Annotated in this window: 43 protein-coding genes and 2 pseudogenes (2 of these 45 cut by a window edge); 26 read left to right on the forward strand and 19 right to left on the reverse strand. The window is 57.9% G+C overall.

What is annotated here, in order from left to right; genetic code table 11:
* A protein-coding gene (locus ACKFRY_RS11675; RefSeq protein WP_408922897.1) for a sugar phosphate nucleotidyltransferase crosses the window boundary here: on the reverse strand, positions 1 to 779 show its 5' portion. Its footprint begins 316 nt before the window's first position; the window shows 779 of its 1,095 coding nt (coding positions 1-779); it begins with the start codon at positions 777 to 779; its stop codon lies beyond the left edge, outside the window.
* A gap of 101 nt (positions 780 to 880) precedes the next feature.
* Positions 881 to 1,780 (reverse strand): glycosyltransferase, encoded by a 900-nt coding sequence (locus ACKFRY_RS11680; protein WP_250410731.1) that lies wholly within the window; start codon positions 1,778 to 1,780, stop codon positions 881 to 883.
* A gap of 124 nt (positions 1,781 to 1,904) precedes the next feature.
* Here ACKFRY_RS11680 and ACKFRY_RS11685 point away from each other — a divergent pair, with 124 nt between their 5' ends.
* The 7 genes from ACKFRY_RS11685 to ACKFRY_RS11715 all read left to right on the forward strand — a co-directional run bounded on the left by ACKFRY_RS11685 (position 1,905) and on the right by ACKFRY_RS11715 (position 9,038).
* On the forward strand, positions 1,905 to 3,536 hold the full coding sequence (locus tag ACKFRY_RS11685; RefSeq protein ID WP_408922898.1) for an LCP family protein: 1,632 nt from the start codon (positions 1,905 to 1,907) through the stop codon (positions 3,534 to 3,536).
* 25 nt (positions 3,537 to 3,561) lie between these two features.
* Positions 3,562 to 4,224: a TIGR03089 family protein gene (locus ACKFRY_RS11690; protein ID WP_408922899.1), complete on the forward strand. Its 663-nt coding sequence runs from the start codon at positions 3,562 to 3,564 to the stop codon at positions 4,222 to 4,224.
* A gap of 45 nt (positions 4,225 to 4,269) precedes the next feature.
* A complete protein-coding gene (locus ACKFRY_RS11695; protein ID WP_408922900.1) occupies positions 4,270 to 5,007 on the forward strand; it encodes a sulfite exporter TauE/SafE family protein in 738 nt (245 codons plus the stop codon).
* 502 nt (positions 5,008 to 5,509) lie between these two features.
* Positions 5,510 to 6,901 (forward strand): hypothetical protein, encoded by a 1,392-nt coding sequence (locus ACKFRY_RS11700; protein WP_408922901.1) that lies wholly within the window; start codon positions 5,510 to 5,512, stop codon positions 6,899 to 6,901.
* Positions 6,902 to 7,048: 147 nt separating this feature from the next.
* Complete coding sequence (locus tag ACKFRY_RS11705; protein WP_408923433.1) at positions 7,049 to 7,210, forward strand: glycine betaine ABC transporter substrate-binding protein; 162 nt, start codon at positions 7,049 to 7,051, stop codon at positions 7,208 to 7,210.
* Positions 7,211 to 7,371: 161 nt separating this feature from the next.
* Positions 7,372 to 8,691, forward strand: coding sequence for an amino acid permease (locus ACKFRY_RS11710; protein ID WP_005322443.1), 1,320 nt, complete (start codon positions 7,372 to 7,374; stop codon positions 8,689 to 8,691).
* Positions 8,692 to 8,861: 170 nt separating this feature from the next.
* Complete coding sequence (locus ACKFRY_RS11715; protein WP_253825369.1) at positions 8,862 to 9,038, forward strand: YrhK family protein; 177 nt, start codon at positions 8,862 to 8,864, stop codon at positions 9,036 to 9,038.
* 265 nt (positions 9,039 to 9,303) lie between these two features.
* Here ACKFRY_RS11715 and ACKFRY_RS11720 read toward each other — a convergent pair whose 3' ends face one another.
* The 3 genes from ACKFRY_RS11720 to ACKFRY_RS11730 form a co-directional block, all read right to left on the reverse strand.
* Complete coding sequence (locus ACKFRY_RS11720) at positions 9,304 to 10,623, reverse strand: MFS transporter (RefSeq protein ID WP_408922902.1); 1,320 nt, start codon at positions 10,621 to 10,623, stop codon at positions 9,304 to 9,306.
* Between the two features lie 398 nt (positions 10,624 to 11,021).
* Entirely contained in the window at positions 11,022 to 12,332 is a 1,311-nt protein-coding gene (locus ACKFRY_RS11725) for a threonine/serine exporter ThrE family protein (protein ID WP_408922903.1), read from the reverse strand.
* Between the two features lie 512 nt (positions 12,333 to 12,844).
* Entirely contained in the window at positions 12,845 to 14,062 is a 1,218-nt protein-coding gene (locus tag ACKFRY_RS11730) for an amidohydrolase (protein WP_408922904.1), read from the reverse strand.
* 260 nt (positions 14,063 to 14,322) lie between these two features.
* On the opposite strand from ACKFRY_RS11730, the gene ACKFRY_RS11735 reads away from it, so the two are divergent.
* The 5 genes from ACKFRY_RS11735 to ACKFRY_RS11755 all read left to right on the forward strand — a co-directional run bounded on the left by ACKFRY_RS11735 (position 14,323) and on the right by ACKFRY_RS11755 (position 19,542).
* A complete protein-coding gene (locus tag ACKFRY_RS11735; RefSeq protein WP_005322454.1) occupies positions 14,323 to 15,303 on the forward strand; it encodes a carbohydrate ABC transporter permease in 981 nt (326 codons plus the stop codon).
* Between the two features lie 27 nt (positions 15,304 to 15,330).
* Complete coding sequence (locus ACKFRY_RS11740; RefSeq protein ID WP_049378801.1) at positions 15,331 to 16,176, forward strand: carbohydrate ABC transporter permease; 846 nt, start codon at positions 15,331 to 15,333, stop codon at positions 16,174 to 16,176.
* 81 nt (positions 16,177 to 16,257) lie between these two features.
* Positions 16,258 to 17,580, forward strand: a complete 1,323-nt coding sequence (locus tag ACKFRY_RS11745; protein WP_408922905.1) for an ABC transporter substrate-binding protein — start codon at positions 16,258 to 16,260, stop codon at positions 17,578 to 17,580.
* Positions 17,581 to 17,626: 46 nt separating this feature from the next.
* Positions 17,627 to 18,748 carry an ABC transporter ATP-binding protein gene (locus tag ACKFRY_RS11750; RefSeq protein WP_408922906.1) on the forward strand — a complete coding sequence of 374 codons (1,122 nt, stop codon included), beginning with the start codon at positions 17,627 to 17,629 and terminating at the stop codon, positions 18,746 to 18,748.
* 176 nt (positions 18,749 to 18,924) lie between these two features.
* The gene (locus tag ACKFRY_RS11755; RefSeq protein WP_408922907.1) at positions 18,925 to 19,542 is read left to right on the forward strand and encodes a hypothetical protein; all 618 of its coding nucleotides are present in this window, start codon (positions 18,925 to 18,927) and stop codon (positions 19,540 to 19,542) included.
* Positions 19,543 to 19,640: 98 nt separating this feature from the next.
* Here the strand turns inward: ACKFRY_RS11755 and ACKFRY_RS11760 are convergent, their stop codons facing one another.
* Positions 19,641 to 21,278, reverse strand: coding sequence for an IS30 family transposase (locus ACKFRY_RS11760; protein WP_408922908.1), 1,638 nt, complete (start codon positions 21,276 to 21,278; stop codon positions 19,641 to 19,643).
* Between the two features lie 161 nt (positions 21,279 to 21,439).
* Between ACKFRY_RS11760 and ACKFRY_RS11765 the strand changes: the two genes are divergently transcribed.
* Positions 21,440 to 22,834, forward strand: coding sequence for a GntP family permease (locus tag ACKFRY_RS11765; RefSeq protein ID WP_408922909.1), 1,395 nt, complete (start codon positions 21,440 to 21,442; stop codon positions 22,832 to 22,834).
* Here ACKFRY_RS11765 and ACKFRY_RS11770 read toward each other — a convergent pair.
* Complete coding sequence (locus ACKFRY_RS11770; protein WP_049378681.1) at positions 22,831 to 23,340, reverse strand: gluconokinase; 510 nt, start codon at positions 23,338 to 23,340, stop codon at positions 22,831 to 22,833. The two genes, ACKFRY_RS11765 and ACKFRY_RS11770, sit on opposite strands and share 4 nt — an antisense overlap.
* A gap of 136 nt (positions 23,341 to 23,476) precedes the next feature.
* Here ACKFRY_RS11770 and ACKFRY_RS11775 point away from each other — a divergent pair, with 136 nt between their 5' ends.
* Positions 23,477 to 26,059 (forward strand): AAA family ATPase, encoded by a 2,583-nt coding sequence (locus tag ACKFRY_RS11775; protein ID WP_408922910.1) that lies wholly within the window; start codon positions 23,477 to 23,479, stop codon positions 26,057 to 26,059.
* Positions 26,060 to 26,105: 46 nt separating this feature from the next.
* Positions 26,106 to 27,164, forward strand: a complete 1,059-nt coding sequence (locus ACKFRY_RS11780; RefSeq protein WP_408922911.1) for a 5-methylcytosine restriction system specificity protein McrC — start codon at positions 26,106 to 26,108, stop codon at positions 27,162 to 27,164.
* 147 nt (positions 27,165 to 27,311) lie between these two features.
* On the opposite strand, the pseudogene ACKFRY_RS11785 reads toward ACKFRY_RS11780, so the two are convergent.
* The 3 genes and pseudogenes from ACKFRY_RS11785 to ACKFRY_RS11795 form a co-directional block, all read right to left on the reverse strand.
* Positions 27,312 to 28,254: pseudogene (locus ACKFRY_RS11785) on the reverse strand (nucleoside hydrolase).
* Positions 28,255 to 28,263: 9 nt separating this feature from the next.
* Positions 28,264 to 29,688 (reverse strand): MFS transporter, encoded by a 1,425-nt coding sequence (locus ACKFRY_RS11790; RefSeq protein ID WP_408922912.1) that lies wholly within the window; start codon positions 29,686 to 29,688, stop codon positions 28,264 to 28,266.
* 140 nt (positions 29,689 to 29,828) lie between these two features.
* The gene (locus ACKFRY_RS11795; protein WP_408922913.1) at positions 29,829 to 30,047 is read right to left on the reverse strand and encodes a hypothetical protein; all 219 of its coding nucleotides are present in this window, start codon (positions 30,045 to 30,047) and stop codon (positions 29,829 to 29,831) included.
* Positions 30,048 to 30,498: 451 nt separating this feature from the next.
* Between ACKFRY_RS11795 and ACKFRY_RS11800 the strand changes: the two genes are divergently transcribed.
* Positions 30,499 to 32,049, forward strand: a complete 1,551-nt coding sequence (locus tag ACKFRY_RS11800; RefSeq protein WP_408922914.1) for an alkaline phosphatase D family protein — start codon at positions 30,499 to 30,501, stop codon at positions 32,047 to 32,049.
* Between the two features lie 21 nt (positions 32,050 to 32,070).
* Complete coding sequence (locus ACKFRY_RS11805) at positions 32,071 to 32,976, forward strand: polysaccharide lyase family protein (protein WP_408922915.1); 906 nt, start codon at positions 32,071 to 32,073, stop codon at positions 32,974 to 32,976.
* Between the two features lie 66 nt (positions 32,977 to 33,042).
* Here ACKFRY_RS11805 and ACKFRY_RS11810 read toward each other — a convergent pair whose 3' ends face one another.
* Complete coding sequence (locus tag ACKFRY_RS11810; protein WP_408922916.1) at positions 33,043 to 38,199, reverse strand: AAA domain-containing protein; 5,157 nt, start codon at positions 38,197 to 38,199, stop codon at positions 33,043 to 33,045.
* 309 nt (positions 38,200 to 38,508) lie between these two features.
* Here ACKFRY_RS11810 and ACKFRY_RS11815 point away from each other — a divergent pair, with 309 nt between their 5' ends.
* Positions 38,509 to 39,702 (forward strand): amidase, encoded by a 1,194-nt coding sequence (locus tag ACKFRY_RS11815; protein WP_408922917.1) that lies wholly within the window; start codon positions 38,509 to 38,511, stop codon positions 39,700 to 39,702.
* Here the strand turns inward: ACKFRY_RS11815 and ACKFRY_RS11820 are convergent.
* Entirely contained in the window at positions 39,699 to 40,208 is a 510-nt protein-coding gene (locus tag ACKFRY_RS11820) for a 2'-5' RNA ligase family protein (protein ID WP_005322490.1), read from the reverse strand. The genes ACKFRY_RS11815 and ACKFRY_RS11820 overlap by 4 nt on opposite strands.
* A gap of 125 nt (positions 40,209 to 40,333) precedes the next feature.
* Between ACKFRY_RS11820 and ACKFRY_RS11825 the strand changes: the two genes are divergently transcribed.
* From ACKFRY_RS11825 to ACKFRY_RS11855, 7 genes are all read left to right on the forward strand, one after another.
* On the forward strand, positions 40,334 to 41,863 hold the full coding sequence (locus ACKFRY_RS11825; RefSeq protein WP_408922918.1) for an ATP-binding protein: 1,530 nt from the start codon (positions 40,334 to 40,336) through the stop codon (positions 41,861 to 41,863).
* Between the two features lie 40 nt (positions 41,864 to 41,903).
* Positions 41,904 to 43,811, forward strand: a complete 1,908-nt coding sequence (locus ACKFRY_RS11830; protein ID WP_005322492.1) for a fructose-specific PTS transporter subunit EIIC — start codon at positions 41,904 to 41,906, stop codon at positions 43,809 to 43,811.
* A gap of 562 nt (positions 43,812 to 44,373) precedes the next feature.
* Positions 44,374 to 44,937, forward strand: a complete 564-nt coding sequence (locus tag ACKFRY_RS11835; protein ID WP_179387481.1) for a CAP domain-containing protein — start codon at positions 44,374 to 44,376, stop codon at positions 44,935 to 44,937.
* A 212-nt stretch (positions 44,938 to 45,149) separates the two neighbouring features.
* Complete coding sequence (locus ACKFRY_RS11840) at positions 45,150 to 45,911, forward strand: LamB/YcsF family protein (RefSeq protein ID WP_408922919.1); 762 nt, start codon at positions 45,150 to 45,152, stop codon at positions 45,909 to 45,911.
* Positions 45,911 to 47,485: a 5-oxoprolinase/urea amidolyase family protein gene (locus ACKFRY_RS11845; protein WP_408922920.1), complete on the forward strand. Its 1,575-nt coding sequence runs from the start codon at positions 45,911 to 45,913 to the stop codon at positions 47,483 to 47,485. Before ACKFRY_RS11840 ends, ACKFRY_RS11845 begins: the two co-directional genes overlap by 1 nt.
* Complete coding sequence (locus ACKFRY_RS11850) at positions 47,475 to 49,256, forward strand: biotin carboxylase N-terminal domain-containing protein (RefSeq protein WP_316981296.1); 1,782 nt, start codon at positions 47,475 to 47,477, stop codon at positions 49,254 to 49,256. Before ACKFRY_RS11845 ends, ACKFRY_RS11850 begins: the two co-directional genes overlap by 11 nt.
* Before the next feature lie 68 nt (positions 49,257 to 49,324).
* Positions 49,325 to 49,945, forward strand: coding sequence for a GntR family transcriptional regulator (locus ACKFRY_RS11855; RefSeq protein WP_179387477.1), 621 nt, complete (start codon positions 49,325 to 49,327; stop codon positions 49,943 to 49,945).
* On the opposite strand, the pseudogene ACKFRY_RS11860 reads toward ACKFRY_RS11855, so the two are convergent.
* The 3 genes and pseudogenes from ACKFRY_RS11860 to ACKFRY_RS11870 form a co-directional block, all read right to left on the reverse strand.
* Positions 49,942 to 50,713, reverse strand: a pseudogene (locus tag ACKFRY_RS11860) (putative hydro-lyase). The gene ACKFRY_RS11855 and the pseudogene ACKFRY_RS11860 sit on opposite strands and share 4 nt — an antisense overlap.
* Positions 50,713 to 51,876, reverse strand: coding sequence for an NRAMP family divalent metal transporter (locus tag ACKFRY_RS11865; RefSeq protein ID WP_302259716.1), 1,164 nt, complete (start codon positions 51,874 to 51,876; stop codon positions 50,713 to 50,715). The pseudogene ACKFRY_RS11860 and the gene ACKFRY_RS11865 overlap by 1 nt, the downstream one beginning before the upstream one ends.
* Positions 51,877 to 52,063: 187 nt before the next feature.
* A complete protein-coding gene (locus ACKFRY_RS11870) occupies positions 52,064 to 52,966 on the reverse strand; it encodes an endonuclease domain-containing protein (RefSeq protein WP_179387475.1) in 903 nt (300 codons plus the stop codon).
* A gap of 251 nt (positions 52,967 to 53,217) precedes the next feature.
* On the opposite strand from ACKFRY_RS11870, the gene ACKFRY_RS11875 reads away from it, so the two are divergent.
* Positions 53,218 to 54,261 carry a ribonuclease HI gene (locus tag ACKFRY_RS11875; protein ID WP_408922921.1) on the forward strand — a complete coding sequence of 348 codons (1,044 nt, stop codon included), beginning with the start codon at positions 53,218 to 53,220 and terminating at the stop codon, positions 54,259 to 54,261.
* A gap of 172 nt (positions 54,262 to 54,433) precedes the next feature.
* Here the strand turns inward: ACKFRY_RS11875 and galK are convergent, their stop codons facing one another.
* The 4 genes in view from galK to ACKFRY_RS11895 are tightly spaced (at most 10 nt apart) and all read right to left on the reverse strand, a layout consistent with a single transcriptional unit that may run on beyond the window.
* Positions 54,434 to 55,633: a galactokinase gene (gene galK, locus ACKFRY_RS11880; RefSeq protein ID WP_408922922.1), complete on the reverse strand. Its 1,200-nt coding sequence runs from the start codon at positions 55,631 to 55,633 to the stop codon at positions 54,434 to 54,436.
* On the reverse strand, positions 55,626 to 56,720 hold the full coding sequence (gene galT / locus ACKFRY_RS11885) for a galactose-1-phosphate uridylyltransferase (RefSeq protein WP_408922923.1): 1,095 nt from the start codon (positions 56,718 to 56,720) through the stop codon (positions 55,626 to 55,628). Before galT ends, galK begins: the two co-directional genes overlap by 8 nt.
* Complete coding sequence (locus ACKFRY_RS11890) at positions 56,720 to 56,962, reverse strand: cell wall anchor protein (RefSeq protein ID WP_250408862.1); 243 nt, start codon at positions 56,960 to 56,962, stop codon at positions 56,720 to 56,722. The genes galT and ACKFRY_RS11890 overlap by 1 nt, the downstream gene beginning before the upstream one ends.
* A gap of 10 nt (positions 56,963 to 56,972) precedes the next feature.
* On the reverse strand, positions 56,973 to 57,671 hold the 3' portion of the coding sequence (locus ACKFRY_RS11895; RefSeq protein WP_250408860.1) for a sodium:solute symporter family protein. Its footprint extends 951 nt past the window's final position; 699 of the gene's 1,650 nt are visible here — the last part of the coding sequence; the start codon falls outside the window, past its right edge; it ends in the stop codon at positions 56,973 to 56,975.

Raw genomic sequence — 57,671 nt, forward strand, 5'->3', positions numbered from 1 at the left:
ACCAGGGACTCACCGGTCTTGCCCTCAATCAGCGGAGAAGGCGCGATGCCGCGTACCAGGTCGGAGGAACCACGGGTGAAGTCATCCGGGCGGCCCATATCGCGCCAGTAGGAGTTGTCTACGTGGCCGACAACCAGGCGGCCTTCAGCCAAGAGCCCTGGGAAGGTTTCGCGTTCCACGGAAACAACGCGGTTGGCCGGAATGGACTCGATGACGGAACGCTTGAATACATAGCAACCGGCGTTGATCTGGTTGGTGGGCGGATCCTCGGTCTTTTCTAGGAAGGCGGTAACTCGACCGTTGGAGTCGGTCGGCACGCAACCAAACGCACGGGGGTCAGCCACGTTGAGCAGGTGCATGGTGACATCGGCGTCCTTGTCATGGTGCGTGGTGAGGATGCCTTCCAGATCCATGCCGGAGAGCACGTCGCCATTGAAGACCATGACCGTGTCATTGCGCAGCTTGTCGTAGACGTTGCGGATGCCGCCGCCGGTGCCCAGCGCGGTCTCTTCCACCACGTACTCGATCTCCAAGCCCAGCTCGGAGCCATCACCGAAGTACTCCTCAAAGACCTCGGCCTTATAGGAGGTAGACATGACGACGTGTGTGATGCCGGCGGCCTTGATGCGGGCGAGCAGGTGCTGCAGGAACGGGTAGTTTGCCGTCGGCAGCATCGGCTTCGGCGTACCGATGGTTAGTGGGCGCAGGCGGGTGCCGCGGCCGCCGACGAGAATCACTGCATCCGTGCTGGCACCGTGGGTGGTGGCTGCTTCAGTCATAGTCTTCCTTATGTATGCGGACAGTTTTATTCTGTGATTTTCTGAGGGACAGTGTAGAGCGTATGGCGCGCAATCCAGGTCAACGGCACGCGCACCGGTTCTTAAGAACGTGCCGAGGCTGAGGCAATCAGCCCGCGGACTCGCAGCCCCAGCCACAACGCGCCACGCAGCGGGGCCTGCCACCATGCGGGGTGGCGGTCTGCCTGAAAGCGATAGGCGGAGTTGTGGTGGGCGCGCAGCATCGCTCCGGCGTGCGCTTGGGTGGAATGCCCCTTGGCGTGGCTGATAACGGCCTCCGGGCAGAAGATGTTTTGGTAGCCGGCGCGCGTGAAGCGATCTCCTAGGTCCACGTCTTCGAGGTACATGAAATAGCGCTCATCAAACCCGCCGATGGCGTCGAAGGCCTCCCAGCGCACAAGAAGGCAGGAACCGGATAACCATCCGGCCGGGCGCTGAGCGGTCATATCGGCTTCATCGCGGTAGGCGCGCGACCATGGATTGGACGGCCAGATAGAAGAAAAGAGTGCGTGCCCAATGCCGGTAGCCACGGTGGGCACGGCGCGGGCCGAGGGATAATTGCTGCCATCCGGTTCCACGATGCGCGGGCCCACGGCCGCAGCATCCGGCCACTGGCGGGCGCACTCGATGAGCTGGTCAATAGATCCCGGGGTAAAGGTGACATCGGGATTAGAGATAAGGAAAAATTCCTCATCCACGTCACCGTGCTCGCGGGCGAAGCGGGCACCCGCATTCATGCCAGCGCCGTAGCCGATATTCCCGCCGGTATCGAGAAAGTCCACCCCGGCGCGTTCGCGGGCCGCGGCCTCGGGCACGCCGTCGGTGGAGCCATTATCCGCAAGCACGACCTTGGTGCCGCGGGCGCAGGCGCCCGGCAGGGAGTCCAAAAAACTACCGAGGTATTCACCGGGACTATAGGTCACGGTGATCACGGCCAGCGGGGATTGATTTGGTGTAGTCACAATGGCCCCGAGCTTAGTCACAGGCGCTCCTCGCACTGGGCAGGGACACTGCCCGAACACGCGAAATCGGACGCGGATCACTAATTTTTGGCTTTTCTGCCCTAAACTGTCTCCAGATCCCCACCAATCTAGAAAGCCTCCACTTGTGACTTCTGAGAACACTCGCCGGGCGCGCACCATCCAGCCGGCCCCCTCTGCCGCTAGTGCGGTAAAGCAAAAAGGTTCCACGGCCATCAAGGCGATCGTGGCACTCCTGTCTGCCTTGATCCTGGTCGTATCTGGCGTGGGTTATGCCACCGTGGGTCGGCTGGATAATGGCATGTCTTCGGCCACGGACTTGTCCCTGGACGGCCAAGGCTTGTCCGGTGACTCGCTCGATGGCGCGGTGGATATCTTGCTGGTGGGCAAGGATTCGCGTACCGATGCCAAGGGCGACCCCCTCTCTGAGAAGGAATTGGCGGACCTGCACGCCGGCGTGGCCGATGGTGAGGAAAATACCGACACCATGATGCTCATCCGCGTTCCGGAGGACGGTTCCCGCGCTACCGCCGTATCCATTCCGCGCGATACCTATGTCAAGGATCCGGACTACGGCAATATGAAGATGAATGCCGTCTTCGCCTCCCACAAGAACGCCAAGGTGGAAGAGCTGGAGCAGGAGAATGCCGAGGCCGAGGCCAAGGGCAAAAAGAAGCCGCACTCGGATAAGGACATCGAAAAGCAGGGCGTCGAAGCCGGCCGCGAAGGATTGCTGGCCATGGTGCGCACCCTGACCGGTGTGTCTATTGATCACTACGCCGAGGTAGGCCTGTTGGGCTTTACCCTGCTGACTGATGCCGTCGATGGCGTAGATGTCTGCCTCAACGATGACGTTGATGATGACATGTCTGGCGCTAAGTTCAGCAAGGGCAAGCAGACCCTCGACGGCGCCAAGGCCCTGGCTTTCGTGCGCCAGCGCTATAACCTCCCGCGCGGCGACCTCGACCGCATCGTGCGCCAGCAGGCCTACATGGCGTCCCTGGTCAATAAGATCCTGGACAATGACACCCTGGCTAATCCTTCCAAGCTGTCTAAGATTGCCAAGGCGGTAGAGCGCTCCGTAGTCATCGATGATGGCTGGGACATCATGGGCTTTGTCACCCAGCTCGCAGGCCTGGCCGGCGGCAATGTCACCTTCACCACTATCCCGGTAACCTCCATCGACGGCCAGGGCGATTATGGCGAATCCATCGTCACCATCGATGCCGCCGAGGTCCACCGCTTCATGGATGACCTAGCCAAGACCCATGATGAAGCCACCGATGAGTCCAAGGCCGAGGATAAGGACAAGCAGGAGAAGGCAGAGAAGGACAAGGACGTCGATCCGAATATCAATATTCACGTCCTCAACGCTGGCAATATTGATGGCTTGGCCGCCGGCATCGGCTCCTGGCTGGAGGGCAAGGGCTACACGGTAGAGCGCTCCGCCAATGCGCAGCCGGGCATCTACAGCGAGTCGCAGGTCGTCGCCGCCGATCCATCGAGCAAGGAAGCTAAGGCCCTGGCCAAGAAGCTGGGTGGGCTGCCAGTGGCAGAGAATCCGCAGCTCGATGGTGACACCCTCATCGTGGTTGCTACCGATGATTACCAGGGGCCTTCCGATGAGGAAGCCAGCGACGAGCAGCCGGAGGAAGACACCTCCAGCCAGCCGGTAGGCACCCCAGGCAATGACTTCGGTACCGCCAAGGTTTCCCCGGAGATCGACGCTGGTGGCGACGGCCCGCGCTGCGTGAACTAGCACTTCTCCCCTACGATGGGCGGGTATGGAACTACTCGCCCATCTTTTGCGTGCCGACGCCGCCTCCCCGCGGCTTACCGTATATAACGAGGCGACCGGCGCGCGCATGGATTTTTCCGCGCAAACGCTCGACAATTGGGTGGCCAAGATCGCCAATATGCTGGAAGAAGAGCTCGACTTAGAGCCGGATTCCACCATCGCCATCGATCTTCCTTCCTCGTGGCAGGCGGCCGTCGTCGCCTTGGGCACCCTTGCTGCTGGCCCTTCCTATAGCTTTGGCGAGTCTGCCGCGCTTGCCGACGTCGTCTTTACCTCCCCCTCCCGCTACTCGGCCGCCCACGAGCGCCAGCCGCAGGCCGACATTGTGCTCATTAGCGAGGACCCCTTTGGCCGCGGCGTCGTAGAGTCTGGCGGGGAGCTTCCCGCCGGCGCCATCGATTTTGGTCCCACCGTGCGCTTCTACGGTGATCAGTACTTTGGCGAAACCCAACCACTGCCCCAGCTTGTCGATGCCCCCGCATCTGCCGAGCGCCTGCTTTCTACCGGCTGGTCCGATAATGAGTCTTTCTCCCGCGCCGTACTCGAGCCCCTAGCCGCTGGCGGTTCCGCGGTTATCGTTGCCGGCATGTGCCCGGCCGAGCGCTTGGAGGAAATCGCCGTCAATGAGAAGGCCACCGCCCGCCTCTAATAGTTTCAGAATGCAGACTGGGCCCAGATACACTTAGCCCTCGTTATGTTTCTGGGAATCTCTGTAGACGCATGGTCCTCTATCTTCATCGGCGTTCTCATCCTCGCTGGCACCATTACTCAGGGCACCATCGGTTTTGGCTTAGGCACCATTGCCACACCCATAATCGCGCTCATTCGACCTGAGCTCGTGCCGACGCTCATTCTGCTGCTCGCGCTGTGCATTTCCAGCTATACGCTCGCGCGCACCTACCGCGAGACGTCCTGGCGCGTTGTGGGCATTTCCTCCCTAGCCCGCATTCCCGGTTCCCTGGTGGGCGCTTGGGCAATTGCCAGCCTCTCTCCTGATGGGCTATCCATCTTTATCGGTTGTGCCGTACTCCTCGCTATGACGTTATCCAGCTTGGGATGGAGCCCTCGCCCCACCACCGCCAATACGCTCATCGCTGGCGTAGCCTCCGGCATCCTGGGCACCTCGACCTCCATCGGCGGCCCGCCCATGGCGCTGATCATGAAGCGTTTTGATCCCAACCGCACACGCGGCACCTTAGCGGGCACCTTTGTCCTCGGAACCTTAATTTCTCTTATAATTCTGACGTTCAATGGGCAGATCAGCGACACCCAGGTCACCACCGCGGCGGCCTATTTCCCCCTAGTCGTCGTTGGGCTCATTGCCGCCAACTACCTCAATCGATTTATAGATAGGCAGCTCCTCAACCGCATCGTCATCATCGTTGCCATCTCTGCGGCCCTCATGCTGATTGTCGAATCGGCCCTACTCTAGCCCACGCGCTACCCCTCAGCAGAAGACCCCAACAGGTTCCTGTTGCGAAACGCACCAACCTCTGCCATGTAAACGCCTATAACTTATGTCACGTAACATTCATGGCAAAGCATTTTATTACCTTCCCCCTACCCGCTTAAATGCAGCGTATGACACATATTGTGACGTGTCCACAACCTTTTAACGGGACCCCAAACCCCTTCCAGGGGCCGCCAAATCACCCCCACATAGGGGCCCACTCCCTTCGTGTCGATTCTCGATTGTATAGACAATCATCCATCAATATTTTTGCACGTACTATCAGCCGCTTAGCGGGAACAAACACCAATAAACAGCTTGGTCTATATAAAAAATACCCACCCGCCGAGGTGGCACATATATAGACATCTAAGAGATGAATTAATTCTGAGCCTGTTTTAGCGTTTTCTTAGCGCAACATTGAGAGTTGCTGGATTTCATTCATAAGTTCATTCATTTTCTACCTACCTAGGAGAAGTTCTATATGTCGATTCGTCGTCGCATGACCGGCCTGACCGCCGGCCTCATCGTCGCCGGCACCGCATTCGCGGCACCGCTGGCTGGCGCAGCTACCCAGACCGAGTCCTACCCGGAGACCCCGGCCCTGAACCCGGACCTGCCAATCATCCACACCACCCACGGTTCCGACCACATGAAGGCGAACGTCCTGAACCCTCGCCCGGTATGTAACCCGTGGGAGGACCACCGCACCGTGGTCTACAAGGTCTCCGATCGCTTCCTGCCGGCCGGCACCATCTCCACCACCAACCAGACCAAGAAGGACATCCCGCTGCAGCAGGATCTGTCCAAGTCTCAGTCCATCTCCCTTTCCGTCAACGGTGACCGCACCGAGACCACGTCCATGAACCTGGGCGGCAAGGGCTCCAAGAAGGGCGCTGAAGGCTCCTTCGGCATCTCTCACGAGATCGCTACCAAGATTGGCGCTAGCGCTTCCTACTCCCTGTCTTGGGATGCTGGCCAGTCCATCGGACCATACGACGTTCCGCCAAACCACACCGGTGAAGCTACCTACGGCTTCCGCGTGCTGAACATGACCGGCACCCAGCAGTACTGCAAGCCAAACGGCACCTGGTCCACCCCGACCGCATGGAACGCAATGCAGCCGGTAAAGAACGAGGTTCGCGTCAAGCTGTACGACAAGCTGTCCGACTCTTACGCTCCTAACAAGGACGCTCAGAACACCACCGACGTCAATGACCCGAAGGTTGTTGAAGAGGACAAGAACCTCGAGGCTGATGCAGAGGTCGTCAAGGAGTCCGAGGGCAACGCCAAGGAAGCAACCGAGAAGGTTTCTGAGGCAGAGGGCAAGAACGAAGAGGCTGCTGACAAGAAGAAGCAGGAAGAGGTTGATGCCAAGGAGGGCAAGAAGGACTCCAAGCACAAGCTCGACCTCGAGCCTTACCTGACCGTGTCCGGCGCTAAGCACGCTGGCTTCGCAGGCACCGTTGCTCTGCGCGCTAAGAACGTTGGCTCCGAGCGCTACTACGGCGAGTTCCCAGCTACCCAGTTCCGCGTGGACGTGAAGACCGCTAAGGGCCCGAAGGGCGTTGACCGCCTCATCACCCCGCGTTCCTCCAACGGCGCTCACATCCGTGACCTGGGCTTCAACGAGAAGACCTCCACCCGCTCCTTCGAGGTAACCCTGGCTAACCCGATTAACGCTGGCGAAGAGGCCCGCATCGCTAACCTGGACTTCGGCGACGGCAAGACCAAGGAAGGCCGCCTCATCAACAACATCGAGGTAACCCAGACCTCCCGCATCAAGGGTGATGACTCCAAGCACAACGACCAGAACGTTGACTCCCGCGAGCACACCCTGAAGGACACCGGCAAGAAGGCTGAGGGCCTGTTCTAAGAACTCCCCACTTCTGTCCTAGGGACACAGTTTCCTAGCCAGTCACTTCAAAAGGCCGCTGCACCATCAAACGGTGCAGCGGCCTTCCTTCATGTTCCCCCTCCCCATACACGTCATCACTCCGCTCCAGATGCTCCCACCGAGGCCCTGGACGAGCACCCAGAAATTGCAGAGCTCTTCGATCCTCTTTCGCAGCTGCTTACCGACGAAAAGATGCAGGCACTTAACGCCCGCGTCGACGTCGACGGCGAGGACTACACCACCGTGGCGCTGGATTTCTTGAAGGAAGAAAACCTGATCGCGGACTAGCTGCGACACCTTAACAAGATTCCCAATAACCGCTGCACCACCCTTGGTGCGGCGGTCTTTTACATTTATTTAACTTAGATCATAAATTTGCTTTCGTTCTCCATAACCTTCAGATAGATTGTGTATGTTGTCTCGTTCACAAAAACTGGAGGATGAATTCTATGTCTCACACGACTGCGAATGCGCCTGCTTCACCAGCCAGCCCACCCACCACTGGCGGTGCAGGTACTTCACCCAGCGGCCAGGTGACCACTAATAAGGCCGTCAACAGCCAATGGACCATCACGCTCTTCGGCACTGCCGTAGGCGCAGGCATTCTCTTCCTGCCGATTTCGGCCGGTAGCTTCGGCTTCATCCCGCTGCTGGTGGCTACCCTGCTCATCTTCCCGATGACTTACCTGGCCCACCGCGCGTTTTCCTGGATCATCAGCTATTCCCCGCTGCACGGCGAGGACGTCCTCGCGGTACTCACCCACTTCTTCGGCCGCGGCAATGGCATCATCCTGGCAATCATCTACTGGTTCACCATCTTCCCGGTGGTGCTCATCTACGGCGTATCGATTACGAATACGGTCGATAGCTTCATCGTCAACCAGCTGGGTGGACCGGAAATCTCTCGCTACATCCTAGCGCCGCTGTGCGTGGGCCTCATGACGCTCGCACTCGCCTTTGGCAACGCCATCATGCTCAAGATTGCCCAGTTCGTGGTCTACCCGCTCATCGTGGCGCTCGCAGCGGTATCGCTCTACCTCATCCCACAATGGGACTTGGGCTCCTTCCTGGAAGCCGGCGACCACAGCGCCGGCGGCGTCCTCAAGGCCATCATCCTCATCCTTCCAGTCTTGGTCTTCTCCTTCTCCTTCGTCGCCGCCATCTCCCAATTCTCCCTGGGCATGGAGAAGGAATACGGCGCGGACCACCACGCGCAGTCCGATAAGGTCATCCGCAACTCCGCCATCCTGCTGACCATTTTCACCATGTTCTTCGTCTGGTCCTGCGCCCTGGCCATGGGCGCGGACGGCATGCAGGAGGCTAATGACAAGAACCTGCCGGTACTCTCCTACTTCGCCAACGAAACCGGCACGCCGTTTATGGCCTACATGGCGCCCATCGTCGTGATCTGTGCGGTGGCCTCCTCCTACTTCGGCCACGCCCTGGGCACCATCGAGGGCACCCAATACCTCTTCAACCTGGCCGCGCCAAAGGCCACGAAAAAGATGTCTACGCGCACGCTCGACCTGTGGACCTACCTCTTCATCTTTGTCGCAACCTCCCTGGTGGGCATTTTCAACCCCTCCATCCTGGATATGATTTCCGTCGTAGGCGGCGTCTTCTTCGCTTTCATGACCTACCTGTTGCCCATCTGGGTCATCTACCGCGTGGAGGCACTGGCGCGGTTCCGGAGCAATAAGACCAACTATTTCGTGGCGATCATGGGTCTTATCGTGCTCTTTGCCACCATCTGGGGAATGTTCCAATAATCCCACTAAAACATGGTTCGACAAGGCCTTTTCCTCTCTGGCAGGGTGGGAGACATCATGTCAGAACAGGAAAGGACCCCGACCTAAAGATAAAGCTCGGGCAGAACAACGAAATCAAAATTAAAAACAAGTACGAGACGTTTTCTATCGCCAATGACATCGCCATCTCCGTGGTCTTCATCCTTGGCTCGGTGCTAACACTTGCCGGTATGTCAATGGTCGCCACCGTCTTCTACCTTCTCGGCAGCCTGGGCATGGCAGCCCGCCCGGCCATCCGCTTGAAGCGACGTACACACCTGCAGCGCATTGGGGCAGATGCCAATACCGCCGAAAGCTACGACTACTAGGCGCAATGGGTAGACGCGGCTAACAGTAAACTTTCAGCAACTGGCAGCGACCTATCAGGCGCAATCCATCGCAGTAGCAGCCCCGTACCCCATACTTAAATCATGCGTTTGAGAGAGCGCATACGAGAGAGATAGAGAGAACCCCTCAGTTTCCAGAGGGCGGCTTTAAGCCGATACATGGAAACACCTTGTAGAAGAGACGCCTGCGGCCCTCGGAACCATTTAGGTTCCGAGGGCCGCAGGCGTTTTGGACTACCGCAAGGTACTACTCGTGCAACTTATTCTTCTTTGAGGCGAAGAGAACCGCGATGCCGGTCACCAGTGCTGCGGCCACCAAGTAGAAAGCGGGGGCGAGCTGCAGACCAGTGACGTCGATAAGCCAGGTGGCAATCATCGGTGCGGTACCACCGAATACGGCGTTGGCGGTATTAAACGTCAGCGCGAAGCCAGACAGCCGCACATGCGTGGGGAATTGCTCGGAAAGGAAGGAGGGCAGGACGCCGTCGTTAAGCGCCAGCACCCCACCCAGGCAGACCTGGATGATAATGACGAGGAAGAGCCCGGCGCCGTCGAGAAGCATGAAAGCCGGAATGATGGTCACGCCCATGAACGCGGCCGCGCACAGCATAGTCGTGCGGCGGCCAAGCCGGTCCGAAAGCATGCCGGTCAGCAAGGCAAAGCCCACATAGAACGCGGAGGCCACCGAGGATGCGATAAACGCCGGGGTCGCGGCCATGCCCAACTCCTCCGACAGGTAAGTGGGCAGGTAGGTCAAGATGACGTAGAAGCCAATGGCATTGAGCACCGCGCCCGCAAAGGCAATGGCCAGGGCCTTGGGGTACTTCAGAACCTCGCGCAGCGGGGATTCTTCCGGCTCATCTTGGTCCTCAAAGTGGGAGGACTCCTCCGTGTTGCGGCGAATCCACAGGCCATACAGTCCCAAAGGCAGCGCAATCAGGAATGGTACGCGCCAACCCCAGGATTCCAGGGCGGCATCATCAAGCACACCAGTCAGCAATGCCGCAATGAGCGAGCCCAAGAGCAGGCCCGAGGCCGTCGCGGACGGCACCACCGCCGAATAGATGCCACGCTTGCCGGCCGGGGCAATCTCAGCCAGGTGCGTGGCCGCGCCCGCATACTCGCCAGCGGCGGAAAAGCCCTGCACCATGCGGCACAGCAATAGCAAGATGGAGGCGGCAAAGCCGATGGTGGCATAGCCCGGCAGGAAACCAATGCACGCTGTTGCCACCGACATCATCACAATAGACACCGTCAGTGTATGGATGCGCCCGTATTTATCACCAAAGTGGCCCCACACGATGCCACCCACCGGCCGCACCAGGAACGACAGCGCGAAGAGCGCAAACGTCATAATCAGCGCGCGGCGTCCTTCCATCTCTGGAAAGAACACCCGGGAGATAATCGCGGACATGTAAATATAGGCCGCATAGTCGAACCACTCGATGAAGGTGCCAATAAACGCCGCCTTAATGGCCGAGCGATGTTGGTGCCTGGTTTCCTCCGTATCCTCGACCTGCGCCGCCGCGGCGTCACTGGCTGGGGGTTGGGCTGTGAGAGGAGACATGCTCCTCACCTCGATTCTGTAGCTCTACAAGCAGGTGAAACGGCGCAGCCTGACTGCGCACATATCTTCCACCCTACAGAAACACACTATGTTCTACGTCACTTGCGCGCTTCAATGTTGCACACCTCTACCACTGCCCCGCTTTCCGACGCCCTCCCCACCCAATTCCCAGCCACTAACAGCAACCCAACAGCCGGACCCCATGGCCGCTACAGCCCAGTGCCCCATACTGAGATTGTGCGTTTGAGAGAGCGCATATGAGAGAGATAGAGAGAACCCCTGGCAGTTTCCACAGGGCGGCAGATGCCGATACATGGAAACGACATGAGAGACGCCTGTGGCCCCCAGCTCCGAAAGGAACCGGGGCCACAGGCGTTTCCCTAGCTAAAGTCTCGGCATCATGCGGAAGAAGGCCGTTGCGGAAGCTTTTTATCAAAATCAATGAGGCGGCCCAAGGCCCAATCCTTATCAGTAAGCAGGCGAGAAAAGACCAAACCGGCACCAATAGATCCAACTACCATCATTCCGGTCGCGACATTGGCCAATGCTTGATCCATTTGACCATCATTCAAATAAAACACCGCCCGGAACATTGTCACCCCTGGGATCATAATCACCGCGGCCGGAACGGTGGTTGTAATACGAGGAAGACGCGCCCTTTTAGAAGCTACTGCCCCCAGCAACCCGATGATTAATCCACCCACAAAGGCTGCAAAGAAAATGGTTGTTCCCGCGTGAATTAGAATCAAACGAAGCTCATTTGCCACGGTTCCAACGCACGCCGCTACTAAGACCATGCGGCGAGAAGAGTTAAAAAGAAAAGCAAACCCAGCAATGCCCAGAAAACTTGCCAGCGGCGCCAACAGAAACCATTGCATATCCTGTGCAGGTGCAGGCGGGTCGGGGCTAAGTTTAGTCAGCCAGCTAACCATAGAGACCGTGAAAGCGGCCGTAAATATAACGGTAAAAGCATACCCCAGCCTGACAATACCCGCATCAAGATCAAATCGCGCTATGTCAATCAAAGCAGAGAAAAGTGGAAACCCGGGAATCAGGAATAAAACGGCCGCCACAAAACCCGAGGACAGTTCACTCGGTTCCACCGAGCCTATAGCCCCGAAAAATTCCGTCAACAAGAAGAAAACTATGCTTGCCGTCGCACCACCAGCAATCACTCCTCCAATTTGATGAACGTGACGGTGGAGAACTGTATAACGAACAAACTGGCCCGCAAACGCCGCCAAAGCAACCAACCCCACTGCTTCCAGCGGGAAAAAATTAAGATACGCAAACGCCGCACATGCGATCGCGGCAGCGAAAGAAAGAGTTAGACCGCCCCAGCGCTTTTTGACATTATGCTCGATAGTATCCAGCATCGCCGCTAATTCCTGAGCGGTGATCCCTGCGTAGAGGCGATTGTGGGTTAAATCTTCCAAGGCTTCAATCCGAGAGGCATCAACTGCGGGCGAATGCTGCCGAGCAATGACCGTCCGGAAGTATTCGCCGCGGTGAAACGTACAGGTAATCTGCGTCAGACCCACTGTGGCATCTAGATGGTCAAACCCCAATGCTCGCGCACTCCGTTTCATCCCTCTAAGTACGCGATAACCAGAGGTGCCGGCCCCCATTAGGAGCATTCCCACCCGCAATACAACGTCCGCCTCGACACCCATTTGCCGATGCATCTCCGGATCAAATTGTTGTGCCATCTCTCCTCCTCTGACACTGCTCTTGGCGCACAATTAAAGACTTGTCGACCCCAACCCGATAGCGCGCTTGTAGTTTCCCTAGAATCTTACGCAAAAGAAGCCTCTTGTGAATCAGGCTCATCGATCCAAAAGCCTCCACCTTGATACCCGTAAGCTGATTGAGCTATTTTTTATCCTCCGCCTAATGATTGCCACTATATTCACAGGAAAATACCAGACCTATGGCAGCCTAGCGCGTTATCTTTAATTTACGTGTTCGAGAGAACGCAAGAGAGATAGAGAGAACCAGTTCCAGCGCCCTGTGGCCCCAAGCGAGGCCCGGGCGTTGGAGCTGTTTTAGGGGTCTGCAGGTTGGGGCGTGGGGGAAGGAGAAGGCGTCGGAAAGCGGTGCATGCCTCAGATTCGCGGTTATTGATCCTGCGGACTACTCCCCCGCCACCTCATACAGCGCGCATGCCAAAAGGAATGGCCGCACGCACCATGGGACCGTGCGGCCGAATGCTGCGTATCGGTTAGCTGTTTCCTAGGTAGCTCATCGCAGCAGCGATAAGGGCTTCGGTGCCGGTGAGCAGGGTGGGCTGGAGCAGCGGGGCGAAGTGCGGGCTGTGGTTAGGGACGTCCTTTTCTTCTTCCCGGCCGGAAAATACCCAGAAGCAGTAGGGGACGCCGAAGGCGCGGGCAATGGTGGAAAAATCCTCGGAAGCAGTGAGGGGTGCGGCGTCAAGGACGCGGTCGGGGCCGAAGTAGGCAGTAAAGGCTTCCTGAAGGCGCTCCGTGGTGTCCTCATCATTGCTGGTGAGCGGATAGGAATCGTGGTAGCTGAACTCGGCAGGCTGCGGGCTACCGGCGGCCTGGCACTCGGCAGAGACGATGCGCTCGATGGCGCCGGTGATTTTATCGCGCACCTGCTCGCTATAGGCGCGCACATTGATCTTCAGGTTAGCCTCGAAGGGGATGATATTGGCCTTCGAACCGGCATTGATGGCACCCACGGTCAGCACGCCGAATTCGGAAGGGTTGAGTTCGCGGGAGATGACCGTCTGTAAGCGCATGACAATGGAGCTGGCCAGTACCACGGGGTCAACGCTGAGGTGCGGCATGGAGCCGTGCGAGCCTTGACCATAAACCTTGACGTCCATACTTACCGCGGTGGACATGAAAGGACCGGAGGCCAGCGCCACGGTGCCGGCGGGAAAGTTGCTGGCAAAGACGTGTTGCCCAAGTACTACGTCGGGCGTGGCGACCTTGTCCACAAGTCCGTCATCCACCATGGACTGGGCACCGGCGGCAATCTCCTCGCCCGGCTGGAAAATGAGCTGTAGGGTGCCGGACCACTGGTCAGTGGCCTGCCCCATGAGCGCGCCCATGCCCAGCAGGCTGGCCACGTGGGAATCGTGGCCGCAGGCGTGCATGACGGGGACCGTGTTTCCTTCCTGGTCAACGGCGCTATCGGTAGAGGCGTAATCCAGGCCGGTGTCTTCCTTAACCGGTAGGCCATCGAAATCCGCGCGCAGCATGACGGTTGGCCCGGCACCGTTTTCTAAAACACCGACCACCCCGCCGCCTACTTCAATGTGGTGGAAGCCGAGATCGGCAAGCTTGTCCTTGATGATGCCCAGCGTGCGCTCTTCCTGCATGGATAGCTCCGGGTGCTGGTGCAGATCCTTATAGAGGGGCTCCTGCCAAGCTTTGACGGAGTCATAGTTGCTGCAAACGGTACGGACAGACATTGCTTCCTCCTGGTGGGCCCGTGGTGGACTATGGGGGCCAGTGTAGTGGGGTGGTGGAAAGGTGGGCGTCGGCAAGCGGGGCATCTTTGTAACGGCAGACATAGTTGGGCAGCGGAGCGACCAGCGCCATAGGGGGTTACGCTGCGGCTTTATAGAATCTTTGATGACGCGTCTACCTTTAACTCATTGTCCTTGTTTTATTCATCAGATGTTTGTTTTCTGTGTAGCTGGGCGTCACCTGCCCGCCCTAGATTGACCGAGTGACTTTTCAGGAAGACTCTCCCGGTGCCAGTGGCGCCGGCACTACAACCGCATCTCCCGCACGCGCGGAAAGCCCCGGTGATTCCGCGGCACTTGTCCGCAAAGCCAAGCGCAACCGCCACAAGGAATGGTTACTGGCCGCGGCGCTCTTAGCGCCGAACCTTATCTTGCTGGCCGTCTTTACCTACCGGCCGCTGCTGGATAATATCCGCCTTTCCTTTTTCAATTGGAATATCTCCAGCCCCACCTCCACCTTCGTGGGTCTAGATAACTATGTGGAGTGGTTTAGCCGCGATGACACGAAGACCATCGTTCTCAACACCTTGGTCTTTACCTTCTTCGCAGTGATTGGCTCCATGGTCATCGGCCTAGCGCTGGCCTTGCTGCTGAACCAGAACATTAAGGGCCGCAACTTTGCGCGCTCGGTGGTCTTTGCCCCCTATGCCATCTCCGGCGCGGCCATTGGCATTGCCTTCCAATTCGTCTTCGACCCCAACTTTGGCCTCATCCAGGAAATACTGGGCTGGTTCGGTGTGGACTCCCCCAACTTCTACGCGGTACCGGGCTGGGCCATGTTCATGGTGACCTTTACCTTTGTGTGGAAGAACCTGGGCTATACCTTCGTCATCTACTTGGCAGCGCTGCAGGGCCTGGACAAGGAATTGGATGAAGCTGCCGCTATCGACGGCACCGGCCGCTGGCGCAAATTCTGGCGCGTGACCATGCCGCAGCTGCGCAATACCACCTTCTTCCTGTCCATTACGGTGCTGCTTAACTCCGTGCAGGTCTTCGACATCATCAACGTCATGACCCGTGGCGGCCCGCAGGGCAATGGCACGCAGACGCTGGTCTTCCAGATCTACAACGAGACCTTCGTCAACTTCCGCGCCGGCTACGGTGCGACTGCCGCCACCATCTTGTTCCTCATCCTGCTCATCATCACCCTGATCCAGGTCCGCATCATGGATAAGCGAGGTTAACCCAACATGGCTACTTCTACCCTTCACATGGTCACGGATGAATCCCCCGCTACCCGCCGCGCTAAGCTCATCGGCGGCTACCTGGGCATCCTGGCGGTCTTGCTGCTCATTGGCCTGCCGTTGTTTTGGATCCTGATGACCTCGTTTAAGGCCAAGGGCGATATTTATACCGACCCGGTCAATTGGCTCCCACCGGTGTGGGAGACCGAGAACTACTCCGATGCCACCACCCGTGTGCCGTTCTGGACCTACCTGCGCAACTCGGTGCTTATTACCGCGGTGCTGTCCATCATCAAGATTGTGCTGGGTGTCATCTCCGCCTATGCGCTGGCCATCCTGCGTTTCCCGGGCCGCCACCTGGTATTCCTGCTGGTTATTTCCTCGCTCATGGTGCCGAGTGAAATCACCGTCATTTCCAACTACGCCCTGGTCAATTCCTTGGGCTGGCGCAATACCTTCGTGGGCATCATCGTGCCGCTGGCCGGCGTGGCCTTCGGTACCTTCTTGATGCGTAACCACTTTCTGTCCCTGCCCTATGAGCTGGTGGAGGCCGCCCGCATGGACGGTGCTGGCCCCATCCGCCTGCTGACCAAGGTGCTGCTACCGGTTTCGTGGCCTACGCTGACTGCATTTTCCGTCATCACCATGGTCAATGAATGGAATACCTACCTGTGGCCCTTCCTCATGGCGGATACCGAGGACGTCGCCCCGCTGCAGGTGGGCCTGACCATGCTGCAAAACAACGATGGCGTGACCAACTGGGGTCCGGTAATGGCCGCCACCATCCTCACCATCATCCCGATGGTCATCATCTTCCTAGCCTTGCAAAAGTACATGATTCAAGGCCTCACCACTGGCGCCGTGAAGGGTTAGAAGGCTTCTTCCCCACCCACGCTCGCCGTTTCCGCTTGCTTTATTTTCCACCCCTTAACCACGCTTTTTAAGGAGAACTACATGCTACGCCGCAAATTCCTCGCCCTGGCCTCCACGGCCGCTTCTGCTACCGCACTTGCCGCTTGTGCCGGCACCTCGTCCACCAACCCGCAGGGTGGCAACGACAAGGGCGGCGACGGTGAAGTCACCGAGCTGACCTGGTGGTCCAACCACCCGGGCACCTCCAAGGACATTGAAAAGGAGATCATCTCCCGCTTTGAAAAGGAGAACCCGGACATCAAGGTCAACCTTGTTGATGCCGGCAAGAACTACGAAGAAGCAGCGCAGAAGTTCAACGCTGCGCTCACCGGCCAGGACCTGCCGGACATCGTGGTGCTTTCTGACGTCTGGTGGTACAACTTTGCCATCAATGGCCAGATTGCCAACGTGGACGACCTTGCCAAGGAAGCAGGCATCGACCTGTCTACCTACGTACAGCCGCTCTACGAGGACTACAACTACGACGGCGGCCACTTTGCCCTCCCCTTCGCCCGTTCTACGCCGCTGTTCTTCTACAACAAGGACGCGTGGAAGAAGGCTGGACTGCCGGACCGTGGCCCCAAGTCCTGGGATGAGATGGATGAGTGGTCCAAGAAGCTGGCTGAGGCCGATTCCAAGATGAAGCCTTTTGGCTGGGGCGATGCCGTGGATTACCTGGGCTGGATCTTCCAGGGCCCGCTGTGGTCCAAGGGCGGCGCTTACTCCGATGAGTGGGACCTGAAATTCACCGATGACAAGACCATCAAGGCCGTCGAGTGGCTCAAGGACATCACTGATGAGAAGAAGGGCTACTCCTACGTGGGCAATGACATGGCCATGGAGTTCGGCACCGGCCGCGCCGCCGCCACCGTCCTGTCCACCGGTGACCTGGCGGGTCTGACCGATACCGCCAAGTTCGAGCTCGGTACCGCCTTCTTGCCTAACCCGACTGGCGACGGCGCCTGCCCCACCGGTGGTGCCGGCCTGGCCATCCCGTCTGGCATCAGCAAGAACCGCCAGCTAGCTGCAATCAAGCTCATTGACTTCATTACCAATGAGGAAAACACCTGCTACTGGTCTCAGAACGTGGGCTACATGCCGGTGCGCTCCACCGCGGTAGACAACGAGGACCAGAAGAAGTTCATGGAAGAAAACCCGAACTTCGAAACGGCTATCAAGCAGCTGCCAGAAACTCGCCCGCAGGACAATGCCCGCGTATTCCTGCCCGGCGCGGACCAGGAAATCGGCGGCGCCTTCGAAAAGATCGTCACCAACCGCGATGACGTCACCAAGGTGCTGACCGATCTACAAAAGACCCTGCAGTCCATCTACGACAACCAGGTTAAGACCGTCATCAATAAGTAGGCTCTCGCAGCCCCTCCCCTTCCCCACTAGTTTCTGAAAGGTAACCATGGCTACTGTCACCTTCGATGGCGCAAGCCGCATTTACTCTAAGGACGCGGAACGCCCCGCCGTTGATCGCCTCAACCTGGATATTGCCGATGGCGAATTCTTGGTCCTCGTTGGCCCATCCGGGTGCGGCAAGTCCACCAGCCTGCGCATGCTGGCAGGTCTCGAGCCCACCGACCGCGGCTCCATCCGCATCGGCGGCAGGGACGTCACCGGGGTTAGCCCATCGGACCGCGACGTGGCCATGGTCTTTCAGAACTATGCCCTCTACCCCAATATGTCCGTGGCGCAGAATATGTCCTTCGCGCTAGAAAACCGCAAGGTTCCGAAGAACGAGATTCAATCCCGCGTGCACGAGGCCGCGAAGATCCTGCAAATGGAAGACCTGTTGGACCGCAAGCCGGCTAATCTTTCCGGTGGCCAGCGCCAGCGCGTGGCCATGGGCCGCGCCATCGTCCGCGAACCGGCCGTATTCTGCATGGACGAGCCGCTGTCCAACCTGGATGCTAAGTTGCGCGTTTCCACCCGCGCGCAAATCTCTAACCTGCAGCGCCGCCTTGGCACCACCACCGTATATGTCACCCACGACCAGACCGAGGCGATGACCATGGGTGACCGCGTCGCCGTCCTCAATGCCGGCGTCTTACAGCAGGTGGATACCACCCGCACCATTTATGACCGCCCGCAGAACGTCTTCGTCGCCGGTTTCATTGGATCCCCGGCGATGAATATCTACGACCTCACCCATAACTCCTCTGAGCTCACCATCGGCTCTACCCGCATCAATCTGGCAAACTACAACTTTGAGGGCGTGGAGACCGTTACCGTGGGCATCCGCCCGGAAGACTGGCAGCTAAGCGATACCGGCAATGGCGGGGCGAAGTTCACCGTCGCGCACGTCGAGGAGCTGGGCAACCAGACCTATGTCTATGGCGAGCTTAACGACGCCGCCGGCAACAGCTCCGCCGACGGCGTGCTCAAGTCCTCGACCCGGATGGGTGGCCAGACCGGCATTCTGGTCGATGCCCGCGGCCGCTATGCGGTGGGCGATACCTTCTACGTTTCTCCCGACCCAGACCGCGTGCATTTGTTTAGCACCACCACTGGAGAGCGATTGAACTAAAAGGCGGTAAAGAGGCAGTAAGTTCCGCAGTTTCTTATTTTTCCCTTTGCAGACAATAAGAAACTGATATATGCTCACACGCATAAGATACCCCCACAAAGCCGTTTACCACGGATATTGCTGGGAATATCACACTCTGCGAACCTTAAAATCAACCGAAAGGTAACTCACTGCCTATGCCTTCTTTCAAGAAGCTTTCTGCCGCCACTCTGGCCGCTTCCGCCATCCTTGGCACCGTCGCCGCACCGGCCGCAAGCGCCAAGAGCGATCCAGTTCGCTCCCTAATTGATCCAGGCACCTGCAAGACCATCACCCAGCTGGCTAACGATGGCAAGCCTGTTCCGGATCCTTCCATCCTGCACGACGAGGACTCTGTAAAGCCGTATTTTAAGGATGGCGTACTGGAGTACAAGGTGGTCGAAGGCTTCCCCTACCGCAAGCAGCTGGATGCCGCGGTTGCCGAGTGGAACAAGGCGCTAGACGGCAAGGCTTCCCTGAAGGAAGTTAAGCCTTCCGAGGCTGACGATGACACCGTCGCCATCATCTTCAAGCCGGACCCAAATGGCTACGTCCAGGGTGCCGCCTACCCGGACCACAAGATGGTCTTCATCAAGATTCCTAATGCCCAGTACCCAGAGGCAGTCCAGGGCACTATCGCCCACGAGCTGGGCCACATGATGGGCGCGGGCCACTCCTGCGCCGGCGCGCTTATGGCCGGCGCTAACCAGAACCCCATCTCCTACCACGTGACCCCGCTGGATGCGGCGGCTGTCATCCAAGGCCAGTTCGACTAAACTGCCTGCACCTCCCCTAGGTTCCTGCACCGGCACCTAGGGGACTTTTATATACCCCGCCCCTTGGCGGATTCTAGGGGTCGTTGCAACGATGATGGTTAGTTTGGTTTGATGCTACCGGTTTGTGTGAGGGCGTTGGTCATGACTTCGGCTGGGGTGCGCCAGTTGAGTGCTTTGCGTGGTTTGTGGTTGTGAATGTTGGCGATCATTTCTAGGTCCTCGGCGCTGTAGATGGACAGGTCGCTGTTTTTGGGAAGGTTTCTTCTGAGCCTGCCGTTGGTGTTTTCGTTGCTGCCGCGTTCCCATGGTGATCCTGGATGGCAGAAGTAGATGGGAATGTCAGTGGCCATGGTAAAAGCTTTATGACCAGCCATTTCGCTTCCTTGGTCCCAGGTAATTGATGACCAGATAGCTTTATCGATTCCTGCAACTGCCTTGTGCAGGGCTGTGAATACTTCTTTGCTGGTATGCCTTCCCGGTAGGTGGCCAAGGACAACAAATCGGCTAACGCGTTCTACTAGCGTGATTACCGCTGATTGGTTGTTTTTACCGAGGATGAGGTCGCCTTCCCAGTGGCCTGGCAAAATACGTTCACTTACCTCATCTGGCCGGTCGTCTATGAGGATCATGTCGTCGACGAAGCGTTGCTGGGCAGGTGTGCTGGAGCGGGTTTGGCGTTTCTTGCGTTTCTTTCTACCGGTCGGCAAGTCCAGGCCAAGGTCTTTGAGTCTTCCTTTGGCCTGCAGGTAAAAGGCGTCATAAATCGTTTCGTGACTAATGCGCATGTCCTTATCAGTGGGGTAATCGATGGGCAGGCGATTAGAAATCTCCTCAGGTGACCATTGTGCCCGCAATTGTGCGCATACATAGTCCCATAGTCTTTTGTTGGCTAGTAGTTTCGGTATTTTCGGCCGCAACCTCCGCGCACAGGCCTTTAACTGGGCTGTTTCTGCACGATACGGGCCTTGAGCACTGTGGTTTCTGCGTACTTCACGCTGAATTGACGATGCACTTCGCCCTAAACGGCGCCCAATCTCACGCAGTGGCACATCTTCGCGGAGAAGATCGGCGATGATGACGCGTTCTTCGAAGCAAATGTAGCGATTGCTGATGCGTTTATACGGATCTACCCCGCTAGGTAAGGCGGGAGGGGCAAGCCTTCCGGATTCGATGACATCATGGCGTTGGCGCAGCGCTTTCATAAGTCTGTTATACGTGCTGGCGTCTTCGCCGACGGGTATGAACTCTTCTCGTCGACCCTGGGATTTGGTGAGTCCTTTTTCGAAATCTAAACGCAGTCGACGATCAATTCCTACTGCCGTGCCAGCATCACCACCAGGCAGGCTCGCCAGCCGAAGGCGCAGGTATTCCACTCTTAACTGCGTCTGGCGGACTTTCCGAGCATACTGACTTAACCGGATATGGCACCCAGCTTCCGTAGCTACGGCATACGCAGCGGTAAGATGCATCCCACATCTTTTAGCAGCTTGGCGTACCGACAGTCCGCTTCGGACTAGCTCTACAAGCTGGACAGCCTGGCTGCCGCGGCGATCAACTCGTTTGGCTTTATACACGACTGGCAATCCAAAGGCATGGCAAAAATTCAAAGCATGCCCGTAATGACAACCAAGCTCACCAGCCGCCGAACGGACACTACGCCCACTGCCAACCAAGGCAACTAAGCCACGACGATCCGATTCAGACAACGAATGAAACGGGCCAACAACCCCAGACACAACAACACCCTCCTAAGGGAAAGTGTTGCAACGACCCTCTGAACTCAAGCTTTGGGGGGTATTGGCTGGGTCGCATTTGGAGGAAGGGGGACGTCGGTAAGCGGGGCTACTGCTAACGTTGCCGTTATTCAAAAGTTTGCATAAGAAAAGGAGCCCGCCTTATGGATACGTGGGAACCCACTCTGTCGACCGGCCCGCTGCTGGGCATTGCGGTGGCCGCCATCGCCGTAATTTTGGTGCTGGTCATCTATTTCAAGCTCCACGCTTTTCTCACCCTGCTGGTGGTCTCGGCGCTCACGGCGCTCGCTGCAGGCATTCCGCTCGAAGGCATTGTGCCCACCATGACCGAAAGCTTTAGCTCCACCCTTGGTTCGGTGGCATTGCTGGTGGGCCTGGGCGCAATGATCGGACGGCTCGTTGAGGCCTCCGGTGGTGCTAAATCGCTTGCCGACGCCATGGTCCGCCGCTTCGGCGAATCCAAAGCACCCCTTGCACTCGGCCTGGCTTCGCTGATTATGGGCTTCCCCATCTTCTTCGACGCCGGCCTAATTGTGATGCTTCCGGTTATCTTCGCCGTAGCGCGCCGCCTAGACGGCCCCGTGCTTGCCTTTGGCCTGCCCGCCGCCGGCGCGTTTTCCGTCATGCACGTTTACCTGCCACCGCACCCAGGCCCCGTTGCAGCCAGTGAATTCTACGGTGCCGACCTCGGCCTCGTCCTGCTCGTCGGCCTGCTGCTTGCGCTTCCTACCTGGTATATTTCCGGCTACCGCTTCGGCCTGCTCTCCGGCAAGAAATTCCCGATCAAAGTAACCGATGCCATCGCCGGCCCCATCCTTGCCGAGGACGAACAGCCCCATAAGCCCGCCTCGGCTGCCACGGTGATTTCCCTCCTGCTCATCCCGATGGTGCTCATCTTCTTCAACACCGGCCTTAATGCCCTAGCGTCCTATGGCACCATCGATGCCGACGCCGCGTGGGTGCGGTTCTTTGTCATGCTGGGCCAGACCCCGATCGCGCTGCTCATCACCGTGCTCATTGCACTCGTGGTCCTAGGCCTGCGCCGCGGCGTAGAAAGGACCGCGCTGGAAAAGCTCGTCGATTCCTCGCTCGGGCCCATCTGTTCCGTTGTGCTCATCACCGGTGCCGGCGGTATGTTCGGCGGAGTACTGCGTACTTCTGGCATTGGCGACGCACTGGCCGATTCCCTCTCCGGCCTTGGCATCCCCGTTATCCTGGCTTGCTACCTCATCGCCGTGGCCCTGCGCCTAGCCCAAGGCTCGGCGACCGTTGCACTCACCACCGCTGCCGCCCTTATGGTTCCCGCCGTGGAAGCCGGCGGCTTCAACGAGCTACAGCTCGCGCTTATCGTGGTTGCCACCGCCGCTGGTTCCGTCTTTGGCTCGCATGTCAATGACTCCGGCTTCTGGCTTGTCGGCCGCCTGATGGGCATGGATACGGTCACCACACTGAAGACCTGGACGGTCAATCAAATGCTGATTTCCGTCATCGGCTTTGCCCTAGTCTTGGTGCTCTACGCAGTAGCAGCGCTCTTTTAGGCCCCAGTCTTAATCCAAGCAGCAGCCTTTTGAGCAATCTCCTCGACTGGCCGCGTCACATCAAAGACGCGGCCAGTTTCGTCTTCTTCCAGCGGTTCCAAGGTATCGAACTGCGACTGCAAGAGCGATGCTGGCATAAAGTGCCCCGGCCGGTGCTGCATCCGCTCATGCAGCACATCAAAGTCGCCGTGCACGTGAACGAACACCACGGCTGGGCAGTACTCGCGAATCAAATCCCGGTACTTGCGCTTCAGCGCACTGCAGCCTACCATCGCACCTTCTGGTCTATCCGCCAGCCACTGACCAATCTGCTTCAACCACGGCTCCCGGTCCGCATCATTGAGCGGTGTACCTGCAGCCATCTTGTCGATATTGGCCTGCGGATGCATATCGTCGCCATCGCGATACTCCAGACCTACCAACGGCGACAGCGCCTCCCCCACCGTTGTCTTTCCCGAGCCGGATACTCCCATCACTACGATGTGGCGGAAACAGTGCTGGTTCATGGTGGCTCCTTGGGTTGGGGGTCTTCCCCTCGAGTTTATCCTCCTGAGGTTCCCAATTGAGACGCGCCCATCCCCTGTGAATCGTTCTCCTACTATTATGAGAACGCCCCCTGCTTTGACTTCTAAGGATGCTTTGATGAGTAACCGACAGCAATCTTTTTCCTGGAGAACCGTTCTTCCCGTCGTCTTAGAAACGATGCGGGGTATGTCCGTAGTCGCTTACCCTGAACTATTTGAAGACGTTCAAAAAATTGCTGAAGCGGACTTTCCAGGACAAGCTCACCGCCAGCTCAAAAGCCGATCAGTTGTGGAAGACCGGACGCGATGGGCAGTGTTCTATGCAAGGAGATTAGGCTTTGTCAGCTCCTCTAAACCGGGGTCCTTTTCTTTGACCGCCGAGGGCGCCACTTGGCTTGCTTCCAACCCATACCCTTTAGGCAAAGATCAGATCCGAGAAATCGACGACCTTGTCTCTAAAGCGCATAAGCAACGAGAAGTCGATTCGGGCCCGCAGGAAGAGGTTCCTGAAGAATCTAGTGCGGATTTTTTCTGGGTACTTCGCGCGGGCCGCCAGGGCGAGCGCGAAAAGAAAGCTTTAGAGTCCAACCTAGGCATCCCCGGCATGGACTATGGCCCAGAGGTGAACAAGCAAAATACCTTGGACTCTATCAAGGCTGCGATGGTCCGAGAGCACCCAGATCTCAAAGCACAAACATCCACAAGCTACGCTTCTCAACTCAACCGGTTTAAAAACCAAATGCAGGTAGGCGACCTGGTTCTGATGCCGAGCAAGTTGCACAAAGGGCGAGTTTATTTTGGCTACGTCTCCGGCGATTACGAGTACCGCCCTCATGAGCCGAAAGAAATGCGGCACGTCCGACCGATCAACTGGTCAAGCGATTTCTTCAATCGCGATGACCTAGGAATAGACCTCCAACGATCTCTAACTTCACTGCTTACTATCTGCCAGGTTTCACGCAATCATGCTTACGACCGAGTAGAATCCGTCATCCAAGGCATGGGAGATCCTGAATTTTCCTCTGAGACTCCATTGTCACCGTCGTTTGACTGGCCGGAATTTTTCGAAGAACTCGCCACCAAGCTACTCGCATTCAAAAATAACCGCGCGGAGCTACTCGAAAAGCTAAAAGAGACCGCTGAAATCTCAGGACGCCCGCTCCGGTTCAAGCACCTATGGAATTGGCACATAGATGATAAAGAAGTGCCCGCTACTGATATGGATCCTTTTACCATCCTCGGCGTTGCTAACCGGCAAATTTCGGCATCTAATAAGGTGGCAATTTGCCAAGCCTTTAAAACCGTCTTCGGAATTGAAGCCCCAGCACCAACGGATTTTTCGGGATTACCCCAACTAAATAACCTGCGTTCGTGTTTTGCCACCAAGCCGTCAGATGTTAAAAATCCAGAGTTTTGGGATAACAGCTGGAGTCTTTTCGCTTCGGCCCTCGCGGTGAGCCAATCAGATACGCCCGAAAATCGAGCTCAGTTCATAAGCGATTTCGACGTGATGACCAAAGACCGCCAGATCACGGCATACACCATGGCATTGTTCTGGGCACGTCCCCGGTATTTCCTCACTTTCGATTCGGTCATCACCAAGTATCTTGCCCAAGACTCCGCGCTTGGAATCAATATTCAGAAAAATGTTTCGACGGGTAAAGATTATTTGCTTACGCTCGATGAAATCCGAGACTGGCTTACTACCGCCGAGATCGAACCGGCTAATTTTCCGAGATTGTCATATGAAGCTTGGGGTTTTAACCAAGAACCAACGGATGCTACTGCCCAAACCGTAGAGTCCTCGTCGGAAGAAGACCTGTATACCATTTCTGGACTTATCGAAGACGGCTGCTTTATCTCAAAAGACTATATCGAACTAATGCTGGAACGCCTGAAGGAGAAGAAGAACCTAATTCTCCAAGGCCCACCAGGTACAGGCAAGACTTGGCTTGCTCGCCGCTTAGCTTATGTCTTGTGTAAATCAGATGCGGAAGATGTCGTCACCTCCGTTCAATTCCATCCATCTACGTCTTATGAGGACTTCGTTCAGGGCTTTCGCCCCAGCAGTAATGGAAAGCTGGAATTGAAAGATGGACCGTTTCTCCAAGCTGTGGAAAAGGCTAAAGAGGACTCCAATCCACACGTAGTAGTGATTGAAGAGATTAACCGCGGCAATCCCGCGCAAATTTTTGGCGAGATGCTCACCCTCTTAGAAGCTGACAAGAGAAATCCAGAAAATGCACTCACCACGCTATATAGCCAGGAAGGAGAAGCAGTTTTCTTACCTGATAACTTCTTTGTTATCGGTACGATGAACCAGGCAGACCGATCCCTCGCCATGGTAGATATGGCTTTACGACGCAGGTTTGCCTTCATAAATCTCGAACCGCAGTTGGGTTCTACTTGGCGAAATTTCTGTGTTGCCCAGCGCAACCGCAATGACCAAGCTCTCAGCGAAATCGCGCGAAGAATCGAAGAGATTAATCAATTAATTCGAGACGATTTCAATCTCGGTGATGACTACCTAATCGGACACAGCTTTGTTACTCCACGCCGAAAGCTAGCAGACAGTTCCTTCGATGCAACTATGGAATGGTTTAACCAGGTAGTAGCCTCGGATCTCAAGCCGCTCATAGGAGAGTACTGGTTCGACAATCCTGCGAAGCGAGAGCAGGCTCTCAATGTCCTCATCGGCTAATTCGCTACAACCGGAAGACATATACGTTCCTATCCGTAGTATATGGATGCTCCAGTTATACGCCTCGCAGTCTTTCGTTGATGGGCATATATCTAATTCCGCGGTGGAAGACGCAAGCGTTGAGCTTCCAGAGCTCATTGGAACAATGCTGTGTGACGCTGTAGAAAAGCGTTTCCGGAGAGAATTAAGCATCGGATTTACGCTGACCGAACGAAATATAACTCGGGTGCGAGGCCGAATTAACATGTACGAAACTGCCCGCCGCCAACTCCTTGAGAAGGGGCTTATTGCCTGTGAGTTCAATGAGCTCACCATCAACAGCGAAGTTAACCAATTCCTTCGATACGCCCTCGAATACGCAGCGCAACTACTGTCCAGCGTGGACAGTGACGCCAGTGCCCGACGGTGTAAGGTGCTTTCTCGAAGGCTTTCTCAAATGGGAATTTCCGAACCAAAGTCGACGGTATTTCCTCACTCCAGGCTATCCCCTGCAGACAAGAAACCAGTTGCCGTAGCTAGATTGCTTTTAGAATTTGCCGTCCCCACGCGCGGGGACGTTGCCCTTTCTCTGTTCAGCAGAAAGCACTTCACGCAGCACGAGATCCGCAAGCTTTTCGAAAAAGCTCTATTTGGTCTGTTCCAATACCATCTCTGCCCTTTAGGTTGGAAAGTAAGTAGCGGCGAATGGCTGTACTGGAATGCTCAACAGGTGCCCAAAGAATTACCGAGCATGCAAACGGATATCATTTTGCGATCACCAGTAGGTGAAATTTCCATTATCGATGCCAAGTTCACGCATATGCTCATTGAGAACCGAGTAAGAAACGAATCCTTAAAAAGCCCGCACCTTTATCAGCTTTACGCCTACTTACGCAGCCAAGAAATTCTCGGCGAAGAATGGAAAACCGCAAAGGGCATCATGCTCTATGCTTCTTCGGGCCGAAACCAACAGGATGAGACGATCTCATTCCTTCTCGACGGACACCCTGTAGCTTTCGCTAGCGTCGGTCTCGAGACCTCAATTCGCGAGTTTCGCCAGAAAGTGCTTCATCTTGTGGCCCCGAATCTCGAATTTCCCCAGGAAGAACCTCACGATATTCCTTAAAGAATCTCCAAGGTACGCAAGCCTAGAAGAGGTGAAACATAAGGGCCAAAGCAGCCACGTTGCCTCCTCTAACTGGTGGTTCAGGAGCCATAACGTGGCTGAAAGTTGGGTTCCCGCGCGGCGGAGGCGAGGCGAAGCGAGGGTGGCCTACGCGAGGTTTTTGAGGGCGTCGGTAACTAGGCGCCAGAAACCGGCGTGGTCGAGGGTCGTGGCGACTTGGGTGTGGCAGGAGGCGTCGGCAGGCTCGCGCAGATCGGTGACGGTCATGCCGGTGGTAAGGGCGCCGGCGAGCTCAACGTGGACGGGGGCTTTGCGGGTCTGGACGATGTCCGGATCGATGAGGTAGGCGATGGTGCACGGGTCGTGAACCGGTGGGTTATCGAAGCCCTGGTTGGCCTGGTAGGCCTTGCGGAAGAAACCGAAGAGGCCCACGACGAACTCCGAGACAGGAGTATTTAATGCCTGGATCTCGGCTTCGACCTCCGGGGTGGCAAGCGCCTGGTGAGTGAGAATCGAGGCCCACCATGGTGACGGGCCAGGGCTCTTCGAAGACGATGTGGGCGGCCTCAGGATCGATCTTGATATTGAATTCGGCGACTGGGGACCAATTGCCCTCGTGGTAACCGCCGCCCATGAGGATGACTTCCTTGACGCGCTCGACGATGCGCGGCTCCTTGCGCGCAGCCATCGCGATATTGGTAAGCGGGCCGGTGGGCACCAGGGTGATGGTGCCGGGCTCATGGGACATGACGGTGTCGATGATGAAGTCGATAGCGTGGGCGTCGGCAAGCGCCGTGCTTGGCTCCGGAAGTTGGACGCCCTCGACGTCCATGCCGGTGGAGCCGTGGATAGCCTCGGCAACCTCGACGGGGCGCACGAGCGGGCGATCGCAGCCGGCATAAACCGGAACCTCCGGGTGCCCGGCGATTTCCTTGACCACCAGGGCATTGTGGGAGACCTTATCCAAGGTCTGATTGCCGCCGACGGTGGTAATGCCCAGCAGGTCGATGGTGGGGTTGCCCATCGCTAGGAGCAGGGCCACTGCGTCATCGTGGCCGGGGTCGCAGTCCAGAATGATTTTTCGCGTCATGCCACGAGCCTACTTTCGGGCGTTGACGGCCGCCACGGTGTCATCGATGGACTCTGGGCGAGGAATGAGGAAGGACAGGGCAAGAGCCGCAAGGAGAATAATGACGCCGGCGATCATGCCCGCGCGGTAGCCGTGCTCGAAGGAACCGGAAACCGCAAAGAGCACGGCGAAGGACAGGCCCGCGCCGAGGTTGAAGGCGCCGGCGTTCATGCCGGGAAGGTAGCCCTGGTTATCGGCCGGCGAGAGCACAATGCCCAGGCCGTTGAGCATGATGTTGGCAATGCCGGCGTAGGTTACGCCCAAGAAAATGGAGACGAAGAGCAGGGTCCATGCGTTCGGGGCGCCGACCACGAAGATGGAAATAATCAGGCCAACGACGGTGCCGATGAGGCCGGTCTGCAGGACGTACTTATAGCCCATCTTGGAGGCCATCCAACCAGCAATCGGGCCGAAGACCAGGCCGGCGAGGGCGTACGGAGTAAGGGTGACCCAGGAAATGGTGCTGGCGGAAATGCCGGCACCGGCGTCTGGATCCTGGCCGAGGTTTGGAATGAGGCCGTTCATTACTGCAAAGACGCCGGTCATGGTGAGCAGCGTGGTAGAAAGCAGTGCCCACGTGCGGCGCTGCTTGAGGTAAGCCACCGGCACGAGCGGATCCGCGACCTTCTTCTCCACATTCCAGAAGGCCCAGAAGCCGGCGGCGCCGATGAGAAGAAGGATAATGACGAGGAACCAATTGGCCTCGGCAAGCTTGCCGGCCTCGTTGAATGCGGTGAGAACGCAGCCCAGCGCCACGGCTAGGGGCAGCACGCCCGCCCAGTCCATGCGCGGGGTTTCGGTGGCCGTGGATTCCTTGGTAAATGCCTGGACTGCTACTACCGCGATGGCGCAGAGTACTGCCATGGTCCAAAAGACCGAGCGGTAGCCAAAGTTGCCAGCCAGCCAGCCACCGGCCAAAGCGTCAACACCCGCGATACCACCATTTACCGAGGTCACAATGCCTAGCAGCAGCGCATACTGCTTCTCATTGAGCACCTGCTGGCGCAGCATAATGAGGCACAGCGGGACGGTCGGCCCGGCCACGCCCTGGATGATGCGGCCGATGAGCAGCACGGCGACGTTGGGCGCGACGGCGGAAGCCACGCAGCCCAGCGCAGCAACCGCCATCATGCCGACGAGAACCTTCCTGCGCCCGATGAGGTCGCCCCAGCGCGGTAGGAAGAGCGAGAACAATGCCGCGGCCGTAAAGAAGGCCGTCTGCGTTAGGCCAATCTGTGCGGTGGTGGCACTCAGCTCATCTTCCATCGTCGCCAAGGCAGGCGAGAGCATCGACGCATTGAGCTGGAAGGCAAACACTGCCGTCAGCAGTGCGAACATTAATGGGATATAGGAGCTGGGCTGGAGCTTTGGCGGCTCGGAGGTGGTGGAAGTCATGGCTTTAAATGTAGTTGATGAATCCTGCGCTCCATAGCGGGGAGCGTGGGTTTATTTCTCGTCGTTGCGCACAAACCCACACTTAGCGCCACCAGCTATTTTCTCATTGTCTACTATCCATAGATTATGAAGACTCTCTCCTACATCGTCGCTGTCGCAACGGTGATACTTTCTTTAGCTTCCTGTTCCTCTCCGGAGACACAGACGGAAGAAACGACGACGCCTAACACCTCCAGCACGGCCGATAGTTCAACTATCAGCTCTAGTTCCACAAGCTCTGCCCCGGAAACGTCCTCTTCGGAGCCACAACCGGCAGCGGAATCTGAGCCTTCGCTTGCCGACGCTCCCCTAACGAACACTGCCGAATCCACCGCAGAACCCACCCTTACCGAGTGTGTCTATGGCGGTGGTAGCTGGACCACCAACGGCTTGTACAGCGATGGAACAATCCGCTGGGCTCAAGAATGTCAGAACCTCCACGACGAGCAGATGGCAAAGTACCCCTACCGGTGCCCGCAAACGGATCACTACGTCTCCGATCCGTCTCAGTGCTCCTCGCCTATGGGCAGCGGGACCAGTGATTCTGATTATGATCCCAGCATCCCTGCGTACATGACTCGATCTGCTGAGGTCGAGCAGATGCGGGCTGAAAACCAGAAGTGGTGGTTTGACTGTCAGGCAGAACATTCGGCGGAGTTCTGTCTTGCGAATGATCCATGGGCTCAATAGATTTCACGCTGATTTAACCAGCGATTCACCGCGGCTACTTAGGCTGGAAAAGTTCCTTTTAAACCCTCTGTGGAGCTTTGTATGTCTGATTCAAATAGTCGTTCCTCTTTTAATCGTCGAAATTTCCTGCAGATTGCAGGCGTTTCGGCCGCGGCGGTGGCTGCGGGAATTAATGCACCCGCCAAGGCGGGTGCACAGTCGAGCCTGAGTTCATGGGGTTCCTCGCAAGGTGGGGATCATCCGCAGGATTCGGAGCTTTTTGGCCTAGGCGTAGCGGCGGGTACGCCGCGGCATGATTCGATGATCTTGTGGACCCGCCTGGCCCCAGAACCGCTGGCCGAGGATGGCCACGGTGGAATGACCGGCGGCGATGTCCGCGTGGGTTGGGAAGTTGCGAAGGATGAGGGGTTTGGGGACGTCGTCAAGCAAGGCGAAGCTCTAGCTCAACGAGAACTGGCGCACTCGGTGCACCCGCAGGTGACTGGGCTGGAGCCTGCAACTGAGTATTTTTATCGCTTCCGCGTGGATGGCAAGGTGAGCCCAGTAGGTCGGTTTAAGACTCTGCCGTCACCAGATGCGAAGGTGGATGATTTCACCTTCACCGTCGCTTCGTGTCAGGCGTGGTACCACGGCTATTTCACCCCGTGGAAGCATATTGCGCAGGAACCGGACCTGGATATGACGATTTTCGTGGGTGACTATATCTACGAATACGGCATTGTGGAAGGCGATAATCTCTGGCGCCAAGGCGCAAGCGTGCCCGACGTTTTCAAGGCAAAGGTGGAAACTCTGGAGCAGTATCGCCTGCGCTACTCGCTCTTTAAGTCCGATGAGCACCTGCAGGCCGCGCACGCACGCGCCGCGATGGCCATTGTGTGGGATGACCACGAAGTAGAAAATAACTACGCCGGTAATTGGTCCGAGATTGGCACCAAAACCGAGCACTTCCTCTACCAGCGCGCGGCTGCTTACCGTGCCTTTTACGAGAATCTGCCGGTTGCCCCGCCCGCGCTTCCCGATGGCCCCAATAACCGCATCTATGATTCCTTCGACGTGGGCACGCTTATGCGCTTCAATCTGGTCGATACCCGCCAGTACCGCGAAGAGGCTGCAGAAGACGCCAGCATTTTGGGCGCGGAGCAGGAGCAGTGGCTCAACGATAAGCTCGCCACTTCCCCAGCACAGTGGAACGTGGTGGTCAACAGCGTGGTCGTCGTACCGATTGCCGATAGCACCGACCAATGGGACGGGTTCCCCGCGGCGCGCCGCCGCCTTATCGAATCCCTCTCTAAGGTAAGTGACCCCGTTGTCTTCACCGGCGATATTCATCAGCACTGCGCTGCGGAGATCCAAACAGACTCCGGCCAGCCTGTAGGCGTGGAATTGGTCGCCACTTCCATTGCTTCCGATGGCGATGGCTTCGCCGGCTCCAAGAGCACCGAGTGGCTAGAAAAGCCCTATGTGAAGGCCATGGACAAGCGCCGTGGCTATATCAAGGTGCGCGCTACCCGTGAGCACCTCGATTCCGAATTCGTCGTCGTGCCCTGGATCGAGCGCGATGATACCGCCCCGCGCGAGACTGCTTTCTCCTTCCGCACCAATGCCGGCGAGCACACGCTGCGCTCCCTCTAAACCCCGAAAGGACAATTCAACATGGGACTTTTTAGCTCGCTTTCCTCTTCTTCCTCTCGCCGCGGTTCTTCCCGCAAGAACTCTTCTGACCAGGATTCCTCTACACCAGCCCCTGGTGCGGTTGCTGCTCCGCCAGCCGCAACCGGTGTTCAGGCAGAACCGCAGCTCATGGAAAATTACGTCACCTGGGAACCTGCCTCCTGGGACGTCGTTTTGGATCACTACCGTGTCATCGGTACTGATCCTAATGGTGTAGACGTGCTGTTGGGCAAGACTATCTTTCCCTTCTTCCGCCACTCCCGGCGCGATATCGCCGGTGAAAAGTGGACTTATTACGTCAAGGTAGTCGACGCTGCTGGCGCTGAGTCCTCTCCTTCTGGCAAGGCGACGTCTACCTCCCTGCCTTCGGTCACTGCTGGCACAGCGCTAGCTACGATTGGTTCCTTTGACCGAAAGGGCACGGAGTTTCAGTATTCCCCAAAGGATTACAAGAAGATCGTCACCGCGCACCCAGACCAGACAATCACGGCTGGACCGGATGCTAAGCCTGCCGACGTCCCTTATCTCCTCCCGGGTCCCGGCGATAAGTGGGCGGGAAGCAAGGCATACACGCTGAAGTGGACGGTGAAATTGGATAAGCCTACCGCGAAGGCGGCACTGGCGTTATGGCTCATTGATACCACCAAGCTCGGCGGTATTCTCGACGTCACGATTAATGACTTTCATAAGCAAGTGGAACTCCCACAGGGCGCAACGAAGGGTTCGCGCCAAGGCAATGCCAGCGGGGAGCCGACCTCGCTGCGCCCCGCAGCAATCGAATTTGCGCTCCCAGAGAACACCTTGCTAAAAGGTGAAAACGAGCTGGTCTTCACCCTCCGAGCAGGTGGCTGGCTAGCCTGGGATGCGCTGGGGATTTTTGCTTTTTGAGAATTCGCCATTTACTAGAATTGGCGGGAGCGCCTTAAAGGCACGAGACCAGACAGTTGTCGTCGTTTAGGAAGAAAAGTTCTCTAATACCCACCGGTAGTGTGGGTAGAGAGTATTTTTAGCCTTCTCCGTGAGGTTCTTCAACCCAAGAAGTTCCAAAGTTGCCCGCATTACACTATCGCGATCGCGAACACCTGCACGAAGATATCCTCTAGCAGTATGAATCCGCAGCTCTTCGTAAGGAACATCATGGAGCACTCGAGAACCTAGAGTACGTACCTCCACTCGGGGACAATCAGGGAGATAGAACGTACTCTTCCCGAAATCTTCGATGTCTGGCCTCTTGACCATCATGACCGAACCGTCTCGGACTAAACGATTCAATACTGGTATAAGGATCGTACGGACAGGCTTAGTAACACGAACGCCGCCACTGGATTTTACGTAACGAGAGAATAGGAAGTCGCCCAACATTGGGCCTTCAGCTCTCAAGATCTCAAGAAGTCCTTGAGCGACTTCAGCATCAGTTGCGATATTTGTCGCTACAGTCGTTCCTTCGAAAGCGGTATATTCAGCTGGGGCTTTAGTAAGCTCCGTACCGTGAAAAGAAAAGTCGAGATGTGTTTCTTCTCGAAGATCGCTGTTCTCAAAACCCTGCGTGAAAATCCCCGAACCTTGTTCTGCCATCTCTAGATCATGTTTATCATGGGCTTCTCCAGATTCCGCAAAACCATCTTCAAGGTCCTCTTCGGCTGAGAGGAAGACCTCTACTCCACTTTGTACTTCAATGGGATTATCTTCTGCATAGACGTCCTCGACAATCTCGACGTTGTCGGAAGTCTCAAAGGTTGGCGCATCTGCCTCGAATGGTTTGATACCCAATTCATCTAGCGCCACCCAGACCTTTTGCATCTGTTCGTCCGAGTCTAGATAGAAATCAGATTCAAAAATTCGGACGAATGTCCAGCCGAGACGCTCCAGTTCGCGTTGCCGATGCTGATCCTGCAAAGCATTCTGATCACTGTGCCAATAGTCACCGTCGCATTCAACTGCAAGCCGTCCTTGCGCACCTTCAACGACGAGGTCAATGCGGTATCCAAACTCTTCGAATTGCGGAATTACCTTGAATCCCTTTTCGATGATTCTGTTATATACCCTTTGCTCAAATAGCGAATCAAAGGGCTCAACCCGTTCATCGTTCGGAACTGCTAAACATTCTGTTTTCTCTGGCTGCTTCTCCGCAATGCTGTAGGCATACTGCAACAACTTGGCACGAATATCGAGTGGCTTCAATTCCTCGAAACCAATAGAATGGAACAACCAAACTTGGTCTTTCGCGCGACTAACTGCAACGTTATAACGCTGCAGGGATTCTTTCTTAGTCAACGTTGACGTGCGTTCACCCGGCGTATACGGCTGAACCATCGAGAGGAATATGACATCTCGTTCAGCACCTTGAAAGTCAGCAGGGCTTCCAACCTTTAGCTCGCGCTCCTCCCACACCTCGGGGGGAACTTTTTCCAAAAGTCGTGCCTGGATATATTTCGCCTGGCCGGAAGTACTAAGTAGCGAAATGACGCCAATAGTCTTTCCTACATATTGCGAATCATCCAAGACAGAAAGAAGACGTTCCACCAGGACATCTGCCTCGGCTGTATTAGTTTTTCTTTTCTTCGCTCCGGTAAAGAATGCATTAGGAGTCTGAGTAATCTTGAACGGTGCAAGCCGGTCAGATTCAACCTCCCTCACTGGTTTAAGGGATATGTTTTCGGGCTCATAGATAAACTGGTTCGAGAACCCGATGATTTCCGGAACACAGCGCCTGTGCTCTTCTAGTGTGATCCGTCCTCCGTAGCGCATATTAGCTTCATCAAAGAGTGAGCGAGCTGGATCCGACCAAGAATCTATCTTGTCGAAGTCCCACAAATACTGCTGAGCTAGCTTTCCAATTTCTTCCAAGTCGTGGAAACTGGTTGGTGAAACCTGCTTGTCATCACCGATAACTACCATTCTCGGAGCCAAATACTGCAAGAAAATGGCATCGACACCCGACTGTGATGCCTCATCTACGATAACGACATCAAACATGTTTTCTTCCAAGTCGAACTGCTCAACGACCTTGTAGATCGGCATGATCCACACTGGAACCGCGGAACGACAAGCATCTAAGTGCTTACGCACATCTCGCTTACGTCGATCAGCATATTTTCCAGTTCCCTTTCCCAGGCGAGTAACTGCTTGGCTATACGCTACAAGGCTCGATTGAGTTGCTGGATCGATTCGGTCTTTTCCTACAGCCTTAGACCAAGCACGGGCCGCGGCGAGCTCCGCGATCGTCTTTGAAATTCTTTGATCAATAAATCGAACTGAACGCGAGATTTCCTGAGGATCCGCCTTTGTTCGGGCAGCGATTCTTTCTCCTGCCAATGCCCAGTACCGAGCTTCTTCGATATTTTGAACACGGTGCCGCCACAACCCGAAGTCATTGGAGTCCTTTAGTGCTTGGACAAGTAACGCAGACCAACCTTTCGCTTTTTGGGAAAGCTCATTGCGACGGCGAATTGCACCAGAATACGAGGCAGCAGACTGTGCTGCCTCAAGAGCAAGTTCATATTCAGAGGCATTTTGCTGGTCCAGCGCTGCTTCTAATCTGTCTATCCATTCCACGGCATCCGAATTCTGCTTAAAGTCGCGAATGGTTGCCATTCCCATGGAAATGAGGTTAGAAAATCGTGCAGCAGTGGCTTGGACTCCTGAAGCTTTTCGAAGCTTTTCAATTCGATTGGATAGCGGATTTAGCTCTCCTAAATCGGCCCTGAATCCAAAGTTTTCGATTCTTCCCAAGGCATATCCGAGCTGCTCGACTTGGGAAATTGATTCCGAGAATTTCTGAAGTTCGCCTCTCCAGAAGCCTAGCTTCTCCATAGGAGACAAATGCTCAGCCGGCCGTGAATACCTCCACGACTGTTGTAGTGAGTAGAGCGCCCATTCAAACTCCACATACTCTAGGTAAAGGTTCACTTCGGCCAAGCCGGTGGGCGGCATTCCGTTTATTCGAACTCCTTCAAAAAACGGTGCTGCTTCTTTGATTATTGGCTTTGTAAGTAGACCAGTCTTTGGAAGACCGTCCGCCTTCGTCTTAATTTGACCCCCATTCTGAAGGAAAGTCTGCACTGACCTCGCCAACGGTACGAAGGAATTAATTTGGCCGGAAATCTCAATGTGCCGGAGAGCAGCCAGGTTTCCACCTGACTGCTGGGCTCCATGAAAATCATTGGCAAGAGAATCTAGTTTATGTTTCCACTGCGCAAGATTTCCGTTCATTGAATCACGGAGTAGGTCGTCCATCCACGGTGCGGAAATTTGCTGAATTTTCGCCAATTGATTTATGGCTTGTTCGACTGATTGTTCAAGATCGACTCGGGATGACTCATCAAGATTGGCCCAAGCCGCCCGTTCACTAACCGGTGTCTCATTTTCGATCCAGAGGTTCACGGCCTCTTCACCAGCTTTGGCTTCGATTGCCTGCGTGAGCTCATCTACGGTGGGAATTGCACCGAAGTCGAAGGAATCTCCGGTGGAGCTCACTCCACCTTGAGCGAGCTCTGGGGAAGCCAAAAGTGAGAACCATTCGTCAATTTCCTGTGCGTCCAAAGGAAATGGCTGCTCAAGATCAGGAACCTGTAAAGCTTCGATCCACCCATAATCCTCTTTGCTGTCCACCCATTTCGCGACAGCTCGAGACATTTGCGTGTCGTAGCCTAATACACCAAGCGAAGCCTTCTCAGAGTCCATTAGCGAAGTCCAACGTCTCAACTCTGCGGTTCGCTCTTCACGGAGCTGATTTAGCCTCAGCTCCAGATCTCGGATCTTTCGAGAAGATGTTACCTCGTCATAATCACTTGACCGTCGGTTTATTGTATCGACGGCTACTTTCAATTCCGCTAAGTCAGACTGTCCAGAGCTAATCACGGAAACAGCAAGCTCACGAATCTCCTCAGGTAGCTTTCCTCGTAACTCGTATAAAGCACGATCCGCTTCTGCTGTTACTAGGACACGCTTGCCTTGAGCCAACAGATGAGAAAGCAAGGCAGCTGCCATGTGTGTTTTTCCAGTTCCCGGAGGGCCTTGGACGATGGTTTGAGGGTGAGAATCTACTCGATTCAAAACCTGCATTTGCTTCTCATTGAGCGGTAGCGGTGTGAAGACCTCTTCGTTTGATTCAAAAGTCGCACCCGGCTCATTCGATTTTGGCAGCTCCGCTTGCGAGTTGGGATCGATCAACGGCGCCAGCCCAGTCGGAATTTCCTCGGATTGTTCAATAGCTACCGCAATATCTTTGAGCGCAGTTGCAAAGCCTGTACGTTGGCGTTTACGCAAAATGATGGTTGGCTGCCATGCCAACACAGCTTTCTCCGAGGGAACTTGGCGCTGCCATTCGGAAGTGTATATCGCATTGGTATCTAACCCATTTGCAGTTACCGCGCCTAAACCTGCGAAGGTTTCAGGATCCAGGATGTCGCCTTCTATCGCGGCAACTTCTCCTTTTACATCGGTCAAAAACGTACTGTCATCCAACTTTTGTGCAGGAACGGGTTCCATTTCAACTTTCAGTGCCCCCTCTCCAAGCTCAAGATGGATATCGCCGGTCCTTTTATCCAAATCCATTGCCAAGTCGACTGAGAATAGCTGCCGGTCTACCTTTTCCTCTTCACTCACTTGCCAGGCAAGGTTTCCCAATCCCAGAATGAGTTCGAACTCGTCCGCTTGTTGGTTTGCACTCGTCTGGATTTCGAAGGCCTTTTGATACGCCAGAGCATATTTCTCAGCAACAGCCCAACGGCGCCACTGTTCCAGCCATCGTTGAAATTGCCCAGCTTGCTCGTCCGATATCTGAGTAGCAGTAACTAGCTGTGGCTCTTTGAGAGGATCATCAGTTGTTCCATCGACCAGATTTTCTATCCCACTAGGAAGATCTGGAAGATTAACCGGCTCGGGCTTTTTGAATACTGCAATTAGATTTGGGTTGGATCCATCATCAGCCAAGAATTTCTCATCTAATTGGAGGGCTTCTTGAATGTACCCGCCAAATTGAATGCGTCCTGACTCTTCTGCAACTTCCTTTAGACGTTCTAGCCGGAGCACTTTCCCGCCTTGCTTATCGTATTTTGCAGTAGAAAGAACGACTTCAGATTTTTTCTTCTGCATAGCGGAAAAGAACATAAAAAGGCGCGATGCCTTATCAGCGTTTAACGGCACAGGTCTTACTCCATACGTGAGGAAAGAAAGTAGAAACAACTAATTTCCCATAGGGAACACTGATACCTTACTACCCATCTGACCCCGTATTACACCCAATTTATTAGGCCCCGAACGGACAGCTTTCTGCCCTGCTGAAGGAAGGTCAGAGTTCAACTGCCTCAGAGCAAAAGCCCATTGACCAACCCCTGATGTACGGTAGTAACATCTGCATCCTTCTATTACATCGTTAGCATCAAAGGACGCCGACGTTGAAAGGACTTAGCCTCCGATATGCCTACTGTTTCTGATCGCCTGCACCACGCCCAGCAGGACTTTAATGCGGTGATTTCCGTCATCCCGTTTGATGAGCACGCGCTGGATGAATCGCCCACGCTTAAGGGACAGCCGGTGGCGTTCAAGGACATCGTGGATGTCGCTGGGGTGTCTACCACCTGCGGCACCGAGGTGAATGTGGGCCGCACTCCGGTCAAGGATGCACCAGTGGTGCAGCGCTTGACGGCGAAGGGTGCCCTGCCGGTGGCAAAGGCGAACCTGCAGGAGTTTTCCTACGGCATTTTGGGCGATGCCTCGGCTTATGGTCGCGTGATCAATCCACGTGATCCGGAGGTGTGCGGCGGCGGATCGAGCTCCGGTTCGGCGGCGCTGGTAGCTTGCGGGGCGCTGCAGCTTACGGTGGGCTCCGATAGCGCCGGCTCGGTGCGCGTGCCGGCCGCATGCCAAGGCGTGCTGGGGTTCAAGCCCACCTTTGGGGTGATTCCGGTCGAGGGCGTCTTCCCCTTTGCCCCGAGCTTTGATTGCATTGGTTTCTTCGCCAGCTCGATTGACCTGATTGAGCAGGCTTTTATTGCCACTGCGGAGGAGGAACCGGCCGCGGCGCAGGACGTTTCTGCTGTTGATGTCACGGCCCTTAAGGCCAAGGGCGAGCGCTTCGCTAATCTTCTGGCCGCGCTGGAGCGATCGGACTTTGAGCTCACCGAGGGCGCGGACTTGGAAGACACCATCGCCGCCACGGCCGAGCTCTACGAGCCGATGCGCTTGAAGGAGGTCTACGACGTCCACCGGCCGCTGCTGGACCAGCGCGAGAAGTACCAGGACGTGATTCTGCAGCGCGTCCTGGGCGGGGAAAATATCAGCCAGGAAGATTACGACGCGGCCGCACGGGGCGTAGAAAAGCTGCGCGAAGACGCCCTTGCCCTGCTTGCCGACGCCCCCATTATCCTCACCCCTACCCTCGATTCCGGCCCCCTCAAGTGGTCCGATATCACCCCGGACAATACCGCGGAGTCGGCCGCGAGCCTGCGGCGGTGGACCGAGCCGTTCAATGTGCTCGGCTGGCCAGCCATTACGGTGCCGCTGCGCGGCGAAGAGGAAGAAGGCGTGGGTGATGCGGTGCAGGTCGTCGGCAAGCCGGGCGAGGACCTGACCGTCCTGCGCGTTGCCCGGGCCCTACGCGCTTTACTCTAAGCCCCTGCTAGAAGGGTCTTTTCCTGCGTGCGCGGCCGCCAATAGGCGGCCTCGACGGCGGTAAGTTCCTTAAAGTGCGCTGAGGTGAGCTCGTCCATCGCTTGGATATAGCCGGGGACCTCTTCACGCGGCAGGCGCAAACCCATGGTCAGGTGCGGGGTCCAGCGCGGCCCGCGCCCGTCCGGGTTTGCGGCGCTGATTTTTCGCGCGGCGATTTCTAACTCGTCGGTAGTCTCCAGCAGCCAGGCCACCGTCTGTTTACGCTTGGTGCCAAAAATAACGTTTCCTACCCGCCGGAAATCCGCGGGGATAACGGCCGGCAGCAACTGGGCCGCCAAGTCCACCACTTCCGGCTGCATGTGCGGCGAAAAGGTGACCGTAATGTGCGGGCGTTGCTGCTGGACAGGAAAGCCGCGCTCAGCTAGGCCCGCAAAGATGTCGCGCACCTGATCTTCCTGCTTTTGCGGCAGGTAGAGCAAGATATTATCCGGCGATGCTTTACTCACGAGCGAGCGTTCCCTTTCTGTTGCGAAGTGCCTCCAGCGTACCGTTCATCACAATGAGCGAGAAGCCCCTTCCCCCTCATTAAAAAATCATTGCTACTTTGCAATGAGGGTTTTATAATGACGCCATGGGTTGGGATGCAATTAGCCTCCGTGAGGCACTTGAGCAGCTGCGGCTTTTTGGCGATGACCGCACGATGCTGGAATGTAAGCGCTCCTTCCTTCGCGCACCGCATGATTTGGCTCGCACCATATGTGCTTTTGCAAACATGCCAATGGGCGGTGACATCCTTTTGGGCGTCGATCAGAGCCTCAACTTTGCCGCCACCGGCGTCGCGCACCCTGCACAGGTAGAAAAGGCTGTGGCGGACCAAGCAAGAACGCTAATAGAACCTGCGCCCCAGCTCTCTTTTACCCACATCAGCATCGATGAAGCGGTAGTAATCGCAGTGACGGTAGCGCCCCTTTCACCCATGCTTAAACCAGCCCGCATCAAAGGAGAGGCCTACCTACGGCAAGCGGATGGCAATTATGTGATGGGTCCTAACGACTTGCGCATCCTCGAGGTGGCGGCACTCCACGCATCTGAGCAAGAATTTTATGACCAGCAACCAGTGCCTGGCAGCGGCCTGCGGGACATGGATGAAAGCATTACAGCAGAGGCGCTACGCACAGCCCGCTCACGCAGTAGGCGTCTATCCACCATCGCGGAGGACAAGCGCCTCCTCGAGGTACTTGGCGCAACCGTAAACGGGCAACTGACCGTAGCCGGAAATTATGCCCTCGGCTTCTTGCCGCAGGGAAAAGTACCTGCCCTCGGGGTAACCGCGGCGGTGCAGCTTCCGCGGGAGCACGCCGCGCGCACGCGGAACCTCACCCATTTCGACGGCCCTCTACCCGCTCTCCTCGATGATGTGGTGGATTGGCTGCGTGCCAATCTGCAGGCCGACCTGCGCTATGCGGAAAGCGGTCATATGGAAGAGATCCCGGAAATTCCGCCGGCCGCCCTTCGGGAGGCTGTAGCCAACGCGTTAGTGCACCGGGATTTAGGACCGCACACGCGAGGCGTGGGAAAAAGAATTGAGGTTCGCATCACCCGGCAGGCAGTGATCATTACTAGCCCTGGTGGGCTGCGAGGGGTCTCGGTCTCCCAATTGACCAGCACCACCTTATCCAAAGCTGCAGTAAATCAGCGCCTTTATGAGCTTGCCAAACTAGTTCGCACCAGCGAAGGACACCCGGTCATTGAAGGCGAGGGCGGAGGAATCCGAGAGATGATTCGTGCCTGTTTAGATGCAGGCCTAGCTGCACCGCGCCTTATAGATACCGGCACCGAGTTTCGTGTCATCTTCCCCCGCACCAGGCCGGATAGCCCGCATCGAGTTTCTGCCCGCCCCACGGTTAGAGCAGTGGAAGCCAACGTAGAGGACGAGCTTCGTCAGCTAGGCAAAAACGTTCCGCAAGTTTTTCACAGTATGCAGCTCGGCGCGGAGGCGGACTATGCTCCCGCCTTAAGCCTTCACGAGATCGCGGAACGCACCCAACTCAGTCCCGGGCAAGCGCGCTACGCGCTCAAGGCCTTGGAGAGGAAGGGCTGGATTGTCATGCGGGGCCAGCGTGGCTCGCAACGCACGACTTACCAGGTCCGCAGAGAATAGACGCACCGGCTCTTGTGCCAACGCAAACGATTGCCGTTTAATGAGAACCATGAGCACTACAGAGTCATCGCCCCTCATCCTCGCCATCACGGCGTGTCCGACGGGCATCGCGCATACCTATATGGCGGCCGAGAACCTCGAGGCCGCAGCCCAAGAACTGGGCTACCGCATCAAGATTGAAACTCATGGTTCCATCGGCGTCGAGGGAGCCTTTAGCAAGCAAGACATCGAGGAAGCCGACGCCATTGTCATTGGTGCCGATACGGTCATTTCCAAGGACCGCTTCCACGGCAAGCGACTCGAGGCCACCGGCGTGGACGAGGCCATCAAGCACCCGAAGGAACTCCTCAGCAGGTCCTTGAGCGCCTCGCGCTGGGAGGGCTCTTCCGAGAAGACGGAGGAAGAGGCGCCTCGCAAAAATAGCGTGGGTCAAACCTTGTACAAGGCACTGATGAACGGCGTCTCGCACATGATCCCATTCGTGGTCACCGGTGGCCTGCTCATTGCGGTGGCACTGTCCATCGGCGGCACGCCCACGCCTGAGGGCATGGCGATTCCAGAAGATAGCTTCTGGAACACGGTCAATGAGCTCGGCGCCCTGGCGTTCTCACTGATGGTCCCGGTGCTCTCCGGCTACATTGCGGTGGGCATCGCGGATCGCCCAGGCCTTGCCCCTGGCCTTATTACCGGACTCATCGCCACCACCGGCTCCCTTTACGGTTCTGAGGCAGGTGCCGGATTCTTGGGCGGCATTGTCACCGGTATTTTGTCCGGTTATGTGGCTCTTGCCATTAAGAAGATTCCGGTGCACAAGTTCATCGCACCGATTTGGCCCATCATCGTCATCCCGATTTTCACCACGCTCATCGTGGGACTCATCTTCATCTTGCTCATTGGCGCACCGGTCTCGGCCGCGTTCGAGGCAATGACCAACTATCTCGCTGGAATGCAGGGCTCCTCCGTCATCGTGCTAGGCCTTATCCTGGGCGCCATGATCGCCTTCGATATGGGTGGTCCCTTCAATAAAACGGCTTTCCTCTTCGGCGGCGGCATGATCGCGGCCGGCAATGCGGCGCCGATGGGCATGGCGGCATGTGCGATTGCCGTACCTCCCCTCGCCGTGGGCGTAGCTACGCTCCTGCGCCGCCGCTGGTTTACCAAGGCCGAAAAGGATGCGGGCATCGCCGCGTTGTTCATGGGATTCTTCGGCATTACCGAGGGCGCCATTCCGCTCGCGGCTGCACGCCCGCTACAGGTCATCCCCGCCAATGTTGCCGGTGGTGCCGTAGCCGGTGCGCTCGCCGGTCTTTTCGGTGCACAAGACCACGTCATGCACGGCGGCCCGATCGTCGCGGTGCTCGGCGCGGTAGATAACGTCGTTGGCTTCTTTATCGCCATGCTTGCCGGCATCGTTGTTTGCGCTGGCCTTATTCTCCTGCTGGTGGGATTGACGCAGCGCAAGGATAAGCCACTTGTTGCAGTCGATACGATTAGCCTCGATAAAGATCTGGGTTCTTCTAGCGAAGAGGTCATTCGCTCCATGGTGAAGCTCACCTCCGCGCGCATGTCTGATGCCGAGGCGGTCGCTAGCGCCGCATTGAAGCGCGAATCTACCCGTTCCACTGGTGTGGGCCACGGCGTGGCCATTCCGCACGCTCGGTCTGCCGGAGTGAAGGTACCAACGCTCGCCTTCGCCCGCCTGCCGCACGGCGTCACGTGGGCAGAGGGCGAAGACCCGACCACCTTGGCCTTCCTTATTGCTGTTCCGGATAACGCTGGAAAGCAGCACCTCAAGCTGCTGTCCAAGCTGGCGCGCAACATCATGAAGGAGGACTTCCGCGCACAACTCCACGGCGCGAAGACCCGCAAGGAAGCTGCCGACATCATTTCCCAGGTACTCTCCCCTGCACCAGCGACTGACAAGGCGGCCGCAACCACTCAGGCCTAAATAGTCTTGCAACTGCAAGCGCTCAGCGATTTCCCCGCTGGGCGCTTTTCTTATGCCAATATTGCGCAGGGATGGGGCGGAGGGACGGTTTCGAGGGAGTGGTAGCGGCAGCGCGGCAGGCTCAAGCAAGATCACGGATCACCCTGGTGCCCTCTTATGATCCTTAGACAGCCAGAGAACCACAAGGTTTCTCATAGGCTCTATCAAGAAACTGGCCAGTTTTGCCAGAAGGGGACTTAAAACTAGGCCCACATACCTTAAAACAATCTCATTTCCCTGGGAACCTGAGATATTGGTTGAAATCTACCCCCGTGGGGGCGGGGAGCTGAGCGCCATCACTGAGGGAATTTAGGGGTTTCCTAGCTCAAATCGAGAAATAACTAAGAGGCAATTAGTTTTGCGCGAAATCAACTTCAAGAATCCTAATATTTGCTGGTCAGCTGGATTTTACCCGGGCAGAATTGATTAACTTTTAAGTGAAGGGGAACGGAAGTTAGCCGTTAACACTCCAAGATCCCCGCCTTATAGATTCCCGCTAGGTTCCAGTAGAAAGGTACCGCTCATGTTCACCCCCAAAGTTCACTTCTCCGCCAAGAAGTTCGTCGCTCCTGCACTCGCAGCAGCCGTCGCACTCGGTGTTGGCGTAGCCCCTGCAGAGGCATCGAGCTCTTTGAGCAGCTTCGGTCGCGTGAACCTTCCGGTACCCTCCGTCAACCTGCCTGCCGCTCCGGCTGCCGCCGCAAAGCCAGTTGCTCCGGCCTCCAACCGCGTACAGAGCATCATCAATCACACCAACGCTTACCGCCAAGCACACGGCCTGCGCCCGGTTCGCGCCAACGCCGCACTCAATGGACTGGCTCAGGATTGGGCCAACCAGCTGGTTCGCGCCAATAAGCTCAGCCACCGCCCACAGCACTGGAACTACTACCCTTCCAATATCCCGGCCGGCGGCGAGAACGTACTGCAGGCATGGAGCGACTACTCCGATGCACAGCTGGTTAAGCTCTGGTACGAATCCCCGGGCCACCGCAAGATCATGCTCGACCCGCGTGCCAAGACCATCGGCGTTGGTGTTGCCGTCAACTCTGAGGGCAAGCTCTACGCTGTCCAGAACTACGGCCGCTAAAGATTTCACAAGCTAGGGCCTTCGGGCCCTTGGGCTCTAGCGGGCCACGCCGCTTCCTCCCGGACCTCTTACCCGGGGCGGGGCGGTTTTCTCGTACCTAGGTGGGGGTGCGCACGCGGGTAAATGAAACGTAACCGCCTTCACAAATGGCAGTGGCGAGGGTTACACTTAATGACATTCGAATTGTTCAACAATCTTAAGGACGGTGTTGAATGTCCTCGCTCCATATCGATCTCAATGCGGATTTGGGAGAGACTACTGCAGGCAACCCGGTCGCAGATGACGCGGCAATGCTGGAGATGGTGTCCTCCGCAAACGTGGCCACCGGCTTCCATGCGGGCGACCCGCACTCGATTGCCTGCACCCTCAAGGCGGCAGCAGAAGCAGGCGTGACCGTAGGCGCGCACGTGGGTTATAACGACGCCGCGGGTTTCGGCCGCCGTTTTATCGATTACAACCCGGACGAGCTTGCAGACGAGGTGACCTACCAAATTGGCGCGCTCGACGCTTTGGCCCGCGCCAATGGCACCAAGGTTTCCTATGTGAAGCCACACGGTGCGATGTATAACGCAATCGTGAAAGATGAGGCGCAAGCAGAAGCCGTCATCAAGGGCATTAAGGCCTTCGGAGACTTGCCGGTGATGTTACTGCCAGGGGGTGTAGCGGTGGACGTCGCCAAGCGCAGCGGGCTTAACGTCATCCGTGAGGCTTTTGCGGACCGCAACTACAACCCCGATGGCACGCTGGTCTCGCGCAAGGAGGCCAATGCGGTGCTCGGCAGTGCCGATGAGGTGGTACAGCGAGTGCTTGAGGTGGCGCAGACCGGCTCGATCACGGCCGTGGATGGCACGAAGTTAGAGGTGGCTGCTCAATCTGTGTGCACTCACGGTGATTCGCCCGGCGCGGTGAAGCTGCTGCGCGGCGTGGTTGAGCGCCTGAGGGAAGAAGGCATCGAGATTCGGAGCTTTATCTAATGCACATTAATTTTGTGGGCACGCGCGCGTTGCTCATTGACCTGGATGGATTGAACCAGGTCATGGATTGGCACGCGGCGCTTTCTGCCAAGCCATTGAAGAATCAGGTGGACTGCATCGCGGCCGCCACCACCCTGCTGCTGACGTTTGAAGCGCCGGATTCGGCGCGTGATGCGGCCGAATTCCTGCAGGACTTCTCCCCCGCCGCCGCCACGGCCGCGGAGGCCCGCACGGTAGAAATTGATGTGCTCTATGACGGCGAGGATGTGGACGAGGCCGCAGACCTGCTGGGTCTTTCGCGCGAAGCGCTCATTGATTGGCATACCTCTACCGAGTGGACCGCGGCATTCGGTGGCTTTGCCCCGGGTTTTACCTACTGTGCGCCGTCGGACCCTTCCCAGGCGCGCGCGGTGCCACGCCGCTCCAACCCCCGTACCGCGGTGCCGGCCGGTGCTGTGGGTATCGCGGGCGAGTTTTCCGCGGTGTACCCGCGCGTTTCCCCGGGCGGCTGGCAGCTGCTGGGCACCACCAATACGCCAATGTGGGATTCCAATGCCAACCCACCGGCGCTAGTACAGCCGGGCGACCGCGTGCGCTATCGCAGCGTGGATAAGCTGCCTGAGCTTGTTGATCACTCTGCCCGCTCGAAGCGCGCCCCTGCCCGCTTGCCGCGCATGGAGGTTATCGATGCCGGCCTGCTCACCCTCTACCAAGACCTGGGCCGCCCCGGTGTGGGCGATCTCGGCGTGACTCCCTCCGGTGCTGCCGACCGCGCCGCCGCCGCGACCGCCAATGTGGCCGTGGGCAACCCGCGCGGGGCAACGGTGCTGGAGAATATCGGCGGCATTAAGCTCCACGCGCTCACCGATACCGTCATTTGCGTCACCGGCGCTACCGCGCGTGTGCGCCTCGGCGAGATGCCGGTTCACCTCGCCCGCCCAGTGCTGGTCACGGCCGGGCACACCGTCTCGGTGGATCCTGCAACGGTAGGCATGCGCAATTACGTGGCCATCCGCGGCGGCATCATCGCCGAATCCGAGCTTGGCTCCGCGGCCACCGACGTCCTTTCTGGCCTTGGCCCGGACCCGGTCACCACCGGCGATGTCATTGGCGTTCTACCGCGCTCTACCGGCATGACCGATGCCCAGCTTTCTAATCCATTGCGCGTGCGCGAAAGCTCCGACGGAAAAACCCGCGCTACCTTGCGCTGCGTGCTCGGTCCCCGCGATGACTGGTTTGGCGATAATGTCTCCGCTTTCCTGGATACCGAGTGGACCGTCACCTCAGATTCCAACCGCGTGGGCCTGCGCCTCGATGGCGAAGAGCCGATTGAACGCGTTAAAGACGGTGAGCTTCCGTCTGAGGGCATGGTCGCCGGCTCGATCCAAATCCCACCCAATGGCAAGCCCGTGGTCTTCCTGCGCGATCACGCTGTGACCGGCGGTTACCCCGTCATCGCCACTGTGTTGGAAGAAGATATTGATATTGCCGCGCAGCTGCCACCCGGCGCACGCGTGAACTTTGAACTCGTAGCACCCCAAGCCTTGAACACTGGAGATAAAAATGCAGATTAAAACCGTCCTCATTGCTAACCGCGGCGAGATTGCCGTGCGTATCGCTCGCGTCGCCCGCGACCTGGGAATTAAGTCCATCGCCATTTACTCCGAGGCAGACGCTGGTGCCTTACACACCCAGGTAGCGGATGAAGCTTATGCGCTGCCGGGCAATACGGCCGCCGATACCTACATGAACGTGCCCGCGCTGCTCGATATCGCGGTGCGTGCCGGTGCTGATGCTATTCACCCAGGCTATGGCTTTTTGTCTGAGAACGCCGACTTTGCCCGCACCGTCACTGAGGCCGGCATGATCTGGATTGGCCCTTCGCCCGAGCATATTGAGTTACTCGGTGACAAGATCGCTGCCCGCCGCGTAGCCGAAGAGGTCGGCGCACCACTGGCACCTGGTACTTCTGATCCCATCGATGATTGGCAAGAAGCCCGCACCTTTGCCGAAGAGCACGGCCTGCCCATTGCCATCAAGGCCGCTTATGGTGGCGGCGGACGCGGCTTGAAGGTCGTGGACAATATGGAAGAAATCGAGGGCGCGTTCAACTCCGCCGGCCGCGAGGCCATGGAGGCTTTTGGCCGCGCCGAGTGCTATGTGGAGAAGTTCCTCACCCACCCGCGCCACGTCGAAGCCCAGGTATTGGCCGATACGCACGGCAATGTGCGCGTGCTCGGCACCCGCGATTGCTCCACCCAACGCCGCTTCCAAAAGCTCATTGAGGAGGCTCCGGCGCCCGCGCTTTCCGACGCCCAACGCAACGGCATCATCGAAGGCGCCCGCTCCATTTGCTCCAAGGTGGGCTACACCGGCGCCGGCACTGTGGAATACATCGTTTCCGAGGACGGCACCATTTCCTTCCTGGAGGTCAATACCCGCGTCCAGGTCGAGCACCCCGTTACTGAGGTAGTCACCGGTACCGATATCATCGCCGAGCAGTTCCGCATCGCGGCCGGGGAGCCGCTGTCCTTCGATGAGGATCCGCAGTCCCACGGCCATGCTTTTGAGTTCCGTATCAATGCTGAGGATATCCTCAATGGCTTTGCGCCGTGCCCCGGCACCATCGTCTCCTTCGAGCCGCCCACCGGCCCGGGCATCCGCGTGGATTCCGCGGTGCGCTCTGGCTCTATCATCCCGCCGTACTATGACTCCCTGATTGCCAAGCTGGTGGTGTGGGGACCGACCCGCGAGATCGCCCTGGCCCGCGCCCGCTTTGCCCTACGCGAGTTCACCGTCACCGGCGTGCGCACCGTGCTGCCGTTCCACCGCGACATGATGGATGAGCCTGCACTCATCGGCACCGCCGCCCCAGCAGACGATGCCGCTGCCGCCGGCGCCTCCGAGATCGGCGTGTTTACGGACTGGGTGGATCACAACTACCGCCCGTCTGCCGCCAACCAGGTGGAAAAGGTCGAGGCTATCTACACCCAGCGCCGCAATGTGGCCGTAGAAATCGACGGCAAGCTGGTCAACGTCGGCGTGCCCGTGGACTTCCTCGCCGCGCCAGGCGCCGCCTCGGCCGGCGGTTCTGCCTCCACCGCACCATCTTCGGCCGGCGCACAGTCTACCGATGACAACGCGGTCACCTCCCCGTTCGAAGCAAACCTCGTGGCCTGGAACGTTGCGGACGGCGATACCGTGGCCGAGGGCGATGCCATCGCCACCGTCGAGGCCATGAAGATGGAATCGGCCATCAAGGCTCCGCGCGGCGGCACCATCAAGCTCCTGGCCGCCGAGGGTGACCGTCTGGATTCCTCCAAGGTCATCGCGACCATCGATTAGCGCTCACGCCACCCTTTTGCACCTCATCTCCAATGTGAGGTGCATAACTTTTTAGTACAGTTGTGGTCATGCTTTCCCAGTCTGTCGCCTCCGAGCTGCGCGAGGCCATCTCCGCCGGCGAGTTCCAGCCGGGCGAGCAGCTCAGCGAGGTCAAGGCGGCCGAGCGCTTTCACTGCTCGCGCAATACCCTCCGCGAGTCTTTCACTAGGCTCGCCGCGGAGCGCATTGTCGAGCGCATCCCCAACCGCGGCGTCTTCCTCGCCACGCCGGACGCAGACTATATCCGTGACCTCTTTGCCGCCCGCGCGGCCATCGAGCCCGCGGCGGTGCGGTGGGGCGCTTTTGCCGACGCCCCCTCGCTCGTCACCCTCACTTCCTCCGCCTTCGACTACGCAGCACGCGGCGAGCACCAGGAAGTCTCCGCCATCAACCAACGCTTCCACCGCACGCTGGTGGCCGCGCTGGGCTCGCCTACGCTTAATGAGCAGATGGATAACCTGCTCGCCCGCATGCGGCTCACCTTCCTGCTAGCCATTCCTCGCTATCCGCAGCTGCATGCGGACCACATTCAAGGAAACATCACCTTGGCCACGCTCATCGCGGATGGAAAACGCCGCGAGGCCGCCACGCTTGCGCATGACAGCCTCATGAATACCTGCGAGAAGATCCTCGCCGTGCTGGACGATTAAGGAATGAGGAAATCTTGATCGCGGGCGTTGGTCACGAGCATCTGACCCGGCGCGTGCGTAATGGCTAGGCACGGCTTCGATTCCATCACGATGGCCTGCGGAGTCACCCCACAGGCCCAAAAGACCGGCAGGCAGCCCTTCTGGCACTTCGCCCGGATCACCAAAATCGGGGCGGGACAGATCCTCAATACCAATGGCCGCCGGGTCACCCACGTGAACCGGGGCGCCGTGAACAGATGGGTAACGGGAGGTAATCCGCACGGCATCGGAGACCTGCGCGGCCGGAATCGGGCGCATGGAGACCACCATGGGACCGGAAAAGACACCGGCCGGGGTGGTGGGAATCGTGGTTTTAAACATCGGCACATTGCGCTGCTGAGCAATGTGCGCGACCTCAATGCCGTTATCCTGCAGCGCAGTCTCGAAGGTAAAAGAGCAACCGATAAGGAAGCTGACCATGTCTGGGGTGTAGTAGGAGGTGGCGTCGGCAAGCGTGGCTGTATGCTCGCCGTTTTCAAAGACGCGGTAGGCCGGAATATCGGTGCGGATGTCCCCACCCGGCAGTAGCTCGGAGGTGTACTGACCGGCTTCCAGCACGCCCACAATCGGGCATGGCTTGGGATTTCGCTGGGCAAAGAGCAAGAAATCGAAGGCATATTCCTGCGGCACGGCCAGCAGGTTAGCCTGCATGAAGCCGCGGGCATGCCCGGCGGTGGTGGCCATGTCATGGCTGCGCGCATACTCGCGCACCTGCTCCGGAGTCTGCATTATGCCCACAGCTCGGTAATGCCGGAGAAAGCCTTGAAGCCGATGAAGATGGTGAGCACCCACGCCAGGGTGCCGATAATCAGCAACCACTTGGGATACTTGTATCCCTGCAGGAGATCGCGGCGGCGCCAGGCTACCCACATCACGAGGGCGAAACCGATGGGCAGGATCAGGCCGTTGATGGCGCCGGCGAAGATGAGCAACTTCTGCGGCGCGGAGTTGATGGCCACAAAGACTACCGTGCACACCGCAATAAAGATGATGGTGAGGATATTGCGGGTGCGCGTCGAGGTGTCCTGGGAGGTCACGAAGGATACCGAGGTATAGGCGGCACCGATAACCGAGGACAAACCGGCCGCGAAGAGGACTACGCCGAAGGCGCGCAGGCCAAACTCGCCGGCGGCATTGTAGAAAGCATCGGCCGCGGTGTTGTCGTCCGAAAGCGCCACGCCGGTGGCCACCACACCGAGAACCGCCAAGAAAAGGAGCATACGCATGATGCCGGTGACCACGATGCCGCTTACCGAGGTATAGGTAATGTTTTTGACGTTTTCCACGCCGGTGTGGCCGGAATCGATGAGGCGGTGCGCGCCGGCAAAGGTGATATAGCCGCCCACGGTGCCGCCGATGATGGTGGTGATGACGAAGAAGTCGATCTCGCCCGGCGCGACGGTATTCTTGAGCGCCTCCCCCACCGGTGGCTGGCTGACCACCGCAACGTAGAGCATCAGCAGGATCATGACCGCGCCCAAGACCGCGACGAGACGGTCAAGCGCCATGCCCGCCTTTTTGGAGAGGAAGATGAAGATCGCGATGGCCGCGGCAATGACGCCGCCGATGCGCGAATCGATGCCCAGCATCGCGTTAATGCCCAGGCCAGAACCGGCGATATTGCCAATATTGAAGACTGCGCCGCCGATGAACACGAATACGGCAAGCACCCAGCCCAGGCCAGGGAGCACGGTATTGCCCAAGGTATTGGCGCGCATGCCGGTCACGCAGAGAACTCGCCACACATTGAGCTGGATGGCGATATCAACGAGGATGGACAGCATAATCGCAAACGCGAAGGACGCACCCATCTGCACGGTAAAGACCGAGGTCTGGGTCAAAAATCCCGGACCGATGGCGGAGGTGGCCATGAGGAACATGGCACCGGCCATGGCGCCGAGGCCTTTGGGCGGGGTCTTGTCCCCTGCCTGCGCCGGAGCGGCGTGTGATGTCTCAGCACTCACTAGATTTCACCTTTCGTGATGCAGGTCGCATTAATTTGTGATGCGCATCATCTTAAAGGTTGCTATGCCTTTTGTTCAACAACTTTTATGCGTTGTGGGGTGGCGCGGGGGTGATCTAGGCTACTTTTCTGCCACGTTTTCCCAGGTGGCTAGCGATTATCCGCAATGCCTCGTCCGGCGCTTTCATATCGCTGGGGCCAAAGCGCAGCACCACGTATCCGCGGTTTTCTAGCGCTCGCTGCCTCTTTATCTGCTGCTTGACCACGTGGGCGGGTGCCTCGCCATAGGTGCCGTCATACTTGGCATCGCCATCGACCTCGAGTACCAGCCAGCCATCGAGACAAAGATCCGCCCGATATTTCCCGAGCAGCGATTTCTGGGGCTCAATTTTCACCTGCGGGAAACGCTCAATAATAAGGGCTCGCAGATAGGACTCATAGGGCGATTCCGATCCGCCGTACGCGTGCTCGATAACCTTACGCATGGCTGCTTGTCCCCTCGTGCGCTGCATTTTTGCCAGTTCTTCGCGCAGGTCGTATGTAGTGACGTCGTGTCGGCCGAGGGCAGAATCGGTAGCTACCAGGCCATCTGGGAATCCGTGTAGCCGGGCGATTTCGAGGCAGGTGCGGGCGGGATTCGTGGCGCGCACACCCGCTATCGACACCGTGGATTCTTGAAGGGACTTTACTCGGCGGTACCGGTAGCCTTTCGGGGTGAGCCTGCGTGGGGGAACGCTTCCCGAAGGCACCGCTAGCTCCACCTCCTCCCCTTCCCCGGAAATTACCCACATTCCCCACAGCCGCGCGGCCGATTTGCCGATGAGGACGGCGCGGTGGGTGCTCCACCCGGCAGCGACTACTTTGGCGAATTGTTGTTTATGGCGAACCCATTGCCTCCAGGTGGCCGTGGGAACGGCGACCCAGGGCGCTATCTGGGTGAGCTCACCGCGCTGGAGGGCTAAATGGTGCGGACTTTCGGCTCCGGCGTAACGAAGGTTGATGAAGTGATCTGTAATCATGGTTTCATCTTCGCGGCTGGCGGGGCGGGGCACGCGTCATGAGGCTCAGGAAGGTGAATTTCCGAGGACCTTGAGTGAGGGTCGGAATATTAGGTCCAAGGTGATCGGGCCGAATTGAGGGCGTTGAGGCTGAATTGAGGGTGGGTTGTACTCAGATCGGCTCGATCACATTCGACCTAAGGAGAAGCAGTTCACAGCGGCGGTGTGGGGGATAATTCAGCAGCACGGTTAACCGTGCTTTACTAGAGATAATGGAACCCATCGAGCTCTCAGAACTAACCGGTACGCAATCGCGCACCTACGGCACCCGCAAGATCACCTCGGATATGGTCTCGGCACCAATCCACGTTGCGGTCGCGCTCTGGGACGAGCGTTGGGATTCCGCCCCCAACGGCACCATCGAAGGCTGGGTCATCGCGGTCAATACCAAGCAGACGCGTTTTGTGCGCCGCGGCCAAACGAAGAAGGGCGATATCGTCGATATCGCCGTGCGCGAGGTCAAACGCGTGCTCAAGGGACTCGACGGACGAGTGTGGATTGTCACTGGTCGCAGGCAAAATGCATTGCGAGCGGCACTCACGGCCGACGGTTTCACGGTGACGGGAAGCTTTGCGGAAGAAAATAGGGCTTCGAAGAGCGCGAGCTCCGTGCGCAGAAAACAAGCCGGCATCACCGCACGCAAGGCGCGCAAGATGGGTGAGGCGCCGAAAAAGAAGCAAGCGGCACAGGTAGAGACGCCGAAAGCACACTGGTGGCCGAACTTCTCGCGCGCCTCCTCGTGGGCCGAGGGCGACGTGGTGCGCATAGCCACCGATGCTTCCTCCGATACCGTATTCAAGGGGTCGATGTGCTTCGTTGCGGGAAACGGCGACTACCGATTGCGAACTCGAGAAACCAAGGCGAGCACGGATGAGCTTGAGCTCGAAGCACTGACGCTTGCGCTGAAATACCTGCTCAAGGTGGGTGCTCGCAAGGCGGTTATTGAGTCAGATTCCGTAGCCGCTTTGGAGGCGGTCGAGCAGATTGTGCATAAGCGCGGCTCTAAAGCATCACGGCCGGGGCGCACGTGGCGAGGGGTGTCTTCGGGTGCGCGGTCCCGATTCCAGCAAGCTTGGGGCGATATCCAAGGCCAATGCGAGGTCGACATTCGCCGTGTGCTCGGGCATGCGGGCGATCCGCTGAATCGGGCGGCCGACCAGATTGCGTACATGGGGTTGCGCGCGATTGCGCATCCGATGAAGCAGTCTCGCGAGACGCTGCGCGAGGGGATTCAGAAAGCTCTCTCGGCGTTGTGATCCGAACGCTTAGGGCTTTGGGACAGGCTTAGGGCTGATCTGATCAGGCCGAATTGAGGGAGTTAGGGCCGATCTGAGGCGGCCCAGCCTTCAGATCAGCCTGATCAGTATGGACCTAACGACAATAGGCGCGCTGGGAGGGGCGCGACTGAGCCGAGCCGGCCTGCGGAGCTTAAGCCAAGCGGCGGGCGCCGTCTCCCGGGCGGGCCACCAAGAAGGTGGGCTCTGGGAAGCCGCGGGATGCTGCAGCGTCGTAAATGGCCTGGGCGGTGGACTCCACGGCGGAGCGCGGGATGAGCGCGATGACGGCGCCGCCGAAGCCGCCGCCAGTCATGCGGGCACCGAGTTCGCCAGCCGCGGTGAAAGCGGAGTCGAGTTCCGGAGTGGTGACTTCATACAGGTCGCGCAGGGAAAGGTGGCTTTCGCGCATGAGGCGGCGGAACTCTGCCAGGTCGGATGAGGTGAGCGCGGTAGCGGCGGCTAAGGTGCGCTCAGTCTCTTCCGCCACGTGGCGCACGCGGCGGCGGTAGAGTTCAGCCTCCTGGGGGTTGACGGTGGCGGCAAAGGCGACGGCATCCGGGATTTCGCGAATGGTGTGGCCGGCGGCAGACTGGACGGCGTCGATGATGCCGCGGCGGGAGGCATATTGGCCGTCGGAAAGCGTGTGCGGGGCATTGGTGTCCGCGATAAGCAGCACCATGTCCTGGGCCTCGATATTGAACGGCACGCGCTCGACGGCGCCGGTGGAGAAATCCAGGAAGAGCGCCTTGCCGCGCTGGCCGAAGAGGCTGGCGTTTTGGTCCAGGCCGCCGGTAGAGGCGCCAACCACCTCGTTTTCGGCGCGGATGCAAGCCTGGGCCAGCTGCGCGCGGGCGGCGTCATCGGGAGCTTTGCCGTGGCAAAGCTCGTAGGCGGCCACGGCAACGGAGCACTCGAGGGCGGCGGAGCTGGACAGACCAGAGCCGACGGGGACATCGGAGACGATGGCAATATCGAGGCCGGCGCAGGTCAGAACGTCCGCGGCAGTGGCGGCCCAGACGGTGCCGGCGACGTAGCCGGACCAGTCGGAAGGGTGGCCAGGGCGGACTTCGGAGAGTGGGAGGCTGGCCTGGGCAACGCTGCCGTCGTATTCGGAGGCTATCCGGAGAAGGCCATCGGTGCGGGGTGCGACGGCGACGGCGGTGTTTTGTTCCAGCGCAAAGGGAATGGAGGCGCCGCCGGCGTAATCGATGTGCTCGCCGATGAGGTTGACGCGGCCGGGAGCGGCCCACACGCCGGCGGGCTCGGGCGCGTCCGGAAAGGAAGCGGCGAAGAGGTCGCGGGCTGCGGCGGCAAGCTCGTCATCGCTGCGGGTGTCAATCCAGTTAAGCATCCCAGATCTCCTTGAAGCGGGCGGCGATGCGCTCCGGGGTGGTGTCATTGATCCACACGGCCTGCGAGGACTCGGAACCGGCAAGGTACTTCATGCGGCCGGGCGATCGCATGAGCGAAAAGAGCTGCAGGTGCATGCGGATGCCGGGGCGCAGGTCCGGATCCACCGGCGCCTGGGTCCAGCCGGCGATATACGGGGTCTTGTCCACGCCATCGAAGAAGCGGTCCACGGCGGAGTACAGCTTTTTGAGGAGGGGTGCGAGGTCGGCGCGTTGGGCGTCGGAAAGCGCGGCGAAATCGGGTACTTCCTCGTTGGGCATGACCATGGCTTCCAGCGGCCATTTGGCGGCGGCGGGAACAAAGACGGTGAAGTGCTCGGTCTCAGCAATGATGCGGGTACCGGCGGCGCGCTCACGATCGAGGAGATCCTGAAAGAGGTCGCCGTCGTAGGCGCGGGCGGAATCCACGATGGAGCGCAGGCGCGGCGAGAGGAATGGATAGGAGTAGATCTGGGCGTGCGGGTGTTGGAGGGTCACGCCGATTTCCTCGCCGCGGTTTTCAAAGGGGAATACCTGCTGCACGCCGTCAATCTGCGATAGCGCGGCGGTGCGGTGAGCCCAGGCCTCGATGACGGTGCGGATGCGCGATTCCGGCAGGTCCTTGAAGGATAGGGCTGGGTCCTCGGTAAAGCAGACCACCTCGCAGCGGGCGCGGGCAGGAAGGCGCGGCACCATGCCGAGCAGGTTATCTTCCTCCGGGTGCTCGATCTCCGCGGCGGTGGCAAAGGACGGGAAGCGGTTTTCGAAGACCACCACGTCATAGCTGGGGCTGGGGATCTCCGTGGGCAGCTGGCCTTCGCGCGTGGGCGCCAGCGGGTTCTCGTTGGCCGGTGGCAAGAAGGTGCGGTTCATGCGGTGGGCGGCAAAGGCCACCCAATCCCCCGTTAGGGGATCCCGGCGCATTTCGGAAGCGGGGGCAACGGTGGGGATGTCGCGGGCGTCGACAAGCACGCGGTCGGGGTGGGGCTGGTCGTCGAAGTAGAGGATCTCGCGGCCGTCGGCAAGCGTGGCAGAGGTAATCTCAACCATTAGTTTTCTCCTGGGATGGTGATGGGCTTCAGGCGTGCCCACAGCACAAAGGCAGCGGCCACGGCCAGCAAAGCAAGGCTTGCCCATAGGTTATCGGTAGCGTTCTTCGCCTGCCCGGTATCCGGGTTGATGCCTGGGTCAAGGAAGAAATAGCAGCCGAGCAAAATCAGGCCGTAGAGGCCGAGGAGTGCGGCGATGACGTTGCGCAGGTCGAATGCACCCGCGCGCTTTTTCTCAGACATGTTGGGCTCCTTAGGCGAAGATGACGTTGAGGGCTACGGCCATCACCAGGCAAATGATGCCCAGCGGGACGGTCTGCTGGTACCACGGCAAGGACTTTTCGGTGTAGTCCTCAAAGTGGTCCTTGGGGGTCACGGAAGAGACGAAGCCAACCAGCTCGCTATCCGGCTTAGGCTGGGTGAACAGGGTGACCACGATGGATACCAGGATATCCACCACGAAGGCCACACCGGCCGCCACGAAGGCCGTGCCCTGGCCCGGCAGGTTGATGAGGTCAGTGAAGGACGCGACGTACCAGAAAGCGATGGCGGAACCGGTACCGGCTACCAGGCCCGACCAGCCGGCGTGCGGGGTCATGCGCTTCCAAAACATGCCCAGAATGAAAGTGGCAAACAGCGGCGCATTGAAGAAGCCAAACAGGGTTTGCAGGTAGTCCATGATATTGCCAAAGTTTTGCGCGAGCAGCGCGGTAAAGATGGCAATAGCGGTGGCGATAATCGTGGCGATGCGGCCGAACTTCAGGTAGTAGTCATCCTCGCGGTCCTTGACCACGTAGGTCTGCCAGATGTCATAGGAGATGACGGTATTAAAGGCCGAGATATTCGCGGCCATGCCGGCCATGAAAGAAGCGAGCAGGCCGGCGATCGCCACGCCCAGCAGGCCATTAGGCAAAAGGTCGCGCATGAGCAGCAGGATGGCGTCATTCGGCTC

Origin of the sequence: Corynebacterium tuberculostearicum, from assembly GCF_046097255.1 — a bacterium.
Taxonomy (GTDB): Bacteria; Actinomycetota; Actinomycetes; order Mycobacteriales; family Mycobacteriaceae; genus Corynebacterium; species Corynebacterium tuberculostearicum_J.

What these genes read in the sequence shown, in the direction of transcription:
- galT (WP_408922923.1), bottom strand. Translation starts at nt 56,720, where the DNA reads ATGGTTGAGATTACCTCTGCCACGCTTGCCGACGGCCGCGAGATCCTC.
- galK (WP_408922922.1), bottom strand. Translation starts at nt 55,633, where the DNA reads ATGCTTAACTGGATTGACACCCGCAGCGATGACGAGCTTGCCGCCGCA.
- ACKFRY_RS11775 (WP_408922910.1), top strand. Translation starts at nt 23,477, where the DNA reads ATGAGTAACCGACAGCAATCTTTTTCCTGGAGAACCGTTCTTCCCGTC.
- ACKFRY_RS11750 (WP_408922906.1), top strand. Translation starts at nt 17,627, where the DNA reads ATGGCTACTGTCACCTTCGATGGCGCAAGCCGCATTTACTCTAAGGAC.
- ACKFRY_RS11815 (WP_408922917.1), top strand. Translation starts at nt 38,509, where the DNA reads ATGCCTACTGTTTCTGATCGCCTGCACCACGCCCAGCAGGACTTTAAT.
- ACKFRY_RS11850 (WP_316981296.1), top strand. Translation starts at nt 47,475, where the DNA reads ATGCAGATTAAAACCGTCCTCATTGCTAACCGCGGCGAGATTGCCGTG.
- ACKFRY_RS11890 (WP_250408862.1), bottom strand. Translation starts at nt 56,962, where the DNA reads ATGTCTGAGAAAAAGCGCGCGGGTGCATTCGACCTGCGCAACGTCATC.
- ACKFRY_RS11800 (WP_408922914.1), top strand. Translation starts at nt 30,499, where the DNA reads ATGTCTGATTCAAATAGTCGTTCCTCTTTTAATCGTCGAAATTTCCTG.
- ACKFRY_RS11865 (WP_302259716.1), bottom strand. Translation starts at nt 51,876, where the DNA reads ATGGCCGGTGCCATGTTCCTCATGGCCACCTCCGCCATCGGTCCGGGA.
- ACKFRY_RS11840 (WP_408922919.1), top strand. Translation starts at nt 45,150, where the DNA reads ATGTCCTCGCTCCATATCGATCTCAATGCGGATTTGGGAGAGACTACT.
- ACKFRY_RS11695 (WP_408922900.1), top strand. Translation starts at nt 4,270, where the DNA reads ATGTTTCTGGGAATCTCTGTAGACGCATGGTCCTCTATCTTCATCGGC.
- ACKFRY_RS11780 (WP_408922911.1), top strand. Translation starts at nt 26,106, where the DNA reads ATGCTCCAGTTATACGCCTCGCAGTCTTTCGTTGATGGGCATATATCT.
- ACKFRY_RS11765 (WP_408922909.1), top strand. Translation starts at nt 21,440, where the DNA reads ATGGATACGTGGGAACCCACTCTGTCGACCGGCCCGCTGCTGGGCATT.
- ACKFRY_RS11730 (WP_408922904.1), bottom strand. Translation starts at nt 14,062, where the DNA reads ATGTCTGTCCGTACCGTTTGCAGCAACTATGACTCCGTCAAAGCTTGG.
- ACKFRY_RS11740 (WP_049378801.1), top strand. Translation starts at nt 15,331, where the DNA reads ATGGTCACGGATGAATCCCCCGCTACCCGCCGCGCTAAGCTCATCGGC.
- ACKFRY_RS11830 (WP_005322492.1), top strand. Translation starts at nt 41,904, where the DNA reads ATGAGAACCATGAGCACTACAGAGTCATCGCCCCTCATCCTCGCCATC.
- ACKFRY_RS11710 (WP_005322443.1), top strand. Translation starts at nt 7,372, where the DNA reads ATGTCTCACACGACTGCGAATGCGCCTGCTTCACCAGCCAGCCCACCC.
- ACKFRY_RS11810 (WP_408922916.1), bottom strand. Translation starts at nt 38,199, where the DNA reads ATGTTCTTTTCCGCTATGCAGAAGAAAAAATCTGAAGTCGTTCTTTCT.
- ACKFRY_RS11770 (WP_049378681.1), bottom strand. Translation starts at nt 23,340, where the DNA reads ATGAACCAGCACTGTTTCCGCCACATCGTAGTGATGGGAGTATCCGGC.
- ACKFRY_RS11720 (WP_408922902.1), bottom strand. Translation starts at nt 10,623, where the DNA reads ATGTCTCCTCTCACAGCCCAACCCCCAGCCAGTGACGCCGCGGCGGCG.
- ACKFRY_RS11725 (WP_408922903.1), bottom strand. Translation starts at nt 12,332, where the DNA reads ATGGCACAACAATTTGATCCGGAGATGCATCGGCAAATGGGTGTCGAG.
- ACKFRY_RS11805 (WP_408922915.1), top strand. Translation starts at nt 32,071, where the DNA reads ATGGGACTTTTTAGCTCGCTTTCCTCTTCTTCCTCTCGCCGCGGTTCT.
- ACKFRY_RS11755 (WP_408922907.1), top strand. Translation starts at nt 18,925, where the DNA reads ATGCCTTCTTTCAAGAAGCTTTCTGCCGCCACTCTGGCCGCTTCCGCC.
- ACKFRY_RS11690 (WP_408922899.1), top strand. Translation starts at nt 3,562, where the DNA reads ATGGAACTACTCGCCCATCTTTTGCGTGCCGACGCCGCCTCCCCGCGG.
- ACKFRY_RS11875 (WP_408922921.1), top strand. Translation starts at nt 53,218, where the DNA reads ATGGAACCCATCGAGCTCTCAGAACTAACCGGTACGCAATCGCGCACC.
- ACKFRY_RS11745 (WP_408922905.1), top strand. Translation starts at nt 16,258, where the DNA reads ATGCTACGCCGCAAATTCCTCGCCCTGGCCTCCACGGCCGCTTCTGCT.
- ACKFRY_RS11870 (WP_179387475.1), bottom strand. Translation starts at nt 52,966, where the DNA reads ATGATTACAGATCACTTCATCAACCTTCGTTACGCCGGAGCCGAAAGT.
- ACKFRY_RS11825 (WP_408922918.1), top strand. Translation starts at nt 40,334, where the DNA reads ATGGGTTGGGATGCAATTAGCCTCCGTGAGGCACTTGAGCAGCTGCGG.
- ACKFRY_RS11855 (WP_179387477.1), top strand. Translation starts at nt 49,325, where the DNA reads ATGCTTTCCCAGTCTGTCGCCTCCGAGCTGCGCGAGGCCATCTCCGCC.
- ACKFRY_RS11845 (WP_408922920.1), top strand. Translation starts at nt 45,911, where the DNA reads ATGCACATTAATTTTGTGGGCACGCGCGCGTTGCTCATTGACCTGGAT.
- ACKFRY_RS11835 (WP_179387481.1), top strand. Translation starts at nt 44,374, where the DNA reads ATGTTCACCCCCAAAGTTCACTTCTCCGCCAAGAAGTTCGTCGCTCCT.
- ACKFRY_RS11790 (WP_408922912.1), bottom strand. Translation starts at nt 29,688, where the DNA reads ATGACTTCCACCACCTCCGAGCCGCCAAAGCTCCAGCCCAGCTCCTAT.
- ACKFRY_RS11700 (WP_408922901.1), top strand. Translation starts at nt 5,510, where the DNA reads ATGTCGATTCGTCGTCGCATGACCGGCCTGACCGCCGGCCTCATCGTC.